Genomic DNA, 57,412 nt, shown 5'->3' with positions numbered 1-57,412 from the left:
ATCTCGGCATCGACCGCGCCAAGATCAATCCCAATGGCGGGGCCATCGCGCTCGGTCATCCGATCGGCGCGACCGGTGCGGTGTTGATCGGCACCGCGCTCGACGAACTGGAGCGCACCGGGGGGCGCTACGCGCTGATCACCATGTGCGCCGCCGGTGGCATGGCTCCGGCCATCATTATCGAACGGCTTTGATTTGCACGACATCCTGACCCAAGGCCAGCTCGTCAAACTCCCCAGCGGCAAGCGCGGCATCTCGCTCAAGCTGACCGTCACCGCACGGCAGATGCACAAGCGCTTCGATCAGAGCGTCGCGGCGATCGGCATAACGCGGTCGCAATGGACGCTGGTCGCGGTGATCGCCCGCCGTCCCGGCGTGACGCAGCGCGAGGTCGCCGAGATCCTCGAGATATCGGAAGCGTCGGTCGGCCGGTCGATCGATCGGTTGTGCAGCGACGGGATGTTGGTGCGCAAACCCAAGGAAGACGACCGTCGCGCCTATTGCATCCATCTGACCGACGCGGCCGATGCTCTGCTGGACCGCATCAGCACGGTTGCCGAAGCGCATGAGGAAGCGTTGTTCGCGGGCTTCGAGCCCGACGATCTCGCACGGCTGGAGGGGTATCTGGACAAGCTCGCGGCGAACGTGGCCGCTGCGAAGTGACGTAAAGCCTGCCGCGCAGCGACCGCGCGATGCCATCCGGCAATATGCAAAAAGGGCGCCGCGATCGATGACCGCGGCGCCCTTTTCGCAAGCCAGATGGCGAGCGATCAGTTGCTCGTCATCAGCACCTTCTTGGTCAGGCTGGTCTCGACGCGGCCATCGACCGCGCTCAGCGTCGACGACGGAACCGTGATCATTCTGCCTTCCAGCAGGATCTGCGGCGCGCCCGATGCATCGAGCTTGTACACCGGCGCGAGCTTCTTGCCGCCCGTGCTGTACAGCATCTTGCCGACGACCGGCGTGGCGACGTTCGCGGTCTCGACGGCCTCCGTGGCGAACGTGGCAGTTGCGGGCGTGAGGGCGACGGCAGCGAGGATCAGCGCAAACTTGTTCATGGCGAAAACTCCGGTTCGACGAGCTTTGAGCAATTCAATAATGCTAAGCTAGGTTATCAATTATCCGGAGTCAAGACATCTGTGCCGCAACGCACCATCGTTTATCGCAACCTCGATTGCGGCCCGCGCAATCACCGCGGCGGTTGTTTCAGCGCGGTGGCATGCGGATGGCGCCGTCGAGCCGGATCGTCTGCGCGTTGAAATAGGTGTTTCGTACCAGCTCCATGACGAGGCTGGCGAACTCCTCCGGCTTGCCCAGCCGCTTGGGGAACGGCACCGACGCGTTCAATCCGTCCCACATCGCAGGGTTCATGTCCTTGAAGCGCAACATCGGTGGCGTCGCAAAGATGCCCGGCATGACGGCGTTTACGCGGATCCCGAGATCCATCAGGTCCCGCGCCATCGGCAGGACAAGGCCGTTGACCCCTGCCTTTCCCGACCCATAGCATACCTGCCCGATCTGACCGTCCTGCGCCGCGGCGCTCGAGGTCAATATGATCGTTCCGCGCTCGCCGTCCTCGAGCGGCTCCAGCGCGGCCATGCCCAGTGCGGCGATCGACGCCATCCGATAGCTCGCCACGAGGATGCCCTGCGCCGACACCGCGAAGTCCTCGGTCGACAGCCGCTTGAACCCGCCGGTCGCCTTGTCCCTGCTGACGGTCTTTCCACCCTTGGCGACCATCGCGCAGTGAACGAGGATCCGCTCCTGCCCGTTCGCCGAGCGCGCGCTCTCGAACCCGGCGAGCGCGCTCTCCTCCGACATGATGTCGACATGGTGGAAATTGGCACCGATGCCGGCCGCGACCGCGTCACCATTCTCGGCGATGTCGAAGATCGCGACCTTCACCCCTGCCGCAGCGAGCGCGGTCGCGGTAGCGAGGCCGAGACCCGATGCACCGCCAGTGACGATGGCGGATAGCGACGTGTCGATCTTCATGCTGTCTCTCCCAAAGCGTTCCCCGGCTATCGAGAGCCACGCAGGCTTCATCAACGTGGGGTCGCAGAATATCGCCGAGGCGTTAGCGCCCCATCGCGCATCGTGGCGGCGATAGCCGATGCCCCTCGCCTTGCCGCCCCATCACCGAAGGCTAGGCTTTTGGTACAGGAATGGGGGCAGCACCAAAGATGACTCACGTGATGAAGGGCGTCCGCGTACTTGAAGTCGCCCAGTTCACCTTCGTGCCCGCCGCCGGCGGCATACTCGCCGATTGGGGCGCGGACGTGATCAAGATCGAGCATCCCGTGCGGGGCGATACCCAGCGCGGCTTCCTCAACATGGGCGGCGTTACGCTCGATCCCCAGCGCCACACCCTGTTCGAACACCCCAACCGCGGCAAGCGCAGCGTCGGCATCGATGTATCCACGCCGGAAGGACAGGCCGTCCTCTACGAGCTGGCCAAGACCTGCGACGTGTTCCTCACCAACTATCTTCCGCAGGTTCGTCAGAAGAACAAGTTCGACGTCGAGCATATCCGGGCGGTGAACCCCGACATCATCTACGCACGCGGGTCGGCGCTCGGCAACAAGGGGCCCGAGCGCGAGGTCGGGGGGTTCGACGGCACCTGTTTCTGGTCGCGGAGCGGCGTCGCCTATTCGATGACGCCGGCCGAGATGGAAGGACCGTTGACGCAAGGCATCGCCGCGTTCGGCGACTCGATCGGCGGCATGTTCATCGCCGGCGGCATCGCCGCCGCGCTCTACAATCGCGAGAAGACCGGCGAAGGCGTAGAACTCGATGTCTCGCTGCTGAGCGCGGCCTGGTGGGCGTCCGGCGCGCTCGTCTCGCAGGTGATGGAGACCGGCATCGTCACGCGCAATCCGATGCCGAGCTCGGGCGGTTCCACGCGCAATCCGTTCATGGGCAACTTCCGCACGTCGGACGGCGGCACGATCAATCTGTGCATGGTCAGTCCGACCGGGCTGATCGCGGATACGTTCGCGCATGTCGGCGTCCCCGAAGCCGCGGCCGACCCGCGTTTCGCCGACGTCAGGCTGCTCATCGAGAACGCCGGCGCGGCCAGCGACATTCTCGTCAAGGCATTCGCCGCGCAGCCCTTTGCCTATTGGCGCCAGCACCTGAAGACGATGAAGGGACAATGGGCGCCGATCCAAAGCTTCGAGGATCTGCTGACCGACGAACAGGCGATCGCCAACGACATGATCGTCGAGGTCGAGGGTGGCGACCGGGGTGCGCCGCTGCGGCTGGTGCGCGGCCCCGTGCAATTCGATGGCAAGCCGCTCGAGACCACGCGCGCGCCGCAGGCGTCGGAACACACCGAACTCGTGCTGATGGAGCTCGGGCTCGACTGGGACCGGATCGAAGCGCTCAAGGCCAAGGGCGCGATCGCGTAACCCTGCCACGATCGACGGGCCCGTCGTTAATCTGGCCCGATTCGGGGCCATGGACGCGCCGCACAACGCGCCGAGCGACGCGCGCGTAGTTTTACATCGCAACACTCGGGCCCAACGAAACTTAAAAATATTTTTCGCAGGCCTCGTCTGGATTGTTGCGGTGCAAAACCGAGATGCTCACGGTTTTCCGGCGTTTTCCCGCCCAAAACGGGCGCATCGGCCCCACCTGCGCAGACTAAAATCCCGTACCGCACAAAAAACGGAGACAGTCTCGGTTTATTGACAATGATCGGCGCTTATCCAACAACGTTGTTCATTAAAAAAACGATAGGAGAGCGAAATGGCTGCAACGACCCAAGGCTCGAACAAGGCGAAGATTGCCAAGCGGGTAATCGAAGTGCTTGAGTTCTTTGACGAATCCCACCCGCAGGCAACGGTGATGGATATCGTCCGTCGCTTCGATCGGCCGCAGTCGAGCACGTCGGAATTGCTCTCCAGCCTCGTGGAGGTCGGCCTGCTCTACAAGGATCCGCAGTCGCGTTCCTATTCGCCGACCCCGCGTGCCGCCATGCTGGGTTGCGCCGCGCAGCCCGACATCGTCCGGGACGGTCGCCTGACCGGGTTGATCGATCGGCTCAGCGCGCAGACCGGTCTCGGCGTCGCGGTGTTCGGCATGGTCGGCCTCAGGGTCCAGGTTTACTCCTGGCGCGAGGGTCAGCGCCCGCTGCGTACCGCCAACCCGTTCGCGATCAGCGGCGGCCAGAAGGACCATCTGACCGAATCCGCGGCTGGCCGCCTCCTCCTCTCGACGATCCCGCAAGGCCGCCGCGACAGCATGCTGCGCCGTATCAACGCCGAGGCGAGCGACGAACGCAAGTTCAGCTTCGCCGACATGGCCGCGCATATGCAGCAATGTCGTGTCGATGGTCAGATTGCCGGCGGAGTCGGGTTCGGAACCCCCGCGCAGGTCGCCTGCGTGTTGTTCCCCATCCAGCCGATGAACCAGCCGCTCGCGATCGGCTTCGTTCACGACGTCAGCGAACAGGTCGATACCGCCAGCCTCCTGCGGACGCTGAACGATGCCGTGACGCGTTGCTGCTGCCCGGAGCCGGACGTACTGGCGGACGTCCAGCCGCTGTTCGAGTCCGGCGCGCGATCGACGCCCGTCCCGTCCCGTATGCCGCTCGCGATGATGGTCCCCCGCCATTCGGCAGCGCCCGAGCGGGTTCACAACTGACGCGGCTGTTTGCTCAATCGGGGGCTGGCATCGTTGCCGGCCCCTGTCGACCGCCGGCACTCGACCCGTCGCGCATCAAGCCTGGGGATCGTGCAACGGCCCGGTCCGATCCGACGAGAAGTCCATGATCCGTCCGATCCGGATCGCATGGTCCTTGCGACCGGGTTGAAACGTGAAACAGTTCGCCGGCATCCGCGTCGCATCGGATTGCCGTTCCAGCGGGATCGCGCGGCCATGGGCGATGATCGCAGCCCATCGCAGCAACCGCGCCGCCTCGCGCATCGGCGTGGGGAGCGACGCGATCCAGTCGCCGAGTTCGAACAGCGTCTTACCCGCCGGTTCCGCCAGCAGGCCATCCTGTTCGACCAGCCGCAGCAGCGGCACGCCGTCGCGCGCGATCGCGGCGACCCGCTCGCCCGCCACCGCGTCGCTGACGGTGATGGAATAGCGCATGGCGTTCGCCTCATGCGCGTGCGCCGCGGCGATGACGGTCATGTCGTGCAGGTGTGTACAGTTCAGCGTCTTCTCGCCCCGCCGCGCCGCCTCCTCGAGTGCGACGCCGGTGAAGGTCTTTGCAAGCTGCACCACCGCGCCGGGGCAAGTCGACCAGGGCGCGCGAACCATCGCCGATTCGACCCGCGAGATGCAGGCGCCGTCATGGTGCAACGTGACGCCCATGTGGTGATAATCGTCCTCCACCCACGCACTGACCGCACCCGGTTCGGGAGAGATGAGTACGTCGCGGTGGAACCCGCGCACCGCGTCAGTCCCTCGCGAGGAGCAACGCCGCCGCCATCGGCCCCCCGCCCGAAGTCGCCACCGCCACGCGCGGATTTCCGCCGATCTGGCGCGCGCCGCCCTCGCCGCGCAGCTGGACCACGGCCTCGTACGCGAAGCCGAAGCCGTGCAGCCGGCCCCAGCCGAGCTGCCCGCCGCCGGTATTCATCGGCAGGTCGCCATCGCGCGCGATACGTTTGCCGCCTTCGAGGAAACGCCCCCCCTCCCCGACCGGGCAGAACCCGAGCCCTTCCAGCCAGGTGATCGGCTGAAAGGAAAAGCCGTCATAGAGTTGCACCGTATCGACGTCGTCGACGCGGTAGTCCGTGTTCTTCCACAGATCGCGGCCGGTCGGGTAGGCGCTGGCCCATTCCGCCTGATCCCAGGAATACCGCTCGACCGACCCTGCCGACGCGGCGATCCGGACCGGAATCGTCCGGACCTCGTCCAGCGCGTCGCCGGCCGACACGATCACGACGGTCGAGCAATCGGTGAAGCGATCGCAATCGTACAGGCAGAACGGCGTCGAGATCATCCGTGCGGACATGTACGTGTCGAGACTGAGCGGCTGCTTGACGATCGCGCGCGGGTTGAGCGCTGCATTGGCGTGATCGTTGATCGCGACCTGCGCGAGTTGCTCGCGCGTCAGACCATATCGCTTCATGTGGCGTGTCGCGAATTGCGCCGTCCAGTTGGCGGCGGAGAATGCCCCGAAGGGGGACACCCATTGCGAATTCCCGGTCACGTCCTTGCGTCGTTCCATCGGCGGGAATTCGTCCGGCCGCGCCATCGCCGCGGCTTCATAGACCGTGCGGAAGCAGATCACGTGCCGGGCGAGGCCCGCCTTCACCGCCGCCGCCGCCTCGGCGATCGCGCCCAGCTGCGCGGTCGTCTCCGCTGCCCCCACATGCCAGCGCGTGGTCAGCCCGAAGGCCTCGATCACGTCGTCCGCTCCGATCGGCGAGAACCCGAGAAACGCCTGCATCTTGCCGGGATAGGTCGCGACGCCGTCGATCTGGTCGAGCGTCAGCCCCGCATCGGCAATCGCTTCGCGCACCGCATCCAGCGTCAGCCCGAGCGGCGACCGCGCCAGCCGCACGCCCACCTCGGACATGCCGATCCCGGTGATGAACGCCTCGGTCACGCGACCTTCTCGAACAGGGGATACCAGATCCCGTCCTGCTCCTCGAACACCACCCGCACGCGATCGTCGATATCGACGTCCTCGACCGGGCACCCGACGATGTTGGTCGTCAGATACACGCCCGGTGCATCGTCGAGCGCGACGCGCGCGATGACGAACGGAACCGGCATGTCCTTCGCCCACGCCTGGTGGTTCACCGTGTAGCTGTCGATCACGCCGGTCCCGGCCACCGCGAACGGCGCGACCTTGTCCGACAGGCAATGCCGGCAGACCTCCCGCGGTGGGTGTATGAACCCGCCGCAATCCCCGCACCGGGCGATGTTCAGCTTGCCGTCGGCGCCTCCCGTCCAGAACGCGCGATTATCGTTGTCGAGGCGGACGCGGGAGCGCTGCCAGACCATTCAGACGTCCCATACCAGATGGACCTGGTTGGGCCCGATGACGTTGCCGCCGTGGAATGTCAGCGGCTTGTCGGGATCAAGCCGGAAGGTCGGCAGGCGAGTCACCATTTCCTCGTACAGGACCTGCAATTCGATCCGCGCGAGATGCGAGCCCAGGCAACGATGCGGGCCGGTGCCGAACGCGATATGCACCTTGTTCTCGCGCGCCAGGTTATAGTCCTCGGGCGATTTGAATTCGCTCGGATCGAGATCGGCGGCGGGCAGGAAGATCATCGCCCGCTCCCCCTTCTTCATCGTCACGCCCTCGAACTCGCTGTCCCGCGCGACGAAGCGTGGCGGCACGGTGAAGGTATAGCGGCGCAGCAGTTCCTCCGCCGCCTCGGGGATCAGCGAGACATCGGCACGCAGCTGTTCCTGCAGTTCGGGATGCATCGCCAGATGCCGCACGCCCAGCCCCATGCCGTTCATCACCGTGTCGAGCCCGGCCAGGAACAGCATCACCGCATAATTCTCGATATCGTGCAGGTTGGCCGGCCGACCGTCGAATTCGGATTGCCACAGCATGGACAGGATATCGTCGCGCGGCTCGGCCTGCCGCTCGAGGATCGTCTCGCGCATGACCTCGGCGACCCGGCGCAGGCGACGCTGGATCTCTTGCGGGTCGTGCGCGAGCGGCGAGTGCATATGCTCCGCGACGAGGTCGCGATAGACGCGCTGCCGCTCGAGCGGGAGACCAAACAGCTGCAGGAACACCGTGACGGGCAGCGGTTCGGCGATCGCGGTCATGAACTCGCATTTGCCATCCGCCTTGACGCCTTCGATCAGCTCGATCGCGAGCGCGCGGATATTGTCCTTCAGCGCGAGCATCGCCTTTGGCCCGAACGGCTTCTGCAACGGGCCACGATAGGTCGCGTGATGCGGCGGGTCGATCGTGATCGGCAGCGGGATCAACGCCTTCTGGTTGTCCGGCTTGCCGGCATTCATGTGCGCGATCATCTCGAACGGGAACGGCCCGTTGCTGAACGTATCGGTGTCGCGCGACGCCTTGTAGGTCGCGTCGTGGCTGCGCATGAACCAGCTGCCGCCCTGTCGCGGCGACCAGAAGATCGGCGGCGCCTCCGCAGCGATCTGCAGGATCCGATCGTGCGCGTTCTCGAGCAGAGCGGGGTCGAAGTAATAGTCGAAGTCGTAGACGAGCGCATCCGGCACGTGATCCGGCTTGGGGACGGCAGGCGACAGCGTTGCTTTGACCATCAAAAGTCTCCGATCCGATCATCGTGCCGCGCAGGTCGTCGGCGCCATGCAGAAGATGCAGAGGGGCGTTTTGCCCGCACCTCGGTCGATGGCAATGCCACGCCCCCGAACGCGCGGGAATACCGCCCGGGCGATTGCCCCGCCGGCCCTACCTATCGCGCCAGCGATGAGGCGTCGGGGCAGTTGATCGCGGCCCCATTCTTCGTTCTAGCAAGAACGATAGAACGGAGGAAAGCGGCGATGAAGATCCGGATCGACAGGTCGGCCTGCGTCGGCAACGCACGATGCGCAGCCGTTTCCGAAGCGATGTTTCCGCTCGACGAGGACGGCTATATCGCGACCGACGGCTTCGAGGTCGCGCCCGGCGCCGAAAAGACCGCCCGCAACGGCGCACGCGCCTGTCCCGAACGCATCATCTACGTCGAGGAAGACGACGGCACCATCTCCTGGCCGCCGCAGAAGCGCGCCTGACATCCATTCCACGGAGCACAGCATGAGCGACATTCTCGGTTACAACGGCAAACGCGTCATCGTCACGGGCTGCTTCTCCGGCATGGGCGCGGCCACGGCGAAATTGCTGCTCGATCTCGGCGCGGAGGTGCACGGCCTCGACTACAAGCCGTCGGACCTGCCGCTTGCCAGCTTCAACCTCGTCGACCTGCGCGACCCTGCATCGATCGAGGCCGGCGTCGCTGCGATCGGCGGTACGGTCGGCGCGCTGTTCAACTGCGCCGGGCTGCCCCAGTCCTTTCCCCCGATGGACGTGATGAAGGTCAACTTCATCGGCCTGCGTCATCTCACCGAACAGGTGCTGCCGCTGATGGCACCGGGTGGCGCGGTCGCGAGCATCGCCTCGACTGGCGGGATGGGCTGGAGCCGGCGCATTCCGCTCAACATAGAGTTCGTCACCACCAAGGGCTTCGATGCTGCGGTTGCCTGGTGCGAAGAGCATCTCGAGGACACGGTCCGCGAGGGGTACAGCTTCTCCAAGGAGAACGTCATCGTCTGGACCCAGTTCATGGGCGCGCAGCTGATCAAGCGCGGCATCCGCATCAACTGCACCCTGCCCAGCCCCACCCAGACGCCGATGATGGCGACGTTCCACGCCGCCTCGGGCAAGGAGGTGGTCGACGCCGCGGCCGAGCCGATGGGACGCTATTCAACGCCGGAGGAACAGGCGGGCGGGCTGGTGCTCCTCAACAGCGACCTCGCCAGCATTGTGAACGGCGTGGTCCTGCCGGTCGATGGCGGGTTCATGGGCGGTGTCGCCACCGGCCAGGTCGATCTCAGCGTGATGATGCGCCGCGCCAAGCCCCAGGAATAGCGACATGAACTTCGACCTGACGGACGACCAGGAGATGATGCGCGAGATGTTCGCGCGGTTCCTCGACGAGAACAGCTCGACCGCGCGGGTACGGGCCGCCGCCCCGTCGGGTTTCGACGCGCTGCTGTGGAAAGGCCTTGCCGAACAGGGGGCCCTGTCGATCCGCGTACCCGAAACCGCGGGCGGGCTCGGGCTCGGCCTGGTCGACGCCACGGTCTTGATGGAGGAAGCGGGGCGTACGCTGGCGTCCGGGCCGCTCGCGGAAGGCCTGGTCGCGGCACGGCTGCTCGCGCAATTCGGCGCCGACCCCGCGCTGCTGGACCGCGTGCTGTCGGGCGACGCGGTCGTCACGCTCGCGTTTCACGACGTGGCCGAACAGCCGCGCCAGTGGATCGCCGGCGGATGCGTCGCCGAGGCCGTGGTCGCGCGCAACGGCGACGACATCGTGCTGGTCGCCGTGCCTGCGAACGCCCGCGTCGCAGAAGACAACCTCGCCGATACGCCGCTCGCGGAGCTCGATCTCGCCGCCTTCCCGCACACCGTCCTCGCGTCGGGCGACGCCGCGCGTGCGACCTTCGCCGCCGGGGTCGAGGAATGGAAACTCCTGATTTCCGCCGCCCTTGCCGGGCTCGGTCGCGAAGCGCTCAAGCTCGCCGCCGCCTATGCCGGGGAGCGCAAGCAGTTCGGTCAGTTCATCGGCCAGTTCCAGGCGATCAGCCACCCGCTCGCCGACCTGATTTGCGAGGTCGACGGCGGCAAGTTCCTCGTCTGGAAAGCGATCCGCGACATTGCCGATGGATCGCCGAACGCGGGTGCCGCGGTCTCGATCGCCGCATGGTGGAACGCGGACGCCGCCGCGCGCGCCGTCGCGCAGGCCCTCCACACCTTCGGCGGCTATGGCCTGACCACCGAATACGACATATTCCTGTTCAATTTGCGCGCGAAGGCGTGGCCGCTGGTCCTGGGCGATCCCCAGCGCCTGCTCGACGAGGCCGGGCGTCGGCTCTACGCCGGCGAGACCGCCGGACTGCCCGATGCCGGCGACGTCCCGATCGACTTCGATCTCGGCGAGGACGCGAAGGCGATCGCGAGCGAAATCCACCAGTTCTTCGCGGACAATGTCACGCCGGCGATGCGCGCGAAATTCCATTACAGCTGGGAAGGCTATGATCCCGAGCTCAACCGCAAGCTCGCGGCCGCCAACCTGCTCTACCTCGGGCTGCCCAAGGACGTCGGCGGCCGCGGTCTATCGCCCTATGCCAAGATCGCGGCGATGGATGCGTTCGAGCTCGAGCGCTACAACAACCCCGCTGCCGGCGTCAGCCAGATGGTCTCGCTGATCATCCAGCGCTTCGGCACCGACGAACTGAAGCAGGACGTGCTGCCGCAGATCATGTCGGGCGAGGTGATCTGCAGCCTCGGCTATTCGGAACCCGGTTCGGGCTCCGACGTCTTCGCGGCGCAGTGCCGCGCGACCCCGGACGGCAATGGGTGGCGGATCGACGGCACCAAGATGTTCACCAGCGGCGCGAACCTCGCCAGCTATGTCCTGATGCTCGCGCGGACCAATACCGAGGTTGCCAAGCACAAGGGGCTGACGATGTTCATCGTACCGCTCAAGGCCGAGGGGGTGACGATCCAGCCGGTCCACACCTTCCAGGACGAGCGGACCAACATCACCTTCTACGACAACGTCCGGATCCCCGACAGCTGGCGACTGGGCGAGGTCGACGGCGGCGTGAAGACGATGAGCGCCAGCCTAGAGCTCGAACATGGCGGCGGCTTCGCCAAATATCAGCGCGCGATGCTCGACGCCGGCGAACGGCTCTGCCGCGAGATCGTCTATCGGGGCAAGCCGCTGATCGAGGACGCCTCGGCGCAGCGCCGCCTCGCGCGTACCAATGCCAATGTCTGGGTGTCCGAGCTGCTCGCGTTCCGCGCGACCTGGGTGCTGGCGGAGAAGAAGACCAACCTCGCTTATGGTCCGATGGCGAAGATGTATTCGTCGGAAGTGTTCCTGCGCGACGCGCGCGACCTGCTCGATCTCACCGCCCCCCTGTCGCTGTCGAAGCGGAAGGGTGCCGCGGAAGAGATCAACATGTTCTATCGGCATGCGCAGGGTTCGACGATCTATGGCGGCACGAGCGAGGTCCACCGTTCGATGATCGCGGAGCGAGGGCTCGGTCTACCGAGGACGCGCGCATGACCGATCCGCATCTTCTGACGCACGACGATGATGGCGTACTGGTCGCCACCCTCAACCGCCCGGACAAGCTGAACGCGTTGTCCGGCGAGACGATGGCGCTGTTCGAGGCCGCCCTGCACCGCTTCCGCGACGCGCCCGAGCTCAAGGTGATGCTGGTTCGCGCGAACGGTCGCTTCTTCAGCGCCGGCGCCGACCTGCGCGGCGGCACCGACCGGCCGCGCCCTACCACCGCCTCCGGGATCCGCGAGAATCACCGCCTCGGCCTTCACGGCATGCACCGCATCTACGACGAGATGGAGCATGTCGAAAAGCCGATCGTCTGCGCGATCCATGCGCCCTGCGTCGGCGGCGGGCTCGAACTCGCCTTGTCGTGCGACTTCCGCCTCGCCGCCCGGTCCGCCTCGTTCGCCTTTCCGGAAGGCCTGTTCGGGGTCCTGCCTGCGTCCAACGGCGTCAGCCGGCTGACCCGCCAATGTGGTGCGCACTGGGCGCGGTGGCTGATCATGGGCAACCAGAAGGTCGATGCCGACCGTGCACTGGTCATGGGGCTGGTCCACGACGTTCTGCCCGACGAGGCGTTCGGCGACGCCGCGATGGACTTCTGCCGTCACCTGACCCGATCGAGCGGGGAACAGATGGCGGCGGCCAAGATCGCGATCGAGATGGCGAGCCAGCTAGGGCCGGAAATGGGCCGCCATGTCGAACGCATGGCCAACAGCGCATTGATGCTGAACCCCGAATATCTCGCCGGGATCGAACGCTATATCGGCAAGCTGGGATCGAAGGGGTAACGCCCGCAGGCCGCACTCGGGGGGTACGACGGGGTCAGCCTCGCGCCTCTTCCCGAAACTCGCGTATCCCCAGTTCGAGCAACCGTGCCTCGGCGCGCAGGAAATTGCGGACATTGGGTGAGAATTCGCCCGGCAGGACGGTCGGCAGGATCCGGTCCGTCGCGACCGTCACGACGCGTTCGATACCCGTGTAGAGCACCGTGGCCATGCCCTGCGCCGGCGTGCCGCGCAGTCCGGGGTCCTGGTCCATCTGCTCGACGAGCATCAGGATGACCGGCTGTGCGGCACGCACGCGCTGTGCCGACATCCGCTTGTCGCGCTGATCCGCCATCGCGTTGCGCAGATGCAGGAGCATCGAATTGCGGTGCCAGAAGCCGTGCAGCGCCGTGACGAACTCGAGGCAATGCGCGTTCAGCGTGTCGTCCGGCCAGCGCTCGCGCAGGTGCTTGAGATAGCTTTCCTCCGCTTCGGCGGTCAGCGGATCGAGGACGGCGAGCAGCAACTCCGTCAGGTCCGTGAAATATTGATACAGCGAGGTCATCCCGAGCCCCGCTTGCCGCGCAACCGCACTCAGCGAGATCGGCGTATCGATCGCGCCGGCGAGCAGTTCGTGCGTCGCCGCCAGGATACGGTCGCGCGTATCGCGCCCCTTTCGCCCGAGTCGCTGACCATTGAGGTTGTAACTCAACACCTTGGGTGTAGCGGTGCGCTTGGGCTTGTCCAACTTGATCGGCTGAGCACCGTCCACGTACATGTCCCGTTTCTGACCTCAGGCAGCACGCCACGCGATCAATTTCGTCTCGAGGAACTCCTCGATTCCCTCGAGTCCCCATTCGCGCCCCATACCAGACGCCTTGTATCCGCCAAACGGAATGTCGCCGGCGATGCTCATGCCGCCGTTGACGCTCATCGTTCCGGTCCGCACGCGCCTGGCGATCTTCATCGCGCGATCGAAGTCCGCCGACACGACGCCGCCGCCCAGGCCGTAGTCGCTCGCATTGGCGATGCGGATCGCGTCCTCGTCGTCCTCGAACGGGATCACGACGAGGACCGGCCCGAAGATCTCCTCCTGCGCGATGCGCATGTCGTTGGTCACGTCCGCGAAACAGGTCGGCTCGATGAAATAGCCGCCGCCCTTGTCCGGTCGCGCCTTGCCGCCGGCGATCAGGGTCGCCCCCTCCCGCTTGCCGAGTTCGATATAGGACATCACGCGGTCCATCTGCCGCTGCGACACCACCGGCCCCATGATGTGGCCGGGCTCGTCGAACACCCCCCAATTCTCGCCGAACGCCCCGTAGGAATGGCTGAGGATCGCCTTGGCTTCCTCATACCGGCTGCGCGGCACGAGCAGCCGCGACTGGACCGCGCAACCCTGTCCGGCGTGGAAGACCAGCATCGACGTTGCGATCTCGCGCGCGAAATCGGGTGCGTCTTCCAGCACGATCTTGGCGGATTTGCCGCCGAGCTCGAGGAACACGCGCTTCAACGTCTCGGCGCCCTGCTGCATGATCCGCTTGCCGACTCCGGTCGAGCCGGTGAAGGAGATCAGGTCGACGCGCGGGTCCTTGACCAGCATCTCGCCGGCCAGCGCCGGATCGCTGCCGAACACCACGTTGAGCACGCCCCTAGGGAAGCCCGCCTCCGCTGCCAGTTCCCCGAAGATCGCGCCCATGCCCGGGGTATCCGGTGCGGGTTTCAGGATGACCGTGCAGCCGGCGAGCAACGCTGCGACCACCTTGCCGACATTGACGTACAGCGGCACGTTCCACGGCGTGATCGCCGCCACCACGCCGATCGGTTCGTAGACCGCCTTGCGCAGCGTCTCGAAACCATAGGCGGTCCGCCCGCCATAGTCGCGCTCCCACGTCACCTTAGGGAACACCGCGAGGTAATCGTCCCACCCCTCCATCGCCATGTCGACATGCGCGCGGCCGACCGCACCCCACGCCGCCCCCGCCTCGTGCCTGGCGAGGTCCGACAGGCGATCCTTGCTGGCCAGGAACAGGTCGCGCAGCCTGGTCACCAGTCGGACGCGCAATTCGGCGTTTTCGGACCAGTCGGTCTCGTCGAACGCCGTGCGGGCCGCGACGATCGCCGCCTCGACATCGGCGGCCGACGCATCTGCCGCCTTGCCGACGGCTTCGCCGGTCCAGGGCGAGATGACGTCGAACGTCCTGCCGCCCTCGGCATCGCGCAGCGCGCCATCGATGAACAGCTTGGCGTCGGGAAGAGTCATGGCAATCGTCTCTCTCATCGAACAGGGATATCAGCGGCGGCTACCGGTCAGCGTCACCAGCCCGACATGCAGGTCGGCGGGCATGTCGAGGACCGCGCGGAACGCATCGGTGACCGAATTGTAATGCGAGATCGGGCGCTCGCGCAGATTGATGCCGACCTTGGCGTTCTCGGTGGCGAACCTGATCGCGACCTCCGGTGCGAAACCGCTGCCGGTCTTGGTCTCGTCCATCATCATGCCCGCGCGCACGACGGTGACGCGGACGCCGTCCGCGGCGAGCTCGCGGCTCCACATGTCGGACACCAGCTCGAGCCCGGCCTTCGCCCCCGCATACATCCAGAGCATCGGCATCTTGATCGCAACCGACTCGCTGGTCACGTTGACGATATGCCCGCCCCCCTTGAGCAGCGGCAGCGCCGACCGGGCGCAGAACACCGGCCCCGCCAGATTGGTGGTCATCTGGTTGACGATCTGGTCGTCGCGCGCATCGGCGAGCGTGAACGGCTCGTACACGCCGGCGTTGTTGATCAGCACGTCGAGCTTCGGGTGCGTCTCGGCGATCGTCGCGAACGCGGCGCGTACGGAGTCCGGATCCGCGACGTTGCACGCGATGGCCTGGCCGCCGACCTCGTCGGCCACCGCCTGCACCTTCGACAGCGTCCGTCCGAGCAGCACCACCGTCTCGCCATCGGCGGCGAAGCGCCGCGCCAGCGCCCGTCCCAGCCCATCGCCCGCGCCGGTGATCACGATCGTCTTGCCCACGCATCCGCTCCCCTGGTTTTAATTGCTAAGTGCCCCGCCCACCGCTCGCGCGACAAGGGGCTGCGCATCGTCGGCGCGATGGATCAGTTGCCGATCTGCGTGGCAGGCCGCGCGAAGTCCGGCGGATAGACCGAGAGGTCACCGTCATACGCCACCCCGCCCGGCCAGAACGCGGTGCCGCTGATCTTGCGGAAGTAATGGACCGTGCGCGCAACCGAGCCCGAGGACGAGCGTGGCTGCATCGCGATGCCGCTCGGCGATCGGCCGCCCGCTCGTGCACTGAAGTCTCTGACGGTGAACAGCAGGTCGTCGGTCTGCATCGCGCAGAATACCAGGTCGCTGCCCGGGCAATAGCGTACGGGCGCCACCTGCACCGGCGACAACCGGCCGCGCTTCATCGCCACCTTGCCCGGCACCCGCGTCACTTCGGGGCCATGCACCTTGTCATACCATTTGTGATACTCCGCCTCGCGCCCGGCGACGAAGTTGGCGAGGATGATGCTGACGTGCGACAGCGGCTGGTCAGGGCGGTGATTGGGGCTCGAGACCCAGTCGGAATACATCGCGTAGCTGTGGATCCGTTCGCTTTCGTCTGCGTCGTCGATCAGCCCCGTCTTACGCGCGTCGGCCAGCAACGGCGACAGCGCAGGCAGCTCGCGCGCCGGATCGGCGTAATCGAATTCGTACACGCTCATGAACCGCCATGGCTGCGGGATGTCGGGCATGATCTGCTGCGGGGTCACCTCGTAGCGATCTGCCGACACGAAGCCGGGCAAGCCCCCGAGCGCAGCGCGATGCTCTCCGTCGAACCACGATGCATAGTCCGCCTCGCGCCCCGCGGTCACGTTGTGCAAATGGATCGTGGTGTACAGGCTCATCGGTTCCCTCCGCTCCCGGTGGCTTAGGGCCTGGCTGTGAAAAGCCATATCGCCAGCGCGATTTGACCGTGCCCCGACGCTGCCGCATCCTCGTCGCATGGCCACCACCGCCCCCCGCTTCGCCCTGTTCCGCGCGTCCGAAGCGTGTGATTTCGAGGAGAGCGGGGTCATGTCGCAGGCGATGCCGACCGAGACCGAGATGACCGGCGCAGTTGCCGCGGTCGCGGCCGGCATGCTCGAGGGCACGACGGTGAAGCTGCTGTTCGCGCTTCCCGGGATCAGCCTCACGCACGCCTGGTTCAAGAGCGGTTTCCCGCTGCCCCGGCATACGCATGACGTCGACTGTCTCTACTACATCGTCGCGGGCAGCCTGCGGATCGGGGTCGAGACGCTCGCGAAGGGCGACGGGTTCTTCGTCGGCGCGGGCGTGCCGTACAGTTACGTCCCCGGCGCAGACGGGGTCGAGGTCCTCGAATTTCGCGGGTCGAACAGCTTCGACATCAAACTGCTCGCGGACAATCCGACGTTCTGGACAAAGGCGGTCGATATGGTCGCCGGCAAACGGGAGGCCTGGGCGCGCGAGGTCACCCCGTCGGCCCTCTGATCGACGTCCTCGCGCTCAGCCCTGCATGTCGACGAACAGCCGCGTCAACCGCGTCTCGGCGATCAGCCACGATCCACCGCGTCGTACGTACCGCTCGTGATAATGCCCCGCGCCGTCCAGCCGGCGCCCATTCGTCCAGCGCAGCCGGTCCGACATCGCCCAGACCGCGGTCGCCACATCGCCATCGACCATGATCTCGGGCGAATGGACCTGATGCACCGTCACCGCATCGTCGAGCGAGGCGCGGACCATCGCGACCGCCGCCTCGCGCCCCTCGATCCGCGGTCCGCCCGAGCCGGTCGTATCGAGCACCGCGTCCGCCGAGAACAACGCGGCGTACCCCGTCCAGTCTCTGGTATCGAGCAACCGGCAGTAACGCGCCTTGAGTTCGGCTATCGCCTGCCAGTCCACGAAGCAGGGGGTCAAAATCGGAAGCCGCGCATCTGGTTGTTGCCGTCGCACAAAATCGTCTGGTTGTTGACGAAGCTCCCTTCGTCGGACGCCAGGAACACGCCCAGATTGGCGATATCCTCGGCCGTGCCCTGACGCTGGACCGACTGCAGGCCCTTCAGCCGCTCCCACGTCTCGTCGGCCACGCCCGCTCGAGCCGCCTCGGTCTGCATCAAGCCCGGCGCGATCCCGACACAGCGGATCTGGTCTGCGCCGAACTGCGTCGCCATCGCATGCGTGAAGACGTTCAGCGACGCCTTGGTGATGCCGTAGGCGGTCGCGGGGGTGTAGCTCGCCATCGACGACTTGTTGATGATCAGCCCCCTCGCCGCCTTCAGCGCCGGACGCACCGCCTCGGCCAGCAGCATCGGGCCGATCGTGTTGACCGCGAAGAAATGCTGCCACTTCGCCATGCCCAGACCGAAGAACCCGCGCGCGATCTCTCCCGCGTGCAACCCGGCATTGTTGATCAGCACATCGAGCCGGTCGTGCAGTCCCAGCACCGCCGTCGCGAAGGCGTGGATCTCCGCCTCGACGCCCAGATCGACCTGGTGGATCGATGCGGTGCCCCCCGCCAGCTCGACGAGCGCCTTGGTCTCGTCCAGCCCGTCGAGCTTGAGATCGGCCAGCACCAGATGCGCACCCTCGCGCGCGAACGCCAATGCATAGGCACGGCCAAGGCCACCTGCCGACCCCGTGATCAGCACGGTCTTTCCGGAGAACCGTCCCATCAGGACGGCCGCTTGGCCAGTTCGACCTCGGCCTTGGCCGTCGCCAGCACCGCGCCCTTCTGGTTCACCATCCTCGTCTCGATCGCGACCATATGACGCCCTTCGTCATCGACGAACGTGTCGGTGACGGTCCCGGTCTGGATCGTGATGTCGCCGGTGAGCGCCGGGCTACGATAGCTGCAGTTCGAATGGCGGACCATGCCCCATTCGCCTGCCCAGCCCGCGAGATAATCGGTGATCCACGCCCCCATCGACGCGCCATAGCCATAGCCGCGCGGCATGCCGATGAACCGCGCCCAGCGCGGGAAGAGATGCCCGCGCGACGGGCCGATATAGGCGCCGTCGGTGTTTTCCGGATTGATCGCTTCCTCGGTCGGATCCTGCTCCGGCCCGGCCATGGGGCCGGTAAAGCCGAGTTCCGCCATGTTGAGGTCGGTGCGCCGGTGCATCGAGCCCCATTGCGTGAAGGTGTAGCTCCGCCACTCGGTCGTGAAGCTGACGATCGAATGCGGACCGAACACGCGCTCGGGCAGCGCGTCGCCGACCTTCACCGTATCCCAGTAGCGCGCCGAATGCCCCAGATCGTGCAGCATCCGGATCCATTCGAACTTGCGCGCCTCCAGCGCCTCGAGCTCGTCGTCGCCCCACACCGGATCGTCCTGATTGTCGGTCGGCGTATTCGCCTGCCCCGCTGCCTGGCTGTAGCGGATCGAAGTCGAACGCTGTTTCGCAACCAGATCGCCGTGCTGGTTATAGTAGAAATTGTCGCCGCGCTGGAAGCAGGTCGGCCCGCCGAACTTGGTTTCCTTGACCGTGTAGTCGAACGGGATCCGCTCGTTCCAGACACGGTCGCCGGCGACGATGCGGGGGCCGTAGAACCACCATTCGTCGCCCCCGAACAGCATGTGCGAATTGGGGATCAGCCCGATGCATGACGGCGCCGATCCATGGCCGTCGTCCATCGTCACCGGGAACGACTGCGGCGCGATCAGCTGCCCGAAGCGGCTCTGCATCCCGTACATCGCATCATAGTGCAGCCGGTTGGGGTAGTGCATCGCCTGCACCCACCGACGGATGTCATTGTTGGCGAACGGATCGATCATCCGCGCCGGCTGCATCGGCTTGCCGATATAGCGGTCGAGATCGGACGTATCGAGAATGTCGCTCAAGGGCCTGCTCCTGGGTCGGCTTTTTGCAGTGCTGTCCGGGGCAGCAGGGTAAAACGCAAGGCGACGGCGGCACTCATCGCCCGAGCGTTAGGGCATGCAACCCGTCGAGTTCGCTCGTGCGATCTTTGCGCCCGCGCTTTGCAACCGCGCGAACTGCGCCGCTATGGTCGCGTCACGATCGATGCTTTCAGCCGGTGCACAGCTTTCATACCGCCCTTTGAACAGGAAACGACATGAACGACGAAACCCATGCGTTCGAAGCGCACGACTTCTTCCGCAGCGACCGGTTCGTCGCCGATCCCTACCCGTATTTCGACCATCTGAGAGACGTCTGCCCGGTGACGCGCGAGCCGCATCAGGGCATCGTGATGGTCACCGGCTATGCCGAGGCGCTGGCGATCTACAACGATCCCGCCGGCTTCTCGTCCTGCATGTCGACCACTGGGCCGTTCGCCGGCTGCCCGATCCCGCTGGAGGGGCGCGGAAACGACGACATTTCGGCACTGATCGAGGAGTATCGCGACCAGACGCCGTTCCACGACCAGCTCCCGACGATGGACCCCCCGGTCCACACCGCGCACCGCTCGCTGCTGATGTCGCTGATCACGCCACGCCGCCTCAAGGAGAATGAGGAGTTCATGTGGCGGCTGGCCGACCAGCAGATCGACACCTTCATCGCGAACGGTGCATGCGAATGGATGGATGCGTTCGCGCAGCCCTTTGCCGTCCTGGTCGTCGCGGACTTGCTGGGCGTGCCGGCCGCCGACCGGATCGAGTTCCGCAAGCACCTGATCAGGGTCGAGCAGGAAAGCGGCGGTGCCGTTGTCGGGGGCACCGATGGCGAAGTGACGCACGGGCCGCTCGAATGGCTCTACGGCAAGTTCTCGACCTATATCGAGGAGCGCAGGCTTAACCCCAAGGACGACGTGCTCACGGGATTGGCGCAGGCGACCTTCCCCGACGGGTCGGTGCCCGAACCGATCGAGGTTGCCCGGATCGCCGCCAACGTGTTCGCGGCAGGACAGGAAACCACGGTCCGCCTGCTCAGCTACGCGATGCAGGTCCTCGGCGACCGGCCCGATATCCAGCGCCGCCTGCGCGACGACCGCAGCCTGATCCCCAATTTCGTCGAGGAATGTCTGCGCATGGAGGGACCGGTCAAGGGCGACTTCCGGCTCGCGAAGAAGCCGACGACGGTCGGCGGAGTCGACATTCCGGCGGGCTCGTTCCTGTATATCGCCAACAGCGCCGCCAACCGCGATTCGCGCAAGTTCGACGATCCCGGCGAGTTCCAGCTGGACCGGAAGAACGCGCGTCTCCACCTGGCGTTCGGTGCCGGTCGCCACGCCTGCCCCGGCGCGCCCCTCGCGCGGGCGGAAACGGTGGTGAGCCTCAATCGCATGTTCGACCGAACCTCGGACATTCGTATCTCGGAAGCGGTCCACGGGCCGGCCGGGCAGCGCCGCTACAGCTATCTTCCGACCTTCATCCTGCGTGGGCTCACGCACATAAACCTCGAGTTCGATCCGGTGGAGGCCGGCTGAGCATGAAGGTCTGCGTCAATGCCGACATCTGCGCCGGCTTCGGCCTCTGCATCGGGATCGCCCCGGAGGTCTTCGAACTCCATGACGACGGCTATGCCGTCGTCATGGTGAGCGAGGTCCAGCCCGAGGACGAGGACATGATCCGCAGCGCCGCGCGCCAATGCCCGGCCCAGGCGATCACCCTGGGCGACGATCCGACCGTTTCCTAACGGCCAATATGGCAGGATACCGGCCGGGGCGCCGCACAGCTGCCTGCGGACGCTCCCACGATCCCGGTCGGTCGCTTACGCCAATCGCTTGACCACCAGCGCCTTCAGGTCCGCCGTCTTGACCTTCGCGCTGCCCGTCAGCTCGAGCTCGTCGGCAGCGAAGAACAACACCCGCCGCGGGACCTTGTAGCTGGCGAGCGCTTGCTTCGCATATGCACGCACGGCGTCCTCGTCGAGCACCGCTCCGTCATGCGGCACAATGCACGATACGACCAGTTCTCCCAGCGTGTCGTGCGGCACGCCGACCGTCTGCGTCACCTTCACGCCGTCCATGCCCTTCAGCACGGCGTCGATCTCGATCGGCGAGACGTTCGCGCCGCCGGTCTTGATGATGTCGTTCAGACGCCCTTCCCAGTGGAGCCGCCCCGCCGTGTCGAAGAACCCGCCGTCGCCGGTATGGAAGAACCCCTCCGCATCGAGCGTCTCGTCAAGCGGCACGCCGACATAGCCGAGCATCATTGTCGCGCCCTTCACGGCCAGTTCGCCGCGCTCGCCGAGCGGCACGACCGCGCCGGTCAGCGGGTCGACCACCTTGAAGATATTGCCGGGCAGCGGATAGCCATGGCCGACGCCCTCGCGCGCTTCCGGCGTGCCGGAATCATAGATCGAACTGATCGTGAACGTCTCGGTGTTGCCATAGGCCGACCACGGCTCCTGCCAGTCCGTGTGCACGGTGGGGTGCTTCGCCAGCGCGACATTGACGTAATACAGGCTCGACAGATCGACGCTGGTCCAGTTCGCCGCGCCCTCCAGCTGCGCATATTGGTGCGGCCAGGCAAACGCCATGGTCGCGCGTTCGCGCTCCATCAGGCTCAGCGCCTCGACCGGATCGAACGTCTTCTGCAGGATCAGGCTGCCCCCGCTCGACAGGGTGCCCCCCATCATCGCGAAATTGCCCGACCAGAAGAACCCGTTGGCGGACCAGGCCCGCGCATCGGGCTTTGCCGCGAGGAACCGTTTCCAGCGCCACAACTGCAGACTCGGGCCGCGATGCGCGCTGAGGATACCCTTGGGCTTCGAGGTCGATCCCGACGAGAAGAACAATACGCCCGGATCGGCGGGCGTGACGGTAGCGGCGGTGGCATCGACGCGTTCCGGCGCGACGCTCTCCCCCCGCGCGAGGAATGCCGCCCAGTCCTCGATCGCGCCGGCACCACCGCCGATCGCGGCGACATGGCGCAGGAAGGGGAAGCGCAGCGACGCCACCGCCCCCGGCGCCGTCGTCGCCAGGGCCGGTTCCAGGGCAACGACGACCTCGGTGAAATCCTTCTTCAGCACGCTGCGTTCGAGCAGCAGGACCGAGCAGGCCGAGCTCTGCAGGAGATGATCGAGCTCCGCCTGCGTCGAGAAGGTCGACAGCGTCGCCGCCACCCCCCCGGCCAGCGCGGTGCCGAACACGGCGGACAGGAATTCCGGCCGGTTGGTCATCAGCACACCGACGCGCGTACCCTTGCCGACCGCGCACGCGATCAGCGCGCGTGCGACCGCATGGGCGTGCGCCCACAGGTCGTCATAGGTCCAGCGGATCTCCGCCCCATGCTCGTGAAGGACCAGCGCCTCGCTCGGCCCGTACAGCCCGACCACCTCGCGGAGCCAGCCGGACAGCGTCAGAGCGCCGATGCCGGGTTCGTCCGCCAGCGGTGGCCCGGCCACGATCGAGAGGGGCTGAGTCACGGCGTCAGCGGTTGACGTCGACCAGGACGCGGCCGCGTACCTTGCCGTCGATCAGCGCGCCCGCGGCCTCGATCGCGTCGCCCAGCCCGACCTCGGTCGCGATGGTCTCAAGCAGCGCGGGATCGAGATCGCGCGCCAGGCGCTCCCACGCACGCAGCCGCTTCGCCTTCGGCGCCATCACGCTGTCGATCCCGAGCAGGCTGACGCCGCGCAGGATGAACGGCATTACAGAGGAGGGAAAGTCCGCCCCCTGTGCGAGACCGCACGCCGCGACGACGCCGCCATATTTGGTCGCCGCGACCGCATTGGCGAGCGTGTGGCTACCGACCGAGTCGATCACCGCGGCCCAGCGCTCCTTCTGGAAGGGCTTGCCGGGCGCGCTCAAGTCCGCGCGGTCGATCACCGCCGACGCGCCCAATTGCTTCAGGTACTCGCCTTCGCTCGCCTTGCCGGTCGCCGCGACGACGGTGAAACCGAGCTTCGCCAACAACGCGACGGCGACGCTGCCGACACCCCCCGTCGCGCCGGTGACCAGCACGTCGCCCTTGTCCGGCGTGACGCCCGCGGCGACGATCGCCTCGACGCAGAGTGCCGCGGTATAGCCCGCCGTCCCGATCGCCATCGCCTGCTTCGGCGTGAAGGCCGCCGGCAACGGCACCAGCCACTCGCCCTTCAGCCGCGCGACCTGTCCCAGCCCGCCCCAGTGCGTCTCGCCAACGCCCCACCCGTTGAGCACGACGGTATCGCCGGCCTTCCAGTCGGCGTTCGAGGATTCGCGCACCGTGCCGACCAGGTCGATGCCGGGCACCATCGGGAACTTGCGCACCACCGGCCCCTTGCCGGTGATCGCCAGGCCGTCCTTGTAGTTGAGAGTCGAATAGGCGACGTCGATCGTCACATCCCCTTCGGGCAGGCTGGCTTCATCGATCTGCGTGACCGACACCGTCTGGCCGGCATCGGTCTTGTCGATCTGGATGGCTGCAAACATTCTGGGGCTCCCGGGGCGTCGAATACAGGGCCACCTTGTCCGAGCCGCGCTACCCTGCGCCACCGAAATGATGGCAGCCCCGCGATTCATCGCCCACCCGTTATACCGCCCGCAGCCCCGCCTTTGGGGGGCGGCGGTCGGCGATCAGCGCCTCGATCTCGGGAAAGCGCTCGGCGCGCATCGTGCCGTGCATCGACAGTCGCAGGCTCTCGATGGCGAACCGTCGGCTGAGTTCGCGCCGTTGCGCCGGGGTCTTCTCGTGGGCCTTGGTCCAGACCGGCCACAGGAAATTCCCCGCCAGCATCAGCATCGAGAACACGTCGGAATCGATTCCCCGCTCGGCCAGATCGGTTTCCGTGAAGCGCCGCAGCGATCCGGCATATTCCCGCCAGAACGGGTCCTGCGCGGGTTCGTCCGACGCGAGCAACTGGAGAAACCAGATCCGGCACAAGGCGGGATTGTCGACCGCGAAGTCGGCGAGCGTCGTCGTCAGCAGCGTGATGTCGACATCCTCGACCCGGCGATCGCCGACGGTCGCCGGATCGCCGAACGCGGCGTGGAACAGTTGATCGGACACCGACTGCATCGTCGCCGCGACCAGATCCTCGCGCGTCGCGAAATGCTGATAGGCGGTACCGCGATTGACCCCCGCCAGCGCGGCAACCGCCGACACGCTCATGCCGTCGGGCCCGTCGCGCGCGATCAGCGCCCGTGCGGCCTCCAGGATCGCGGCACGCGTCGCCACCGGGTCGCGGGCTCGCCGGGTGCGGGGTTCGGTCATACGGTATTCCTTGTCGCGTAAGTCCTTGCGATAGCGCCTTGCGTGCAGGACTCCACCGGAAAACGAGGGGACGAGATCGCGTCGCTGCAGTCGCCGCAGCGATCAGAACTTCGCGGCAAGCGTGACACCACATGTCCGCGGCGCGTTCCACACCGCACCGATCCCCAGCGTGTTGAACAGCACCTGGTTGCGATAGCGTTTGCCCGTCAGATTGTCCCCGAACACCGCCAGCGTGAAGCGGTCCGACGGGTCGGTCCATTGCGCGCGCATCGCGAGCACCGCGTAGCCCGTCTGCTCGAACTGCTTGGACGCATCGAAATAGAATTTCGACGTGTAATAGAGGTTCCCCGACAGGCTGAACGTCCCGTCGGCCAGCGCGGTATGATAGTTCGCGCCGGCGTTCGCGGTGAAGTCGGGAGCGCGCTGCATTTGATAGCCGCTCGAATCATTGGTGGTCTGCGTGATCGATCCCGGCCCAATCGCGCCGCATACCAGTCCCGCGACGGTTCCGGTCGGATCGCAATAGGAATAGAACGGCGCCTGGCTGAAATCCTTGTAGCGCGCATGGGTATAGGCGGCGCCGGCCGTCAGGTCGAACGTGCTCGTCAGCTTGTAGCGCGCCGATGCCTCGGCCCCGGAAATATGCGAGCTCGCGGCGTTGGTGATCAGCGCCAGCCCGCTCTGGAAACTCGACACCTGCAGGTTCTTGTACCGATAGTAATAGGCCGCGAGATCGAACGACAATCGCCGGTCGTCGAATTTGTAGCCGATCTCGAACGCGTCGATATCCTCGGGTCGGATCGGCACTGCGCTCGCGCCGCCGACGTTGAGGATACCCGCCTTGTAGCCCCGGCTGTACGACGCATAGACGCTGGAGACGTCGGAGGGCTTGTAGCGCAGGACGGCGCGCGGCGTGACACGGCTGGTCTTGTACTCGGGTACGTCGAAGCGCGCCTGCGTCACGGGGATCAGGAAATAGGCATCGCCCACGACGTCGTGCCCGTACCGCAGCCCTGCGGTGAAGAACAGGCTGGGCGACAGCTGGTACGTACCGTCTGCGAACGCGGCATAGGAGCGCGTCGTCGTGCTCGATCCCCCGAACGGCATATAGGGTGGCGGCCCGAACGCGGCGTTGACGAAATACGTGTCGCGGTTGCGGAAATAGTACAGGCCCGCCGTCCATTGCAGAGCGCTGCCCGGCTTTGAGGTGAACAGGAATTCCTGCGTCGTGGTGCGGTTGCCGATCCCCAGGTTGATGTTGAAGAGGGCAAGCGCGGTGGCGTCGAGGTCCTGCAGGTTGACCGCATCGTCCTTGCGGACCTGTGTGTACGACGTCAGGTCGGCAAAACCGAGATCCGCCCTGATCGTCGCCTGGAACGCGTCCGTCTGGTTCGTGAAGCGGGTCGGCGTGCCCGGCACGTTGACCACCTCGCCCGGCCGCGTGGCGTAGGTTGCCGGCGGTGCGAAGGCATAGACCAGCGGCTTTCCCGCGCTGCTGTTCGTCCCGTACGCCGCCAGCGGTACGCGGCTGTAGAAGCCCGAACCGCCGTTCCTGTCGACATAGGCGTTGGTCAGCAGCAGCGTCGGGTCGTCGGTCTCCGAATGCGTGTACCGCAGCAGCACCGAAAGGTCGTCGGTGACGCGCACCTTGACGCCGCCGCGCACCGACCAGTTCTGGTAGGCACCGACATCGCGGTCGTCGTTCGCGAGGTTGCGGAAATAGCCGTCGCCCTTGCGCAACTGCCCCTCGAGATCGACGGCGACGCGCGTCCCCAGCCCGGTGGTGACATACCCCTGATAGGTCTGCGCATCGAAGCGTCCATAGGTCGCCTTGAACTCGGCGGCGGTCACCATGCTCGGCTCGGCGGTGGTGACCAGGATCGCGCCGCCCGTCGTGTTGCGCCCGAACAGCGTACCCTGGGGCCCTTTCAGGACCTGGATGCTCTGCGTCTTGGTCAGGTCGAACGCGGTCGCTTCGGGATTGGCGACGTAGAAGCCGTCGACATAGATGCCGACATTCGGGCCGCCGCCCGACGTCGTCACGGCGGTGCCCACGCCGCGGATGGTCGGCTGCGAAAAGCTGCCCGAACTGTCGAAGCGCAGCGCGGGCGTGACGCGCGCGACGTCGGACAGTTGCTGGATGTTGGCGGTCTCCAACTGGGCCGCGGTCACGTTGGTGATCGAGATCGGCACGTCGCGGGCGCGCTCGTCGCGACGCTGTGCGGTCACGATGATGTCGCCCTGCTCCACGAGGTCGTCGGTCGGAGCGGTGGCGGCCGGCGCAGACGGGTTTGCGACCGTCTGCGCCGCCCCCGGCTGGGCGGCCGCGATGACGCCCAGTGCCAGAAGCGACGTCATCGTCCGAAAGGTCATGACCTTCACGTGCATTCTCCCCCGGTGCGCGTCTCGTCTTCGAAATCGCCAGGAGGATTGCATACGCCGCGAAATCGGCGCGGCAATGCGAGCCCCGCCCATATCGCCGCCACGATCGCGCTACGGCGGACCGAAGCGGAACACCGTCAGCTTGTTACCGTCGAGATCGCGGAAATAGGCGCCGTAGAACCCGTCTGGATCATCGCCGCGAATGCCCGGCGCGCCCTCGTCCGTGCCGCCCAGTTCGAGCGCCTTGGCATGGATCGCATCGACATCGCCGCGGGTCGCCACGTGGAACCCGGCCTGCGCCGTTGCCCACGGTCGCCTCGCCCGCCAAGGGCAGCCCGATCAGCAGGGTCGCGCCGTCTTGCCCCTTATAGGCTACCAGGTCGGGCCGCTCGAACGCCAGGCTCGCGCCGAGCATGCTCGCGATCGGATCGTAGAAGCGCTGCGCACGCGCGAGGTCCCGCGTGCCGAAACGTGCTACCGTCAGCACCCATCGTCTCCCTCACCGGCGCCGGGAATGATCACCGCCCGCCCATTCCCGCCCAGCGTTGCGGCACCATCCAGCAATATTCGGTATAGTGGCCGAGCCAGTCGCGCGTATCGAGATAGCAGAATTCCAGCATCCCCGGCGTGCCGCCACGCAGCACGACCGGGAACTTCTCCTGGTCCACCTTGGCCATGAACGCCTCCCAGTCGTCGACCAGCTGGCAGATGTGGTGGAACTTCACCTCGTCGCCTTCGGGCAGCGCATCGCGGTACAGCGCCAGCACATCGCCCGCACCCGGCTGGATCAACTCGACCTGCAGATCCCCGATCCACACGAAGGCGAGCTTCTGGACCCCCTGCCCCTCGCCCTCGGGCGTCCAGAGCTGGACCGGCACCTCGACCTCGATCAGCTTGCGGATCTCCGCATTCTCGCGAAACGCCGCCACCGCCTTGTCCACGTCGCGCGTGACATAGGCGTTCTGATAATGCCGGCCGGTCAGCATCAGCCTTCCCGCGCAACGTCGTAGGCAGACAGGTAGCGCTCGAACTGCGGCGTCAGCGCCTCCACCGACAGGCCATATTGCGCGAGCGCATATTCGTGCTTGCCGAACTTGCCCTGCGGGTTCTCGTCGAGCCATGCCTGCATCGCGGCCTCCGCCTGCGGGGTCAGCGTGTCGCCGAGATCGGCATAGAGCCGCCGTACCGCGCGCATCGGATCCGCCATGATATCGGCATAATGGACATCGACGATGCGATCGTGGCCGAGCGCCTCGCGGCTGTCCATGATCCGGTCGAGATGCAGCCTGGCCTGATAGGAACAGTCTTCGCCTAGCCATTCATGGTCGATCGTCCCGGTATAGCCCATGTGCGCCATCGAGAGGATCGAACAGAACGAACTCGTCGCGGTGAACGGGTCGCGGTGCGCCCAGACCAGGCGCGCATCGGGATAGGTCGCGAGCAACGTTTCCAGCCACAATCCGTGACTGGGCATCTTGAGGTTCCAGGTGCCCGGCGCGTCGGCCTGCAGCAACTGCAGGAAGCGTTTGTGATAGGTGTAGGCGGACGTCATGTCGGTCGCGAACAGCCAGTCGCGATAGTTCTTCAGCTTGCCACGCGACTCCAGCGCCAGCCCCTTGAAGTCGTGGATCATGAAAAACATGCACTCGTTCGGATAGATCGCCGAGTTCCGGTAGTATTTCCCCATTTCCGGCCGTGCCGCGAGCATCGCCTTTTCCTGCGCGAGCTTGGCGATCGCGCGCGGATCGGTCTTCAGCGTCGCGGTGGTCGGTGGCGGCACGGGCCGTTCGATCTCCCAGGTCAGCGCCGAACGCCGCGCCGGATCGCAGGCGAGCAGATTGCTCAGCAACGTGGTGCCGGTCCGCGGCATGCCGAACACGAACAGCGGACGCTCCACCGGGCGATCGAGCAGGTCGGGGCGACCGGCCAGATAGTCGGTCGTCTTCAGCCGATCGACCAAAGACTGCACCAGCCCCCCCCGCATCCGCTCGAGCAGAGGCGCGGGATGATCGTACTGGTTGTAGTCGGCCAGCAGGACGTCGAGCCCCTCGCGGTAGGAGTCGGAGTCGAACCGCTCCAGTCCGGTGGTCGTCATCGCCTGTTCGATCAGCGCGTCGGCGTGCAGCGGCGTCACGGCATTCTCCCCTATGTCTTTTGCCGACATCATGAGCAGCACCGGCGCCCTCGCCAATCCGGTTCGCTGTCGCCAACTGGCCGATCTGTCGCAACCAAGCCACCAAGCCCGACCGCCATGCTGCGCAGCATCGCACCCGCGATCCCCGCAGCATGGGCGTTGTCGGCGCGTCCATTCCGGCCAAGGATGCGCGTTTGAGAGGGGCGGAGAGATGGCAACCCAGCACGTCGCGGTGATCACGGGCGCAAGCTCCGGCATCGGCAAGGAAACCGCCAAGGCGCTGGTCGCGCGAGGCTGGCACGTCATCGCGCTCGGCCGCGACCCCGGCCGGACCGCCTCCGCCGAGACCGAGATCCGTGCCGTCGCGGAGAGCGGCGGGAGGCTCGACATGCTGCGCGCCGATCTCGCCTTGATCGCCAATGCCGAGCAGGCTGCCGACGCGATCACCACGCTAACCTCGCGCGTTGACGTCCTGATCAACAACGCCGGGGGTATGGCAGCCGGCAAGGTCATCACGAGCGAAGGTCTCGAAGCGAACTTCGCCGGAAACCATCTCGGCCCGTTCGTCCTCACGAACCGGCTGTTGCCGTTGCTTCGCACCGCCGCGCGTGATGCTGCCCCCGGCAGCGTCCGCATCGTCAACACGGCGTCCGACGGCAGCGAGATGATTCCCGGCCTGCACTGGGACGATCTGCAACTGCTCGACGCCTTCGTCCCGGGCCGTGCCTATTGCCAGGGCAAGCTTGCCAACGTGATGCATGCACGCGCCCTCGCCGCCCGTCTCGCCCACGACGGGATCGTCGTCCACGCACTCCACCCCGGCACGGTCGCCTCGAATTTCATCAACCATGCCGACGCCACCACCCAGGCGCACATCCGCACGCGCGAGCACATGTCCGCGAAAGACGGTGCCGACGCGCTGATCTGGCTCGCCACGGCCGACGAATCCGGCCGGACGACGGGCGACTATTATCATCAGCGCAAGGTCATGCCGCCGAACCCGGTTGCGCTCGACGACACTCAGGTCGAACGCCTGTGGCAGGAAAGCGAGCGGCTCGTCGCGACGGCGCGCGCATGACGGACGAACGTCTGGGGCACGAGCCTCGCATCGCACCGCTCGATCCTTCCGAGATCGACCCTGGTCTTGCAGCGATGCTCGACAGCATGATCGCGATCAACGCCGCGGTCGATTCGCGGGAAGCCGACACACTGACCGATCTGGCCGACCCCGCCGCGGACCGTGATGTGCGCGCGATGCTGGATCGCCTGCCAGAGATCATGCGGACGATGCTGCGCCATCCGGCGCTGTTCACCTGTCTTGCCAACACCGGGCCGCAATTGCTCGGTTATGGCGCACTCCCGCCGCGCGACCGCGAACTCGCCATCCTGCGCGTCGGCTGGCTGTGCCGCGCACCCTATGAATGGGGCGAGCATGTCATCATCGCCAAGAAGTGCGGCGTGACGACCACCGAGGTCGAGGCCGTCACGATCGGATCAACCGCGTCCGACTGGCGCGATCACGACCGCGCGATCCTGCGCGCGGTCGAGGAACTGCATGCCGACGCGACGATCAGCGACGCGACCTGGGCCACGCTTGCTGCGCGCTATGACGACCGCCAGCTGATCGAACTGCCTGTCGTGATCGGGCAATATCAGGCGGTCGCTTACTACCAGAACGCGCTGCGACTGCGCCTCCACCACGACAACCCGGGGCTCGCAGCCCGCTAGTCGCGCGCGCGCAGATGCCGCTGGCGGAATTGCAGCGGCGTGATGCCGGTCGCGCGCCCGAAGGCATGCGAGAAGCTCGACGGCGAGGCGAAGCCCAACGCGAAGGCGATGGACTTGATGCTGCCGGCTTCGCCCAGCGCACGCTTGGCCATCTCGATGCGCGTCTGGGCGATGTGATCGCCGATCGTGCACCCCCGGCTCGAACGGAAGCCACGCGTCAGCTGCCGGACGGATACGTTGCAGATCTCCGCCAGCTCGCCGAGTGATGGCGGCGGCCCGGTCCTGTGGAGCCGTTCGTCGATCAACCGCAGCCGCCACGACGCCAGCCCGCCGGTAATCGGGCCTTCGGCGATCGCCTCCAGATACCGCGCGAGTTCGATCGCCAATTGCCCCGCGATCAGCGCGGCCAGCCGCTTGCGCCCCGTGCCCCCGTGCCGCGTCTCCTCCGCCAGTCGCGAGAGGCACGCGCGGATATAGGGTTGTACGATGTCGAGCCCGCCCTCCAGCCGCCGGTCCGTCCATTCCAGCGGATGATCGAGCCAGCGATCCACCGCATCGGCATGGATCTCGCAGGCGATCGAGGCCTGGTCGTGCCCCGCTTCGGTCCGCACGTGCAGCGCCTCGCCAGGCGGCACCAGGAAGATTTCGCCCAGCCGCTCGAAGCGATGCGGCCCCCAGCGCTCGGTATAGCAACCTCGCGCCTGCTCGGGACGCGGCGTCAGGCACAGGTCGAGCCAGTAATGCGTGTCGCGGCGGAAGACGTGGTTGGTCGGACGGTCGTTCGCAAAGCGCATGATCCGCGCGACCCCGTGCGGGATCTGCAGCTCGGCCTCGAAGGCGCTTCGCGTGTAGGTGTCTTCCACCACTGGCCGGATAGCGGCAGAATGGCCGGGTGTCGATATCCAGTACGATTGCCGGAGCCGTCCCGGTGGGCGCACATCATACGCATCGACCGACCCGGGACAGGGCGGCAGGAGGATGACGATGGCGAACGCACTCTTCGACTGCACCGGCAAGGTGACGCTGGTCACCGGCGGCAATGGCGGTATCGGCCTCGGCTTCGCGCTAGGGGTCGCCAGGATGGGGGGCGACATCGCGATCTGGGCGCGCAACGCCGACAAGAATGCCGCGGCCAAGGCGCAGTTGCTCGCGGCCGGCGCCGGTCGCGTCGAGGCCTATCGCGTCGACGTCGCTTCGGAAGACGAGATCATCGCCGGCTATGCGAGGCTGCTGGACGATTTCGGGCGCGTCGATTGCGTGTTCGCCAATTCCGGTCGCGCGTCGAAATCGCGCTCGGTGCTGACGCTGGATTCGACCGAATGGCACGACCTCATGGCGGTCAACCTGCACGGCGCGTTCTTCACGCTGCGCGAGGGAGCGAAGGCGATGGTCGCGCGCGCCGAGGATGGCGAACCCGGTGGCAGCCTGGTCTATTGCGGAAGCCTGTCGATGTTCCACGGCATGCCCGGCATCAACAACTACGCCGCGTCCAAGGGCGGCATGGGCGCGGCGGTCCGCGGGATGGCGGCGGAACTCGGCAAATACGAGATCCGCTGCAACACGATCGCGCCGGGCTATGTGAAGACGGGGATCGGCGGTGGCGCGGACATGACCCCGGAAATGCAGGCGCGGCTCGCGCAGGTCGATGCGCATTTCTCCGCCAAGACGCCGATCCACCGGCCCGGCACGATCGAGGATTTCGAGGGCATTGGCGCGTATCTGGCCAGCGATGCCTCGCGATTCCACACCGGCGATACGATCGTGATCGATGGCGGCAGCGCGATCTATCCGCCCTACGCCTTCTGACTGGGGGAAGCACGACGATGCGCCGCCTGACCATCCACGACGTCGACGACGTTCGGCTCGATCCCTATCAGCGCCCGGCCACCGGTCCGAATGACGTCGTCGTCCGGATGAAGGCGTGCGGCATTTGCGGCAGCGACCTGTCGTACATCAAGCATGGCGGCATCCCGACGCCCGGCACGCGCACCGCGCTCGGCCACGAGGGTGCCGGGGAGATCCTGGAAGTCGGCGATGAGGTCGACGGGATCAGCGTCGGGCAGGCAGTGATCGTCAACCCGATGAACACGCCGAGCTTCATCGGCTCGGGCGGTCCCGAAGGTGCCTTCACCGAGGAATTGCTGGTTCGCGACGGCCGGCTGAACGATAATCTACTGCTGATCCCGGACGGCATTCCCTATGATGTCGCGGCGATGTGCGAGCCGCTTGCCGTTGCCTTGCACGGCGTCAACCGCGCCGAGGCGAAGGCCGGCGACAAGCTCGTCATCTTCGGCTGCGGACCGATCGGCCTCGGCATGGTGCTGTGGGCGGTCGATCGCGGGTGCGAGGTCGTAGCGGTGGACCTCGCCGACGAGCGGCTGGCCCGCGCGCAGGCACTTGGCGCGCGCACGATCAATCCATCGCGCGAAGACCTGACCACCCGGGTCAAGGCATTGCACGGCGCGGAGAATTATTTCGGCCGGGAGCGTGCTTTGACCGACGCCTATATCGATGCGGCCGGTGCGCCCGCGATCCTGGGCGACGTCGTGCGCATGGCGAAGCGCCACGCGCGGCACGTCATCACCGCCGCGTACATGACGCCGATAGAGCTTCCCGCGGGGGCCATGCTGACCAGCGAGATGACGATCACCACCGCGGTCGGTTACCCCACCGAATTCCCCGATGTCATCGCCGCGATGCCGCGGCTCCACGCTCGGATCGCCGCGCTGATCAGCCACAGCCTGCCGTTCGCCGAGGTGCTCGATGGCCTCAGGATCGCCGCCACGCCGGCCTCGGCGAAGGTGATGATCCGCTTCGACGGAGACGCGTGATGAGCGAGAAACAGACCCCGCTCGGCGCGTTGGTAACCGCGGGCGCCATGCAAAACGCGGCGGAGGCGATCACCGACACCATCTTCATGGTGAAGGATATCTCCAACGCGTATCTCGTCACCACGGCCGACGGTGACGTGATGATCAACACCGGCTTCATCGGCAACGGCCCGCGGACGAAGGATCTCTTCGCTCCGCATCGCACCGGGCCGCTTCGACGCATCATCCTGACGCAAAGCCATGCCGATCATTACGGCGCGCTGCCCGAACAGCTTGAGACGGACACGCATATCATCGCCGGGGCGGGGTTCACCGAGACCGCCGAGTATTTCGATCGCCTGGCCCCGTTCCTGGCGCGCCGCTCGGGCAAGCTATGGGCGTCGCTGACCCGCCGCAACGGGCCGCCGCCGGTCCCGCCAAAGGTCGTGCCGGACGTCGAGGTGAGCGATGTCCTTGCGTTCGAACACGGTGGCCGTTCGTTCGAGGTCCACAAGACTTCCGGTGGCGAGACGCTGTGCGCAGTGTTCGTGTGGCTCCCTGCGGAACGGACGATCTTCACCGGCAACCTGTTCGGACCGGTGTGGCGCGCGATGCCCAACCTCGTCACGATCCGCGGCGACCGTCCCCGACTGGTCCGCGCCTATCTCCGGTCGCTCGATACGGTGCGCGCGCTCGAACCCGACCTCGTCATCACCGGTCACGGCGAACCGATCCGCGGCGCCCACAGTATCCGCGCCGATCTGGACGCGATGCGCGCCGCCGTCGTCCATATCGAGCGCGAGACGATCGCCGGCATGAACGCCGGGAAATCGGTCCATGCGCTGATGCGCGACATCACGCTGCCCGAAGACGGCCGGATCGGCGAATTTCACGGCAAGACCAGCTGGGTCGTTCGCGCGATCTGGGAGGAGAATGCCGGCTGGTTCCACTATGCCGACGGCACCACCGGGCTGTATCACGTACCCCGGAGCGCCGTCGACGCGGACCTGGCCGCGCTCGCCGGCACCGCGCCGCTGGTCGCCCGCGCGCTGGCTCATCTCGACGCCGGCCGACCGCTCGAAGCGCTGCATCTCGTCGAGATCGCGTTGACCGCGGAACCTGCCGATCCGCAAGCGCTGGCCGTACGCAAGTCCGCGCTGGAACGGCTCGCTACCGACGCCGCCGGTCGCAACCTCAGCGAGACGATGTGGCTGAAGGCCGAGATCGCGGATGTCGATGCCATACTGGCAGCAGGCGACCGGACCGCCCCCCGTCCCGATACTGGATCGCCTGCCGCCACCGCCGGCAACGCCGCCCTTGGAGATTGATCGCGTGACGCACGTCCTGACTCACCTCGAACGCCTCGAAGCAGAGGCGATCCACATCATGCGCGAAGTCTTCGCCGAAGCCGAAAAGCCGGTGATGCTCTATTCGGTCGGCAAGGATTCGGCCGTGATGCTGCATCTGGCGCGGAAGGCCTTCTATCCCTCTCCCCCGCCCTTCCCGCTGCTGCACGTCGATACGACGTGGAAATTCCAGGAAATGTACAAGCTGCGCGACCGGATGGCCGCCGAAAGCGGCATGGAGCTGCTGGTCTACAAGAACCCCGAGGCGATCGCGCGCGGGATCAACCCGTTCGATCACGGCGCGCTCCACACCGACATGTGGAAGACCGAAGGACTGAAACAGGCGCTCGACATGTTCGGATTCGACGCCGCATTCGGAGGCGCCCGCCGCGACGAAGAGAAGAGCCGCGCCAAGGAACGCATCTTCTCGTTCCGCACCGCACGCCACGGCTGGGATCCCAAGAAGCAGCGCCCCGAACTCTGGGACCTCTACAACGCGCGCAAGTCCAAGGGCGAGAGCATCCGCGTCTTCCCGATCAGCAACTGGACCGAGCTCGACGTCTGGCAGTACATCCAGCTCAACGACGTGCCGATCGTGCCGCTGTATTTCGCCGGCAAGCGCCCGACGGTCGAGCGCGACGGCATGCTGCTGATGGTCGACGACGACCGCTTCCCGCTGGAACCCGGCGAAGTCCCGGTGGAGCGCTCGATCCGCTTCCGAACGCTCGGCTGCTATCCGCTGACCGGCGCGGTCGAGAGCACGGCATCGACGTTGCCGGAGATCATCCAGGAAACGCTCCTCACCACCACCAGCGAGCGGCAAGGCCGCGCGATCGACAAGGACGCCGGCGGCGCGGGCATGGAAAAGAAGAAGCAGGAAGGGTATTTCTGATGACCGGACTCGTCCAGGACTCCGTCTATCAGACCGAAGCGCTGATCGCCGAAGACATCGATGCCTATCTCGACCAGCATCAGCACAAGACGATGCTGCGCTTCATTACCTGCGGATCGGTCGACGATGGCAAGTCGACGCTGATCGGTCGTCTTCTGTACGATTCTAAGATGATCTTCGAGGACCAGCTCGAGGCGCTCACCGCCGACAGCAAGCGCGTCGGCACGCAAAATGGCGAGATCGACTTCGCCCTGCTCGTCGACGGTCTCGCGGCCGAGCGCGAGCAAGGCATCACGATCGACGTCGCCTATCGCTTCTTCTCGACCGAGAAGCGCAAGTTCATCGTCGCCGACACGCCGGGACACGAACAATATACCCGCAACATGGTCACCGGCGCGTCGACCGCAGACCTTGCGGTCATCCTGATCGACGCCCGCAAGGGCGTGTTGACGCAGACGCGGCGGCATAGCTACCTGGCCCATCTGATCGGCATCAAGAACCTGGTGCTGGCGATCAACAAGATGGACCTGATCGGCTACGACCAGACGCGCTACGATGCGATCCTCGCCGATTACACGACGTTCGCGAACAGCATCGGCATCACTGCGTTCACGGCGATGCCGATCTCGGGCTTCAAGGGCGACAATATCTCGCTCCGGTCGGACGCCATGCCGTGGTATGACGGCCCGACCCTGATGGAGCATCTCGAAACCGTCGAGGTTTCCGTCGACGATGACCGGGCTAAGCCGTTCCGGATGCCGGTGCAGTGGGTCAATCGCCCCAATCTCGATTTCCGCGGCTTCTCCGGCCAGGTGGCGACCGGCAGCGTCGGGCCCGGCGACAGGGTCCGGGTCCTTCCCGGCGGGAAGACGAGCACGATCAGTCGCGTCGTCACGCTGGACGGTGATCTGGACCAGGCCGTGGCCGGCCAATCGGTGACGCTGTGCCTGGCCGACGAGATCGATTGCTCGCGGGGGAACGTCATCGTCCTTGCCGATGCCCCCCCCGAGACCGCCGACCAGTTCGAGACAACGCTCGTATGGATGGACGACGAACCGCTCGTCGTCGGTCGCGCCTATTGGCTGAAGCTCGGGACGCAGACCGTCTCGGCGACCGTGCGCGAGCCGAAATACCAGCTGAACATCAACACGATGGACCATCTCGCGGCAAAGACGCTGGACCTCAACGCCATCGGGGTCGCCGAGATCATCACCGATCGCCCGCTCGTGTTCGAACCCTATGCGCAGAACCGGACGCTGGGCGGCTTCATCCTGATCGACAGGATCTCCAACGCGACCGTGGCGGCGGGGATGCTGCACTTCAGCTTGCGTCGCGCGCAGAACGTCCACTGGCAGGCGACCGATATCCGACGCGAGGAGCATGCCGCGCTCAAGAACCAGCAGCCGCGGGTCCTGTGGTTCACCGGCCTGTCCGGCTCGGGCAAGTCGACGATCGCCAACGAGGTCGAGAAGGCGCTCGCGCTGATGAACCGGCACACGTTCCTGCTGGACGGCGACAATGTCCGACACGGGCTCAACAAGGATCTGGGCTTTACCGAAGCCGATCGCATCGAGAACATCCGGCGCGTCGGCGAAGTCGCGAAACTGATGGCCGATGCCGGGCTGATCGTGCTGACGGCGTTCATTTCGCCGTTCCGCGCCGAGCGCGACATGATCCGCGCCATGCTCCCGCCGGGCGAATTCATCGAGATTTTCGTCGAGACACCGCTAGAGGTGGCGGAACAGCGCGATGTGAAGGGCCTCTACAAGAAGGCGCGCGACGGTCAGCTTAAGAACTTCACCGGTATCGATAGTCCCTACGAGGCGCCGACCAATGCCGAGATTCGCGTGAATACCGTCGAGATGACGCCTGCCGAAGCGGCGGAGTTCATCGTCCGCCAGATCATGCCGCTCAAATGACGGTGCCAGAGAGCGACGAGCGGCTGGCCGAACGGCTCGCGACGGAGGCGGGTGCAATCCTTCTTCGGCTGCAGGCGGACAGCGGCCTTGACGGCAAGGCGCTGGGCAAGGCCGGCGACGAACAGGCCAACGCGTTCCTCATGCAGTCGCTCCGCGCCGCGCGGCCCGACGACGCGATCCTGTCGGAAGAGGAACAGAATGATACGCGGCGCTGCGCGGTCAGCCGCGCGTGGATCGTCGATCCGCTCGACGGCACGCGCGAATATGGCGAGGGTCGGACCGATTGGGCGGTGCACGTCGCGCTGGCGATCGATGGCGTCGCGGTGGTCGGCGCGGTCGCGCTGCCCGGACTCGGACTGACTTTGAGCTCGGGCGCGCCGGTGAAGCTCCAGCCCGCCGGCTCGCCATTGCGCATGCTCGTCAGCCGCACCCGCCCCGCGAGCGAAGCGGTTGCGGTCGCGAGAGAGGTCGGCGCCGAGCTCGTGCCGATGGGCTCGGCAGGGGCCAAGGCCATGGCGGTCGTACGCGGCGAGGCCGACATCTACCTCCACACCGGCGGACAATATGAATGGGACAACTGCGCGCCGATCGCGGTGGCGCAGGCAGCCGGGCTACACGTGAGCCGCGCGGACGGATCGCCGCTGGCCTACAATTGCGCCGACCCGTATCTGCCCGACCTGTTGATCTGCCGCGCCGAATTGGCCGATCGCGTGCTGGCGTTGGTGCGGGCACTGCCGGCCGCCTGACGCCCTTGTCACAGGACTGTCCGGGGTCAGACGGCCCGCAAGGCGATCACGCTGCCCTCGGCATCGCCCGATACGTAGAGCGTCCCGTCCGGTGCCACGGCGATGTCGGCGAACGGGATCATCGGACCGGCCATGTCGCCGATCGCGCCCAGGAACCTGGGCGTCACCCCGGCGGGCGCTCCGACCGGGAGGTTGGTGGCGATGACACGCGTCGTCCGCGCGACGGGATCGATCTCGCTCACCGTCTTGGCCACGCTGTCGACGACGAACAGCCTGTCCCCGGAGGCCGCCAGCCCCTGCGGCCGCGCCAGATTGTCTACGACGGTCTGCGCCTTGCCCCCCTCGATCTTCACGACGCGCCCGGCTTCCGCGACATACACGGTGCCGTCGGCGCCGATCGCGACGCCCATCGGCTTGTCGAGTCCGCTCGCCAGCACCGTGACGTCGCCATCCTTCGCCGACAGCACTCGTCCGGTGGCATATTCCACGAACACCACGGCGCCGTCGCGCGCCAGGTCTACGCCCATCAGTTGGTCGTATCCCGTCGCCAGGACTTCGCTTTCCCCCGCTCCCGGCCTGTAGCGCGCGACGGCGCCCAAGCCGGTCGTGACGATCCATTCGCCGGCCGCGGCCGCGACCACGCCGCGCAGATAGCCCGGCGACCCGGGATAGAAGATCATGCCCGCGAGCGTCAGGGCGCAGTCACTCAGTGTGTAGCCGAATGCCCCGTCTGCGACGAATATCGTCCCGTCCGCCCCGCATGCCAGCCCCAGCGGCCATTGCAGCCCGCGCGGGATGACCGGACGGACCTGCCCCCCGCCGAGGATCTCGGTAATCTCGCCGGGGATGCTCGACACGAAGATACGGTCGCCGACGAAGCTGACGTTATCCAGCCCTGGCCCGAGCTGCGCCAGAACCTCGCGGCTGCCGCTCACCGGATCGATCCGCAGCACCTCCCCACTCGCCACTTGAGTCGTCACGATCCAGCCCCGGCTGTCGAACTTGACCGAATCGGGCACGCCCAGATTGCCCGCCACGACCTCCGGCGCGCCGCCGTCGAGGCTGACGCGCCAGATCTCGTTAGTGCCCATCACCGGGAAATACAGCTTGCCGTCGGGCCCGACCTCGAACGCGTTGGCCATCGGCACATTGTCGAGGATCACGCGCGGCGCGCTGCCGTCGAGGCTCAACTCCATGATCCGCGCGCCGATCCGGCATTCGCCCGCGATCAGGCGGCCCTGGTACATAGTAATCGGGTTCGCGACCGGCATGTCGCCCTGGATGATCCGCACCGTGCCGTCGGGCGCCAGCATGCTGACCTGTCCCAAGGTGATTTCGGTCGCGAAGATGTTGCCGGCATCGTCGAACACGATGTCGTCGGGCGCGACGATCCCGCCGCCCATCGGGCTAATCGCCTCGACCGCCCCGCTCTCGATATCCACCGCGCTGATCTGGCTCGCCGTGACCTGCGCGACGTAGAGCCGGCCATTGCGCCCGGTGCGCAGGCCGTTCGCGCCGTACAGGCGGCTCGGCGGCGTCGCGCGCGACAGCGTCCATCCCTCGGCGGCGGTCGCGGCGGCAGGCGCGGTGTAGCGGCTCGGCCCGTCGGTCACGCCGGGGCGTATCCGAGCAGCGACTTGATCTCGAGATATTCGTGAAACCCGAAATCGCCCCATTCGCGACCATTGCCGCTGTGTTTGTACCCGCCGAACGGCGCATGAAAATCGAACCCGCCGTTGATGCTGATCCATCCGGTCCGCAGCCGGCGCGCGACCGCGCGGCATTGCTCGAGGTCGGTGCCGTTGACGTAACCGGCGAGACCGAAGGTCGTATCGTTGGCGATCCCGACCGCGTGATCGACATCGTCATAGCCGATGATCACCAGCACCGGCCCGAAGATCTCCTCGCGCGCGATGCTCATCGCGTTGGTGCCGACGAAGACCGTCGGCCTGACGAACCAGCCCTGGTCGATCCCGTCGGGCCGGCCGAGCCCGCCCGCGACCAGCGTCGCGCCTTCGTCCAGTCCCTGCTGGATATAGCCCTGGATACTGTCGAATTGCGCGCGAGACACGACGGGGCCCATCGCGACATTGCCCTTGGGGTCGCCGACCGTGACACCGTCCGCCGCGTCGCGCGCAGCGGCGATCGCCTCGTCGAGGCGGGACGCTGGAACCAGCAACCGCGACCCCGCGCTGCAGGTCTGCCCCGAATTGCCCATCATCCCCGCCGTCGCCGCACCAACATTGGCGGCGAGCGCGTCGTCGTCGAGCACGATGAAGGGGCTCTTGCCACCGAGTTCGAGCGCGACGCGCTTGACCGTCGGCGCGGCATCCTGCTGGATCTGCACGCCGACCGGCTCCGAACCGGTGAACGAGACCATGTCGATATCGTCATGCTTCGACAGCGCGGTGCCGATCACGCTGCCGCTGCCCTGGATCATGTTGAACACGCCGGCCGGGACGCCTGCGGTGTGCAGGATCTCGGTCAGGATCTGTGCCGAGAACGGCGCGAGCTGCGGCGGCTTCAGGATCATCGTGCAGCCCGTGGCCAGCGCCGGGAATATCTTCACGCAGGTCTGGTTCATCGGCCAGTTCCACGGCGTGATCAGCGCGCACACGCCGATCGGTTCGCGCGCGATCATCGTGGCACCGCGTTGCTCGTCGAACCGGAAGTCGCGCAACACCTCGATCGCGGTCTGGAGATGCCCCGCCCCCAACCCGACATGGAAGCCGTGCGCGAGCGATGCGGGTGCGCCCATCTCCTCGATGATCGCGTCGCCGAGCTCGGTCTGGCGCCTGGCATATTCGGCCTGGATCGCGCCGAGCAGGTCGAGCCGCTCCTCCCGCGTGCTCTGCGACCAGCTGCCGAACGCCTTGCGCGCCGCGGCGACCGCGGTGTCGACATCGGCCACCGAACCCAGCGAAATCCGTCCTGCGACGGCCTCGGTCGCGGGGTTGATGACGTCGGCGGTCTTCGCCGCCACAGGATCGACCCATGCGCCATCGATGTAGAATTGCAGGTACTCGCGCATGACACTCTCCTGGGGATCGTCGGGCTTGGCGCCTCTATGGGGTCGGTACCCGGTCGTCCGGGCGCCGCCTGTCGTGACTTACTGCGTCCCTTCGGCGTACCACGTCCGGAACTTGTCGTATTTCGGCATCTCTTCCGAATTGGCCTTGGGGTCGATCGGGACGTGGATCACTGCCGGGCCGCCATGCGCATAGGCGCGTTCGATCGCCGGGCCGATCTCGTCCGCCGTCTGGACGAACTGCCCGTACGCGCCCAACCCTTCCGCGATCTTGTCGAAGCGCACCTTGTTGCTCCAGTGCGTTCCGGTCTCGGCAGTGCCCTGCCCGAAGGTCCGCTTGTAGACGCCGACCTCGAGCCCCCACTGGAAATCGACCGCGACCACGCAGACCAGCGGCAGGTTGCGACGCACCGCCACTTCCAGCTCGCCGATATGGAACAGGAACGACGAGTCCGATGTCACCAGCATTCCCGGCCGCGTCTCGCCGGTCTCGGCAATGTCGGCGAGCATCGCGCCGGTCGCATACGGCAGGCCGGTGCCGATATGCCCATAATTCTGGTTCCAGATCACGTCGTTCGGCTTGCACTGGTTATAGGTCCAGCCGAAGATCACAGAGGCCCCGCCGTCGCGGATCATGATCCCGCCCTTCGGAAACGCCCTGGTCGTCTCGACGATGAAGCGCGAGGTGTGGACGCCGACATTGCCCGACCCGTCGCTCTTGCTCAGCGTTTCCTCGGCCAGCTGGTCGAGTTCGGCCTGGCCGTCGCGCATGAACTTGGCGAGATCGTCGTCGGCCGGCCGGCCCTTGCCCAGCGCCCGGCTGAGCTGAGGGATTACGGCGCGCAGGTCGCCGACCAGGGGCACGTCGACCGGGCGGTTGACGCCGATCGCGGTCGGGTCCTGCTGGACGTAGATCCACTTGCGGGTGGCCTCGCCCGCATGCCAGTGCCGCCAGCGCCCGAAATGCACCGGCTCGCCGAGCTCGGTGCCGAGCGCCACGACGCAATCCGATTCCTCGACCGCGACGATCGACGCATCGGAGAAGACGTACTGGAACGTGCGGTCCTCCAGCCCCTCGATATAGCTCGTCCCGCCCGAGGTCTGGATCACCGGGCAGTTCATCAGCTCGGCGAGTTCCCTGACCTTCGCGCCCGACTGCGACGTGTAGACGGCATGCCCGACCAGCAGGATCGGATGCTTCGCCGCCAGGATCAGTTCGGCCGCCTCCCTGATCCGGTCGCCGTCCGCGCCCTGGTTCGTCAGGCGATAACGGTGCGGCGGCAGGACGTCCGGCACGTCGAGTTCTTCGAGGATGATGTGGCTGGGATATTCGACATAGGTCGGCCCCGGCGTGCCCGACATCGCGACGCGGATCGCCTCGCGGATCACTTCGTCGGTCTGGTCGGCATATTCGATCGCGCCCGAATATTTGACCGAATCCTCGATCATCGGCTCCTGCCGCACGAACTGGATACGGCCGCGGCGCACGCGCCGCTCCGTGACGCGTGCGCGCTGACCGCCCAGGAAGATCACCGGCGAGTTCTCGACCTTGCAGCACTGGATCGCGGGCATCATGTTCGCGAGACCGGGCCCGAGCGTGCCGAAGCACAAGGCCGGCTTGCCGGTGATGCGCGACGCCGCCTCGGCCATGAAGCCGGCCGCCGCCTCGTGATGCGGTGACACGACGGTCCAGCCGCGCGCCTCCGCCTCCAGGCAGAGATGGACGAAGTTCGGATCGGGAATGCCGAACAGCGTCCTGATCCCCTCCGCCTCGAACAGATCGAGGATCCGCTTGTAGACCGGCGTGCCGCCCGCCTTCAGCGAGATCTCGGACGTCGCCGTATTGGTCGGCGCGGCCTGACCCGGCAGCAGCGAAATCGGCTGTGCGCTGGGCTTGGGCTTCGGGTCGTCGTAGCTCATTTCAATAACCTCGGTTCGCCCGTTCCCATGAACTTGGCCAGATTGCGGTGGAAATTGGTGATCTTGCGCTCCTGGTGCGGGTTGGGCAGCGTGCCGCGGAAGCCGCGCGACTTCATGCCCTTCTGCACCCACTCCATGTTGGCGAAGTCCTGTGCCAGCACGGCGCCCCATTGCTCGGCGGTCGGGTCGCATTCGCGCCATTCGGTCGCCGGCGCCGCGCCGTCGGGAAAGCGTTCGAGCGCGTAGGCTTCGAAGATGCACTTGTCGGGATCGTCGCCGTACGGCCGCGTGCGATAGCATAGCGCGAAGGTCACGCCCTGCAGGATGGTGATGTTGGGGAACAGGCTCCAGGCCAGCCCCGCCTCGGCCATGATGTCGGCGGGGATTTCGGGCCAGACGACGCCGCGGGCGGCATCGTCGGCCTTGGCCGATTTCATCCAGTGCGCGATCACCTCGCCCGCGGGCGTTCCCTCGGGCAGTTCCTCGACCAGCCGCTTGGCCGCCGCGACCAGCGTGTCGCTCGACCCGGTATAGTTGAGCGTCTCGTAGTTCTCGCGCGCCAGCGCATAGGTCGAGACGCGCGGATCATTGCCCTTGCCCGCGCGGGACACCGAGCCGCCCTGGCTCATCTTGGCAGCGAGACCCTTCTGGTCGAACCCGCTGACGCTGTGCTTGTCGTAGGCGACGCTGTAGGCATAGTAATCGCCGTAATCGAGCAGCTGCGTATGCGTGCCGGCGACATGGTACGGCTCCATGAACGCCTCGATCGCGGTCTTCCAGTTGCACGGATAGACCGCCCATTGGCGCCATTTGTAGCGCATCTTGTCGAGCTCGAAATGCGTCAGCACCTCGCCTGCGCGCTCGAGGAACGCGGTCAGCGTCTCGCCCTCGGGCTCCATGTTGATCCATACCCAGCCACCCCAGCTGTCGACCCGCACGCGGCTCAGGCACGTCCGGTCCGGCGTCAGCGCGCCCTTCCAGTCGTCCTGGTCGAGGATGTAGACGTTGTTGCCCTCGGTATCGAAGGTCCAGCCGTGGAAGCCGCAGACGAAGTTGCGTCGATTGCCGCGCACGCTGTGGACGCCGTCGGGCGTGTCGACCAGCTGCCGACCGCGATGCGGACAGACGTTATGGAACGCGTTGTAGCTGTCCTCGCCCGTCTTGATGATGATGATCGACTCGTCGGCGACGTTGTAGGTGACAAAATCGCCCACGTCCCTGAAGTCCTCGACCCGCTCGGCGAGTTGCCATACCCGCGGCCAGAGCCTGTCCTTTTCCGCGCGCGCATAGTCCGGGGAGAGGAACGGTGCGACGCCGTAGGTCAACGGCTGGGCAAGGTCCTCGACGGCGATACTGACCGGCTTGTTCACGGTTGCTGTCCTTCTGTCGCGTCCCCGGTTGTTCGAAAATCACCCCTCGAAGTCCACCCCGAGGAGGCAATCACCGCCCGTGCGATCCAGCGACGGGCGCGCGCAACGAAAGCCCCTCCATATCGCCCTGGTCGCGCCAGACCGTCAGCAGCGTCTGGAACGCATCCCAGCCGGGCGCATAGGCGCGGAACAATCGCCATTTGGCTTTCCCGTCACCCTCGCCCTCGTTGTTGAAATAGCTCGGCGTGCACTCGCGGGAGAAGGCCGACGTGTCGATCTCGTTCCCCTCGAAATGCGCGACATAGGCGTCCATCGCGGTCTGGGTCGGCTCGACGACCGGCGTGCCGCGTTTCAGGGCTTCGGCAATGATGTGCGCGATGTGATAGCCCTGCCGCCCGTTCTGCTCGGTGACCGAGGCGTTCAGCCCGCCCTGGATGTAGCCCATGTAGAACTGGTTGGGGAAACCCGCGGTCATGACGCCGTGGAACGTCCGCGGCCCGTCGCGCCAATGGTCGTAGATCGACGCGCCGTCGCGGCCCTGGATCACATCGATCCCCCAGCGCCGCTCGAGATCGCTCGTCACCTCGAACCCGCTGGCGAAGATGATGCAGTCGACCTCATAGTCCTTGCCGTTGGCGACGAAGCCCTTCTCGGTCATCGCCTCCAGACCCTTGGTCAGCGAGACATCGACCAGCTCGACATTGGGCCTGTTGAACGCCGGGTAATATTCGTCGCTCGACAGCGGGCGTTTGCACAGGAAGCGGTAATAGGGCTTGAGCGCCTCCGCCGTTGCCGGATCCTCGACGAGATCGTCGACCCGCCTCCGCAGCCGCTCCATCACGCGGAACTCGACCACGTCGCGCTTCGCCATGAACTGTTCCGGCGTCAGCGCGGGCCAGCCCTCCGCTGCCATTTCCGCGGCGAGATTGCGGCTGATCTCGGTCCAGATGTCGCAGATCAGGTCCTCGTCGCCCGGATGGAACGCTTCCATCGCGGCGCGGTGGAAATTGGCCTGGCGCGCTCGCTGCCACCCTGCCGGCAGCCCGGCGGCCCAGTCGGGATCGGTCGGCGGGTTGGGCCGCTCGTCGACGCTGGAGGGGGTTCGCTGCACGACGTAGAGCTTCTTGGCGTAGCGCGCGAGGTACGGGACGATCTGGATCGCGGTGGCGCCCGTTCCGACGATGGCGACGCGCTTGTCGGCGAGCCGGTCGAGCACCGGGTTCTCGTACGACCCGCCGGTATAGCCATAGTCCCAGCGTGCGCTGTGGAACATCCTGCCGTTGAACCGGTCCATCCCCGACACGGCGGGTAGCTTGGGCATGTTGAGTACGCCGCTCGCCACGATCACGAAGCGCGCGCGAAGGTCGTCGCCGCGATTGGTCGTCACCCGCCAGCGGTCGATCTCCGCGTCCCAGCGCAATCCCCTGGTCTGGGTATGGAAGAGGGCCTTGTCCGCGAAGCCGAACGTCTCGGCGATACTGCGCGCATAGCGCTGGATCTCCCGGCCGTCGGCGAACTTGCGCGACGGCATGAAGCCGGTCTCTTCGAGCAGCGGCAGATAGATGTAGGATTCGTTGTCGCATTGGATGCCCGGATAGCGGTTCCAGTACCACACCCCGCCAAAGTCGCCGGCGGTGTCGACGATGCGGAAATCGGTCATCCCCTGCTTGACCAGATTGTACGCGGCCATGATCCCCGACCAGCCCGCGCCGAGCACGACGACGTCGATCTCCTCGCTGATGGCGTCGCGCGGGGTGACGGGCATGTGCGGATCGGTGACGTAATCCTCGATCACGTCGCCGGTCGGGCGGGCATATTGCTCCTGCCCCTCGGTCCGGATGCGCTTGTCGCGCTCGTGCGCATATTTCGCCTTGAGCGCAGCGATGTCGATCTCGTCGGCCGATGGCGTCTGCGTTGGCAGGCAGGTCATATCCGCTCCTCGGTATGGCCCGCCGTTCTAGTCAACAGGCCTGTCTATTACACACCGGGATGCGCGCCGTCGGGCAGACCTGTCCAGCACCATGCGCGCCCGGCATGCCGAATCCGCCAGAGCGATGGATTGGCGGCGCGGACGACCTATGCCGGACGCACGTAGGTTGGCTCGTCCGCCTCGGGCATCCCGGGAAACGCACCGTAGTCCGGCGGCGTGACATAGGGGCCGCTCATGTCGACCGGGCCGTGATAGGCCATCGTCCAGTGCCGCCACGCGAAGCACCACGCCCCGTCATGCTCGACATAGCGGTCATGATAGGTCCCGAACGTCAGGGCCGTGGTGCCGTCGCGCTTCTTGGCGAACTCGGTCATCTGCAACCGTCCGATCGCCGACCCGTCGCCGACCTCGAGGATCGGCTGTCCGGTGACCAGCTGGATCCGCTCGCACCGCCCCAGCAGCGGTCCGCACGCCCTGCCGATCTCGTCGCGGCCGATGAGCACCATGCCGGCGATCTTCCAGACGCCGTCGGGCGCGAAACAGTCGGCGAAGCTCGTGGCATCCTGCCGCCATACCGCGTCGGCGAAGCGCGCGTGCAGCTGCCGGATGCCGCAATCGGCCGTCACGAAATCGGTCATCGTCCTACTCCCAACAGGTCAGCGGGGCGCCATGCGGATCGCGCCGTCGAGCCGGATCACTTCGCCGTTGAGCATCGGGTTGGCGACGATCGCGGCGACCATCTGCGCATATTCCTCGGGCTTCCCCAGCCGGCTCGGGTGCGGCACCTGCGTGCCGAGCGAGTCCTGTGCCGCCTGCGGCAGGCCCATCAGCATGGGGGTGAGGAAGATGCCCGGCGCGATCGTCACCACGCGGATGCGGTGCTGTGCGAGATCGCGCGCGGCGGGCAGCGTAAGCCCGACCACCCCGCCCTTCGACGACGCATAGGCAGCCTGCCCGATCTGTCCGTCATACGCAGCGACCGAGGCGGTGTTGACGACGACCCCCGCTTCCTCGCCCTCGATCCCCGCAGCGATCAGCGCCGCGGCGAATTTCGAGATCATGTTGAAGGTGCCGATCAGGTTGACCTCGACCGTCTTGCGGAACGCGTCGAGCGGGTGCGGCTGCCCCTCCTTGTTGACGATGCGGATCGCCGGCGCGACCCCGGCGCAATTGACCAGCACGCGCGCCGGCCCGTGCACCGCCTGCGCCGCCGCGATCGCATCGCTGACGCTGGCATCGTCCGCGACATTGACCTTGAAGAACGCACCGCCGATCGTCTGCGCCGCGCGTGCGCCGACGTCTTCGTTGAGATCGAAGATCGCGACCTTCGCGCCCGCCGCCGCCAACATGGTCGCGGTGGCATTGCCGAGGCCCGATGCCCCGCCGGTGACGATCGCCGCTACGCCGTTCAAGTCCATGGTCGATTCCTGTCCGAAGGACGGGTCACATCCCCGCCATGCAAAGATATTTTAGCTCGAGATAATCCTCGATCCCGTGCCGCGACCCTTCGCGCCCCATGCCCGATTGCTTGATCCCGCCGAACGGCGCGACCTCGGTCGAGATGATCCCGGTATTGATCCCGACGATGCCGACCTCCAGCGCCTCGCCGACGCGCCACGTCCGCGCCAGGTCGCGCGTGTAGAAATAGGCGGCCAGCCCGACCTCGCTGTCGTTGGCCAGCGCGATCGCCTCGTCCTCGGTGTCGAAGAGGAAGATCGAGGCCAGCGGCCCGAACGTCTCCTCGTGCGCCAACGCCATGTCCGGGGTACAGCCGCTCACGATCGTCGGATCGAAGAAACTATGGCCGAGCCCCGAGCGCTTGCCGCCCGTGACCAGCCGTCCGCCCTTGGCCAGCGCGTCGGCGATATGCTCCTCGACCTTCGCCACCGCGTTGGCGTCGATCAACGGGCCCTGCATCACGCCCGCCTGCGTGCCCGGCCCGACCTTCAGCCTGTCGACGGCGGCCTTGAGCTTCGCCTCGAACGCATCGGCCACGTTGCGCTGGACGAGGATACGATTGACGCAGACGCAGGTCTGGCCGGAATTTCGGTATTTCGATGCCATCGCGCCCTCGACCGCGGCATCGAGATCGGCATCGGCGAAGACGATGAACGGCGCGTTCCCGCCCAGTTCCATCGACAGCTTCTTCATGGTCGGCGCGCACTGTGCCATCAACGTCCGGCCGACCTCGGTCGAGCCGGTGAAGCTCAGCTTGCGCACGACGGCACTGCCCGTCAGCGCCGCGCCGATCACGCGCGAGGACCCGGTCACGACGTTGAAGACGCCCTTCGGCACCCCTGCCCGCTCCGCGAGCACGGCGAGCGCCAGTGCCGATAGCGGGGTCTGCGTCGCGGGCTTCAACACCATCGTGCAGCCTGCCGCGAGCGCCGGCGCAACCTTTCGCGTGATCATCGCCGCGGGGAAGTTCCACGGCGTGATCGCCGCGACCACGCCGACGGGTTGTTTGAGGACGATGATGCGACTGTCGGTGCGGTGGCTCGGGATCACCTCGCCATAGACACGCTTCGCCTCCTCGCCGAACCATTCGAGGAAGGCCGCGGCATAGGCGATCTCGCCCTTTGCCTCGGCCAGCGGCTTGCCCTGTTCGCGTGTCAGGATCATCGCGAGATCGTCCTGTGCCGCCATCATCAGGTCGAACCATCGCCTGAGGATCCGCGCGCGGTCGCCGGCAGTCCTCGCGCGCCACGCTGGCAGCGCCGCTTCGGCGGCCGCGATCGCCGCATCGGTCTCGGCCTCGCCGAGCGACGGCACCAGGCCGAGCGTCTCGCCGCTCGCAGGATCGTCGACCGCGATCGCGCCCTCTCCGACCCAACTGCCATCGACATAGCATTGCCCGCGCAACAGCGCCGGATCGGACAGGATGAGAGACATGCGGAAATAACTTTCGTCGGATCGATCGTCGGGGTTTTGCGGGGTGCGATTTGCCAGGTCAATCGACCTTACGAGGTATCGCCGGCGCGGTTAGGCGGCGGGTGGCTCGCTCCGCTCTATCCTGGCCAGCCTCGTCCCCTCGGCGACCTGCCCGCCAACCGCTGCGGCAAGGTCGGCGACGACGCCGTCGAACGGCGCAGTCAGCGAATGCTCCATCTTCATCGCCTCCAGCGTCACGATCTTCTGGCCCTTCGTCACAATCGCGCCCGCGACCACGTCGACCGCGATGATCCGGCCCGGCATCGGCGCAAGGATCACGCCGTCGGTGGCGGGGCCGGACGCCGCGCCCTCGACGCGTGGCACCCGGATCGAAAAGCTCTGCCCGAGTTCGAACGCGGTGACGTGGCCGTCCTCGTCGATCGACACGCCCGGCCGGTCCCGGCTCGCATAAAGGCCTGCACCCGGCTGGCTCAGCGCGACGGTGTAGGGTTTGCCGTCCGCCACCAGTTCGATCCGGTTCACGCGATCCGCATTCAGCCGAAACCCGCGAAGCCCGGCAGGCATTCGCGACGCGCCGCCGCCGGAAGAATGGCGTGCGACGAGCGCGTCGCCGGCAGCCTGCAACAGCGCCGGGCTCGGCTCGGGGTCGTCCGCGAGCGTGTCGAGATGATCGGCGATGAACGCGGTCGTCGCGGTGCCGGCCGCATAGCCCGGGGCAGCCAGCAATCGCGCCAGAAACCAGGCGTTCGTGTGGACGGGCGCACATTCGACGCGCTCACACGCCTGCTTCAATCGATCGATCGCGTCGGCCCGATCGGCGCGGTGAACGATCAGCTTGGCGATCATCGGATCGTAGAACGCGCTGACCTCGCCGCCCGCGGCGACGCCGGTCTCGATGCGAAGTTCGGTCGGCAAGGCGAAGTGATCGAGGCGCCCGATCGACGGGAGGAACCCCGTGGCGGGGTTCTCCGCATAGAGCCGCGCCTCGATCGCCCAACCGGTGATGCGCAACTCGTCCTGCCGCATGGGCAACGGTTCGCCACTGGCGACGCGGAGCTGCCACTCCACCAGATCGATGCCGGTGATCGCCTCGGTCACGGGATGCTCGACCTGCAACCGCGTGTTCATCTCCATGAACCAGATCCGGTCGGCGCGCAGGCCATCGCTGGCATCGGCGATGAATTCGATCGTGCCGGCGCCCACATAATCGACCGCCTTCGCTGCCTTCACCGCGGCAGCGCAGATCGCGGCGCGGCTCGCATCGTCCATGCCGGGCGCAGGCGCCTCCTCGATCACTTTCTGGTGACGGCGCTGCAGCGAGCAATCGCGTTCGAAGAGGTGGACGATGGTGCCCTGGGTGTCGCCGAAGACCTGCACCTCGATATGGCGGGGCGAGAGGATATATTTCTCGAGCAGCACCGCGGTGTTGCCGAACGACGACGCCGCCTCGCGCTGGCAGGACGCGAGCGCGTCGGCGAATTCGGCGGGCGTATCGACGCGCCGCATGCCCTTCCCGCCCCCGCCCGCGACCGCCTTGATGAGGACGGGATAGCCGATGTCCGCCGCCGCCGAGGCGAGGCGTTCGGGTGACTGATCCGCACCGAGATAGCCGGGCGTGACGGGAACGCCCGCGGCGATCATGCGCGCCTTCGCCGCGTCCTTCAAACCCATGGCGCGGATACTGTCGGGGCGCGGACCGACCCAGACCAGCCCTGCGTCGAGCACCGATTGCGCGAAGTCGGCGTTCTCGCTGAGGAAGCCGTAGCCTGGGTGGATGGCCTGGGCTCCGGTGTCGCGCGCCGCGGCGATGATGGCCTCGCCGACCAGATAGCTTTGGCGCGCCGGGCCCGGGCCGATATGCACGGCCTGGTCGGCATCGCGTACGTGGAGCGCGGTCGCGTCGGCGTCCGAATAGACCGCGATCGTGCGGATCCCCATCGCGCGGGCGGTGCGGATGATCCGGCAGGCGATCTCGCCGCGGTTTACGATCAGGAGCGATTCGATCATCGGGATGTGCCCTGTGATGAGGGACGACCGCCGTGACCGCCGTGACCGTCGGGGCGGTGTCGGGTCGGCGCAGGGCCCCGCTCTTCGGTGGAAGGCAGCATCGTCACATCCGGAAGACGCCGAACGCGGGGCGTTCGGGGATCGGCGCGTTGAGCGTGGCGGCCAGCGCGAGGCCGAGCACGTCGCGGGTCTGCGCGGGGTCGATGATGCCGTCGTCCCACAGCCGCGCGGTGGCGTACCAGGGGTTGCCCTCGTCCTCGTATTTCCGGCGAACCGGTGCCTTGAAGGCTTCGGACTGGTCGGGCGTCCAGCTGTCGGCATCGCGGTGGACCGTGGCGAGCACGGACGCAGCCTGCTCGCCGCCCATCACGCTGATCCGGCTGTTCGGCCATGCGAACAGGAAGCGGGGCGAATAGGCGCGGCCGCACATGCCGTAGTTTCCGGCGCCAAAGCTGCCGCCGATCAGCACGGTGATCTTCGGCACGGTCGCGGTGGCGACCGCCGTGACGAGCTTCGCGCCGTGCTTGGCGATCCCTTCGGCCTCGTATCTCCCGCCCACCATGAAGCCCGAAATGTTCTGCAGGAACAGCAAGGGGACTCGCCGCTGGCATGCGAGCTCGATGAAATGCGCGCCCTTTTGCGCGCTTTCGCTGAACAGCACCCCGTTATTGGCGAGGATCGCGACGGGCTGACCCCAGATATGGGCAAAGCCGCAGACCAGCGTCGTGCCGTACAACGCCTTGAATTCGTGGAATTCGGAGGCATCGACGATTCGAGCGATCACTTCGTGCACGTCGTACGGCGCGCGCACGTCGGCCGGGACGATGCCGTACAGGTCGTCGGCGTCGAATTTCGGCGCGCGCGGTGCCCGCAGGTTGACGGGAGCGGAGACCTGCTGCGGCAGGGTCGACACGATGTCGCGGACGATGGTCAGCGCATGGTCGTCATTCTCGGCGACATGATCGACCACGCCGGACTTGCGACCGTGCGTGTCCGCGCCGCCGAGTTCCTCCGCGGAGATAACCTCGCCGGTCGCCGCCTTGACCAGCGGCGGCCCGGCGAGGAAGATCGTTCCCTGCCCGCGCACGATGATCGTCTCGTCGGACATCGCGGGCACATAGGCCCCGCCGGCGGTGCAGCTGCCCATCACGCAGGCGATCTGGGGGATGCCCCTGGCCGACATCTGCGCCTGGTTGAAGAAGATCCGCCCGAAATGATCGCGGTCCGGGAAGACGTCTGCCTGGTGCGGCAGGTTCGCGCCGCCGCTGTCGACCAGGTAGATGCAGGGCAGATGGTTTTGCTCGGCGATCTCCTGCGCGCGCAGATGCTTCTTCACCGTGAGCGGGTAATAGGTCCCGCCCTTCACCGTCGCGTCGTTGCACAGGATCATGCACTGGCGCCCCGAGACGCGGCCGATCCCGGCGATCACGCCGGCGCCGGGGACTTCGTCGTCGTACAGGCCATTGGCGGCGAGCTGCCCGATCTCGAGGAACGCCGAGCCGGGGTCGAGCAGGCGCGCGACCCGGTCGCGCGGCAGCAGCTTGCCACGGCCGGTGTGACGCGCGCGCGCTTGCGCGTTGCCGCCGAGCGCCGTGCGGGCGACGTCGGCGCGCAGCGTCGCGGCTAGGCTGCAATTGTATGCGGCGTTGGCGCGGAACGTCTCGCTGTCGGCAGACAATCGGGTATCGAGCACGGGAGCGCTCATGCGGAGTCCTTATCCTGGTTCTGCGCGGCGTGGCGCTGCGTCGTGCGACGCGCAGGGGACGCCGCCGTTCGACCGGTCCGGTACATCAGGCGACGATCTTGTCCCTGCGCAGCGCGTCGATGGCGAGTGCGGACAGGCCGAGAACATCGGCGAGCACGTCGTCGGTATGTTCGCCCAGCACGGGCGGCGCGGTCGGCAGCGGTTGTTCCGCGTCGACGTAGCGGATCGGGCGATTGACGATCGGGATCGTCCCGAGCGTCTTGTGCTCGACCTCGACGACCATTTCGCGCGCCACGGTCTGGGGCTGCGCGAGCGCTTCGGTCACGCCCAGGATCGGGGCATGGGGTACCTGGTGCGCCGTGAAGATCGCGACCAGTTCGGCGACCGTATGCGCCGAGGTGAAGGTCGAGAGCACGGCGTTGACCTCGGCCCGGTGGTCGCGGCGCTGCTCGATCGTCGCGAAGCGCGCGTCGGTGACCAGCTCGAGCATCCCGAGCGCCGCGCAGATCCGCGTCCAGAACGCGTTGGTCAGGCAGGCGACCACGATCCCCCCGTCGCGTGCCGGAAATATGCCGTAGGGGACGAGGTTGGGGTGCTGCGAGCCTTGCGGGGTCGGATCCTCGCCGGTGAAGAAGGCGAGCTGCGCGACATAGCCGAGCAGGTTGGTGAGCCCGTCCATCAGGCTGATGTCGATCAGCCGCCCCTTCCCCGTCCGGCTGCGCTCATACAGGGCGGCAAGGATCCCGATCGGCCCGTTGATCCCGCCAACCAGGTCGCCCAGCGGAATGCCCATCTTGGTCGGCAGCCCGCCGGGTTCGCCGTTGACGCTGAGCGCGCCCGACATCGCCTGCAACACGATGTCGAACGATGGTCGATCGCGCAGCGGACCGGTCATCCCGTACCCCGAGATCGCGCAATAGATGAGGCCCGGGTTCAGCGCCGACAGCGTGGCATAGCCAAGCCCCAGCCGGTCCATCACGCCGGGGCGGTAATTCTCGACCAGGATGTCGCATTTAGCCGCGAGATCACGGGCGAGCGCGACGCCGGCCGGCGTCTTGAGATCGATGACGATGCTCTTCTTGCCGCGATTGACGCTGAGGAAATAGTGGCTCGTCCCGTCGCGGTGCGGCGGGAAGCCGCGGGTCTCGTCGCCGATGCCCGGCGGTTCGACCTTGATCACCTCGGCCCCGAGATCGGCCAGCGCGAGCGCCGCCGACGGCCCGGCCAGGACGCGCGTGAAATCGAGGACGCGCACGCCGGCCAGCGGGCCGGGCCAGGGGGCGGGATCGGGATCGGTCATTATCGCAAGATACCGTTCGGACTGAGCTTATCGAAGCACGCCCCCCCTTCCGCACGGTCCGCTCCTGCCCCTGTCGGGGGAGGCGGAGACGCGAGGGAGGGGGGCGGATGCCTTATGCTGCGATCACGCCCTGCTCGGCAGTTCCGCGATCGCGCTGCCGAACGCCGAGACCTCGCCGCGATGGGTCGTCGCCTGCTGCTGGATCTCGATGAACTTCCTGCCGCCCTCCTCGAACTTGCGGATCACCGAGCCGTCGATGTACATCGCGTCGCCATCGGGATTGTGGCGGCGGATCTGGCATTTCGACTTGGTCAGGAAGCCGTCGTCGCCGATCCAGTTGGTGACGTGGTGCGTCAGCCAGGAACACCGCTCCGGACCATAGTCATACGCGCCCGGCGCGCCGACCTCGAGCGCGAACGCCTCGTCCCAGTGCACCCGCTCGGGGCAGTCCGGCACGTTGAAGCGGTTGCGGATGCCGAGCCCCGGATGCGCCTGCTGCATCTGGTTGGCGAGCTTGTTGGCGCGGATATAGAGCCCGCCCCAGCCTTGCGCGTAGCAGATGAAGCCGGTGACGGTCATCGGGCCCTTCATCATGCGCGGCAGCGCGTCGCCGACGCTGACGTCCTCCCAGTAGCGGGGAGTCGCGCCGCGGATTTCCTCGGCCTGGTACAACCGCGTGAACTCGGCCAGTTCCTCCTCGGTATACTGCTCGACGCGGCCGCGCGCCTCGGTGTATTTGGTGCCGCGCTCGCGCGCCTCGTCGCGATCGGTGCGGAACACCCAGCTATCGCCCTCGGCAACCTTGTCGCCCGACTGGTTGAAGAAATCGACGTGATAGATCTGCTGGAAGCTGCGCCCGGCGAACCTGGTCTGATGCTCGACCAGGTCCTTCAGATACGCCTCGGTGCGGATCGTGTCGTTGCGCAGGACCGGCTTGTGCCAGGTCCAGTCGGCGCCCGCCCACATCGCGTGGACGCCCGACAAGCCGCCGCAATAGCCCGAGATGATCCGGCTGGTCGTGAACAGGAAGCTCGGTAGCGCGACGACGTCGCCATAGCGCGTCGTCTTCGCATAGGCGGGATCGCACCAGAGCGGATTGTCGTCGCCGATGCCGTGCGCGTAATGGCGGATCGCGTCGCGCGATGCCTCGTAGTTCCATGGCTCCACCGTGTTCTCGATCTTGACGCCGATGCGCTTGCGCAGGTCGTCCAGACCCTCCTCGGTGATCTTCGGGAAACGGTTCTCGGTCTTTTCCATTACGGTCGCCATTCGATCTTCTCCTGTATCAATGCGTGCTGGCCAGCGCGGCAGCCGCCTCGCGGTCGCGCAGGACCTTGCGATGCACCTTGCCGGCGGGAGTCTTGGGCAGTTCGTCGGTGAATTCGACGATCCGGGGAAATTCGTGCGCGGCGAGCCGCTGCTTGGTGAAGTCCTGCAACTCGCGGACGAATTCGGGGCTCGGCAGCCGGTCGGAGACGACGAACGCCTTCACCACCAGCCCGCGCGTCGCATCGGGTGCGCCGATCACCGCGCATTCCCGGACGTCGCGATGCTTGAGCATCGTGTTCTCGATCTCGACCGCACTCATCGTCCAGCCGGCGGAGATGATCACGTCGTCGGCGCGACCGCAGTGGTAGAAATAACCGTCGGCATCGATCTTCGCGAGGTCCTTGGTCGTCTCCCAGCAATCGCGGCGCCACAGCATCAGCTCGCCGATTTCGCCGACCGGCGAGGGCGACCCGTCCGGCGCCTGGACCCGCAGGCGCTGCCCCGGCACCGCCTTGCCAAGCGATCCCGGCTTGACCGCGAAATCGTCCGCGCCGGGGAAGTTGACCAGCACCACACCGATCTCGGTCGTGCCGTACATGCTGCAGGCCGGGACGTGGAAGGTGCGCTCGATGAACTCCAGCGTCGCCGGGTCGATCGGCTCGCCGGTATAGGACAGCTTCTCGATCGCGAACGCGAAGTCGCTCGCGGTGCCGGCGTTGCGCATCATCCGGTAATGCGTCGCCGCGGCGGACATGTTGGTGATCCGGTGGTCCTGCAGCGCCTTCATCAGGCGCGTCGCGTCGAACCGCCCGGCGAACGTACCGGTCGAAACGCCCAGCCCCAGCGGCGCGAGCGTGCCATGCCACAGCCCGTGCCCCCAGGCCGGGGAAGATGGGCAGAAGAACTGGTCGCCCGGACGGATGCCAGTGCCGTAGAGCGCGGCGAACATGAGCGTCACCAGCGCGCGGTGCGTGTGCTTCACCGCCTCGGGCAATTCGCGCGTCGTGCCCGACGTGTACTGGAACACCGCGAGATCGTTCGCCTTCGTCTTCGACGCATAGGTCGCAGGGTATCGCGCGATCTCGTCGAGCAGGCCGTCATCGGCGACGATCACCCGCAGGCCGTCGATCTCGCGTGCCATCGGTGCCTTCTCGCGATTGGTGATGAGCAAAGCCGGCTTGCAGTCGTCGACGCGCAGGCGCAGCGCATCGGGCCCGAACAGCGTGAACAGCGGGACGCTGATGGCGCCGGTCTGCATCGCGCCGAACAGGCAGACATAGAATGGCAGGGACGGTTCGAGCATGAAGGCGATGCGGTCGCCTGGATGCACGTCGTTGGCGTCGAGCCAGTGCGCGAACTGCGCTGCGCCGGCCGCGATCGCATCGAACGTCAGTACCTCGTCGC

At 66.6% G+C, this 57,412-nt stretch carries 53 protein-coding genes (2 of these 53 cut by a window edge); 19 read left to right on the top strand and 34 right to left on the bottom strand.

Annotation, left to right across the window (positions count from 1 at the left end; genetic code table 11):
• A protein-coding gene (locus tag FSB78_RS04380; RefSeq protein WP_147080288.1) for an acetyl-CoA C-acetyltransferase crosses the window boundary here: on the top strand, nt 1–194 show its 3' end. The gene continues 1,063 nt to the left of window position 1, outside the view; only the last 194 of its 1,257 coding nucleotides appear in the window; its start codon lies beyond the left edge, outside the window; the stop codon is at nt 192–194.
• A 1-nt stretch (nt 195) separates the two neighbouring features.
• Nucleotides 196–663 (top strand): MarR family winged helix-turn-helix transcriptional regulator, encoded by a 468-nt coding sequence (locus FSB78_RS04375; RefSeq protein WP_242008003.1) that lies wholly within the window; start codon nt 196–198, stop codon nt 661–663.
• A 107-nt stretch (nt 664–770) separates the two neighbouring features.
• Here the strand turns inward: FSB78_RS04375 and FSB78_RS04370 are convergent, their stop codons facing one another.
• The gene (locus FSB78_RS04370; protein WP_147080287.1) at nt 771–1,058 is read right to left on the bottom strand and encodes a hypothetical protein; all 288 of its coding nucleotides are present in this window, start codon (nt 1,056–1,058) and stop codon (nt 771–773) included.
• 148 nt (nt 1,059–1,206) lie between these two features.
• Nucleotides 1,207–1,995 carry an SDR family oxidoreductase gene (locus tag FSB78_RS04365; RefSeq protein ID WP_147080286.1) on the bottom strand — a complete coding sequence of 263 codons (789 nt, stop codon included), beginning with the start codon at nt 1,993–1,995 and terminating at the stop codon, nt 1,207–1,209.
• A gap of 188 nt (nt 1,996–2,183) precedes the next feature.
• Here FSB78_RS04365 and FSB78_RS04360 point away from each other — a divergent pair, with 188 nt between their 5' ends.
• A complete protein-coding gene (locus tag FSB78_RS04360) occupies nt 2,184–3,410 on the top strand; it encodes a CaiB/BaiF CoA transferase family protein (RefSeq protein WP_147080285.1) in 1,227 nt (408 codons plus the stop codon).
• A 340-nt stretch (nt 3,411–3,750) separates the two neighbouring features.
• The gene (locus FSB78_RS04355) at nt 3,751–4,647 is read left to right on the top strand and encodes a helix-turn-helix domain-containing protein (RefSeq protein ID WP_147080284.1); all 897 of its coding nucleotides are present in this window, start codon (nt 3,751–3,753) and stop codon (nt 4,645–4,647) included.
• Nucleotides 4,648–4,722: 75 nt separating this feature from the next.
• On the opposite strand, the gene FSB78_RS04350 is transcribed toward FSB78_RS04355, so the two are convergent.
• Genes FSB78_RS04350 through FSB78_RS04335 form a run of 4 tightly spaced genes read right to left on the bottom strand, consistent with a single transcriptional unit; the run spans nt 4,723 to nt 8,223 of the window.
• On the bottom strand, nt 4,723–5,406 hold the full coding sequence (locus tag FSB78_RS04350; RefSeq protein ID WP_242008001.1) for a DUF2889 domain-containing protein: 684 nt from the start codon (nt 5,404–5,406) through the stop codon (nt 4,723–4,725).
• Between the two features lie 4 nt (nt 5,407–5,410).
• On the bottom strand, nt 5,411–6,538 hold the full coding sequence (locus FSB78_RS04345) for a thiolase family protein (protein WP_147084003.1): 1,128 nt from the start codon (nt 6,536–6,538) through the stop codon (nt 5,411–5,413).
• A 26-nt stretch (nt 6,539–6,564) separates the two neighbouring features.
• Nucleotides 6,565–6,969 (bottom strand): Zn-ribbon domain-containing OB-fold protein, encoded by a 405-nt coding sequence (locus tag FSB78_RS04340; RefSeq protein WP_147080283.1) that lies wholly within the window; start codon nt 6,967–6,969, stop codon nt 6,565–6,567.
• Entirely contained in the window at nt 6,970–8,223 is a 1,254-nt protein-coding gene (locus FSB78_RS04335) for a cytochrome P450 (protein ID WP_147080282.1), read from the bottom strand.
• Nucleotides 8,224–8,463: 240 nt separating this feature from the next.
• Between FSB78_RS04335 and FSB78_RS04330 the strand changes: the two genes are divergently transcribed.
• The 4 genes from FSB78_RS04330 to FSB78_RS04315 are packed head-to-tail and all read left to right on the top strand — an operon-like array spanning nt 8,464 to nt 12,544.
• Nucleotides 8,464–8,694: a ferredoxin gene (locus FSB78_RS04330; protein ID WP_147080281.1), complete on the top strand. Its 231-nt coding sequence runs from the start codon at nt 8,464–8,466 to the stop codon at nt 8,692–8,694.
• A gap of 22 nt (nt 8,695–8,716) precedes the next feature.
• The gene (locus FSB78_RS04325) at nt 8,717–9,547 is read left to right on the top strand and encodes a coniferyl-alcohol dehydrogenase (protein ID WP_147080279.1); all 831 of its coding nucleotides are present in this window, start codon (nt 8,717–8,719) and stop codon (nt 9,545–9,547) included.
• 4 nt (nt 9,548–9,551) lie between these two features.
• Nucleotides 9,552–11,753 (top strand): acyl-CoA dehydrogenase family protein, encoded by a 2,202-nt coding sequence (locus FSB78_RS04320; RefSeq protein WP_147080278.1) that lies wholly within the window; start codon nt 9,552–9,554, stop codon nt 11,751–11,753.
• Complete coding sequence (locus tag FSB78_RS04315) at nt 11,750–12,544, top strand: enoyl-CoA hydratase/isomerase family protein (protein ID WP_147080275.1); 795 nt, start codon at nt 11,750–11,752, stop codon at nt 12,542–12,544. The genes FSB78_RS04320 and FSB78_RS04315 overlap by 4 nt, the downstream gene beginning before the upstream one ends.
• Nucleotides 12,545–12,578: 34 nt before the next feature.
• Here FSB78_RS04315 and FSB78_RS04310 read toward each other — a convergent pair whose 3' ends face one another.
• The 4 genes from FSB78_RS04310 to FSB78_RS04295 all read right to left on the bottom strand — a co-directional run bounded on the left by FSB78_RS04310 (nt 12,579) and on the right by FSB78_RS04295 (nt 16,420).
• Nucleotides 12,579–13,292, bottom strand: a complete 714-nt coding sequence (locus FSB78_RS04310; RefSeq protein WP_242007997.1) for a TetR/AcrR family transcriptional regulator — start codon at nt 13,290–13,292, stop codon at nt 12,579–12,581.
• Nucleotides 13,293–13,313: 21 nt separating this feature from the next.
• Nucleotides 13,314–14,798 (bottom strand): aldehyde dehydrogenase family protein, encoded by a 1,485-nt coding sequence (locus FSB78_RS04305; protein WP_242007996.1) that lies wholly within the window; start codon nt 14,796–14,798, stop codon nt 13,314–13,316.
• 12 nt (nt 14,799–14,810) lie between these two features.
• The gene (locus FSB78_RS04300; RefSeq protein WP_147080272.1) at nt 14,811–15,542 is read right to left on the bottom strand and encodes an SDR family oxidoreductase; all 732 of its coding nucleotides are present in this window, start codon (nt 15,540–15,542) and stop codon (nt 14,811–14,813) included.
• An 83-nt stretch (nt 15,543–15,625) separates the two neighbouring features.
• Nucleotides 15,626–16,420 (bottom strand): hypothetical protein, encoded by a 795-nt coding sequence (locus tag FSB78_RS04295; RefSeq protein ID WP_147080270.1) that lies wholly within the window; start codon nt 16,418–16,420, stop codon nt 15,626–15,628.
• A gap of 97 nt (nt 16,421–16,517) precedes the next feature.
• Here FSB78_RS04295 and FSB78_RS04290 point away from each other — a divergent pair, with 97 nt between their 5' ends.
• Entirely contained in the window at nt 16,518–17,024 is a 507-nt protein-coding gene (locus FSB78_RS04290; RefSeq protein WP_147080268.1) for a cupin domain-containing protein, read from the top strand.
• 15 nt (nt 17,025–17,039) lie between these two features.
• Here the strand turns inward: FSB78_RS04290 and FSB78_RS04285 are convergent, their stop codons facing one another.
• From FSB78_RS04285 to FSB78_RS04275, 3 genes are read right to left on the bottom strand one after another with little or no spacing between them, the layout of a single operon-like run.
• Nucleotides 17,040–17,435 (bottom strand): nuclear transport factor 2 family protein, encoded by a 396-nt coding sequence (locus FSB78_RS04285; RefSeq protein ID WP_242007994.1) that lies wholly within the window; start codon nt 17,433–17,435, stop codon nt 17,040–17,042.
• An 11-nt stretch (nt 17,436–17,446) separates the two neighbouring features.
• Entirely contained in the window at nt 17,447–18,205 is a 759-nt protein-coding gene (locus FSB78_RS04280) for an SDR family NAD(P)-dependent oxidoreductase (protein ID WP_242007993.1), read from the bottom strand.
• Complete coding sequence (locus tag FSB78_RS04275) at nt 18,205–19,323, bottom strand: FAS1-like dehydratase domain-containing protein (RefSeq protein WP_147084000.1); 1,119 nt, start codon at nt 19,321–19,323, stop codon at nt 18,205–18,207. The genes FSB78_RS04280 and FSB78_RS04275 overlap by 1 nt, the downstream gene beginning before the upstream one ends.
• A 284-nt stretch (nt 19,324–19,607) precedes the next feature.
• Between FSB78_RS04275 and FSB78_RS04270 the strand changes: the two genes are divergently transcribed.
• Nucleotides 19,608–20,918, top strand: coding sequence for a cytochrome P450 (locus FSB78_RS04270; protein WP_147080264.1), 1,311 nt, complete (start codon nt 19,608–19,610; stop codon nt 20,916–20,918).
• Between the two features lie 2 nt (nt 20,919–20,920).
• Nucleotides 20,921–21,127: a ferredoxin gene (locus FSB78_RS04265; RefSeq protein WP_147080262.1), complete on the top strand. Its 207-nt coding sequence runs from the start codon at nt 20,921–20,923 to the stop codon at nt 21,125–21,127.
• A gap of 75 nt (nt 21,128–21,202) precedes the next feature.
• Here FSB78_RS04265 and FSB78_RS04260 read toward each other — a convergent pair whose 3' ends face one another.
• From FSB78_RS04260 to FSB78_RS04230, 7 genes are all read right to left on the bottom strand, one after another.
• Complete coding sequence (locus FSB78_RS04260; protein ID WP_199743113.1) at nt 21,203–22,861, bottom strand: class I adenylate-forming enzyme family protein; 1,659 nt, start codon at nt 22,859–22,861, stop codon at nt 21,203–21,205.
• Between the two features lie 4 nt (nt 22,862–22,865).
• On the bottom strand, nt 22,866–23,849 hold the full coding sequence (gene acuI / locus FSB78_RS04255) for an acrylyl-CoA reductase (NADPH) (protein WP_147080260.1): 984 nt from the start codon (nt 23,847–23,849) through the stop codon (nt 22,866–22,868).
• Between the two features lie 100 nt (nt 23,850–23,949).
• Nucleotides 23,950–24,630: a TetR/AcrR family transcriptional regulator gene (locus FSB78_RS04250; RefSeq protein ID WP_147080258.1), complete on the bottom strand. Its 681-nt coding sequence runs from the start codon at nt 24,628–24,630 to the stop codon at nt 23,950–23,952.
• 102 nt (nt 24,631–24,732) lie between these two features.
• On the bottom strand, nt 24,733–26,988 hold the full coding sequence (locus tag FSB78_RS04245; RefSeq protein ID WP_147080256.1) for a TonB-dependent receptor: 2,256 nt from the start codon (nt 26,986–26,988) through the stop codon (nt 24,733–24,735).
• 135 nt (nt 26,989–27,123) lie between these two features.
• A complete protein-coding gene (locus FSB78_RS19755; protein ID WP_422396671.1) occupies nt 27,124–27,294 on the bottom strand; it encodes a VOC family protein in 171 nt (56 codons plus the stop codon).
• A gap of 236 nt (nt 27,295–27,530) precedes the next feature.
• Nucleotides 27,531–27,998 (bottom strand): VOC family protein, encoded by a 468-nt coding sequence (locus FSB78_RS04235; protein ID WP_147080254.1) that lies wholly within the window; start codon nt 27,996–27,998, stop codon nt 27,531–27,533.
• Nucleotides 27,998–29,146, bottom strand: coding sequence for a sulfotransferase family protein (locus FSB78_RS04230; protein ID WP_242007991.1), 1,149 nt, complete (start codon nt 29,144–29,146; stop codon nt 27,998–28,000). Before FSB78_RS04230 ends, FSB78_RS04235 begins: the two co-directional genes overlap by 1 nt.
• A gap of 211 nt (nt 29,147–29,357) precedes the next feature.
• On the opposite strand from FSB78_RS04230, the gene FSB78_RS04225 reads away from it, so the two are divergent.
• Entirely contained in the window at nt 29,358–30,224 is an 867-nt protein-coding gene (locus FSB78_RS04225; RefSeq protein ID WP_147080252.1) for an SDR family NAD(P)-dependent oxidoreductase, read from the top strand.
• Nucleotides 30,221–30,874, top strand: a complete 654-nt coding sequence (locus FSB78_RS04220; protein WP_147080250.1) for a carboxymuconolactone decarboxylase family protein — start codon at nt 30,221–30,223, stop codon at nt 30,872–30,874. The genes FSB78_RS04225 and FSB78_RS04220 overlap by 4 nt, the downstream gene beginning before the upstream one ends.
• Here FSB78_RS04220 and FSB78_RS04215 read toward each other — a convergent pair.
• Nucleotides 30,871–31,737 (bottom strand): helix-turn-helix transcriptional regulator, encoded by an 867-nt coding sequence (locus tag FSB78_RS04215; protein ID WP_147080248.1) that lies wholly within the window; start codon nt 31,735–31,737, stop codon nt 30,871–30,873. The genes FSB78_RS04220 and FSB78_RS04215 overlap by 4 nt on opposite strands.
• Before the next feature lie 121 nt (nt 31,738–31,858).
• On the opposite strand from FSB78_RS04215, the gene FSB78_RS04210 reads away from it, so the two are divergent.
• Genes FSB78_RS04210 through FSB78_RS04185 form a run of 6 tightly spaced genes read left to right on the top strand, consistent with a single transcriptional unit; the run spans nt 31,859 to nt 38,587 of the window.
• Entirely contained in the window at nt 31,859–32,680 is an 822-nt protein-coding gene (locus tag FSB78_RS04210; RefSeq protein WP_147080246.1) for an SDR family NAD(P)-dependent oxidoreductase, read from the top strand.
• Nucleotides 32,681–32,697: 17 nt separating this feature from the next.
• Complete coding sequence (locus FSB78_RS04205) at nt 32,698–33,705, top strand: zinc-dependent alcohol dehydrogenase (RefSeq protein ID WP_147080244.1); 1,008 nt, start codon at nt 32,698–32,700, stop codon at nt 33,703–33,705.
• On the top strand, nt 33,705–35,012 hold the full coding sequence (locus FSB78_RS04200) for an MBL fold metallo-hydrolase (RefSeq protein ID WP_147080242.1): 1,308 nt from the start codon (nt 33,705–33,707) through the stop codon (nt 35,010–35,012). Before FSB78_RS04205 ends, FSB78_RS04200 begins: the two co-directional genes overlap by 1 nt.
• Nucleotides 35,013–35,016: 4 nt before the next feature.
• A complete protein-coding gene (gene cysD / locus FSB78_RS04195) occupies nt 35,017–35,922 on the top strand; it encodes a sulfate adenylyltransferase subunit CysD (RefSeq protein ID WP_147080240.1) in 906 nt (301 codons plus the stop codon).
• Nucleotides 35,922–37,841 (top strand): sulfate adenylyltransferase subunit CysN, encoded by a 1,920-nt coding sequence (gene cysN, locus FSB78_RS04190; protein ID WP_147080238.1) that lies wholly within the window; start codon nt 35,922–35,924, stop codon nt 37,839–37,841. Before cysD ends, cysN begins: the two co-directional genes overlap by 1 nt.
• Nucleotides 37,838–38,587: a 3'(2'),5'-bisphosphate nucleotidase CysQ gene (locus tag FSB78_RS04185; RefSeq protein ID WP_147080236.1), complete on the top strand. Its 750-nt coding sequence runs from the start codon at nt 37,838–37,840 to the stop codon at nt 38,585–38,587. The genes cysN and FSB78_RS04185 overlap by 4 nt, the downstream gene beginning before the upstream one ends.
• A gap of 26 nt (nt 38,588–38,613) precedes the next feature.
• On the opposite strand, the gene FSB78_RS04180 is transcribed toward FSB78_RS04185, so the two are convergent.
• From FSB78_RS04180 to FSB78_RS04120, 13 genes are all read right to left on the bottom strand, one after another.
• Nucleotides 38,614–40,200, bottom strand: a complete 1,587-nt coding sequence (locus FSB78_RS04180; protein WP_242007989.1) for an NHL repeat-containing protein — start codon at nt 40,198–40,200, stop codon at nt 38,614–38,616.
• Nucleotides 40,197–41,618 carry an aldehyde dehydrogenase family protein gene (locus tag FSB78_RS04175; protein ID WP_147080232.1) on the bottom strand — a complete coding sequence of 474 codons (1,422 nt, stop codon included), beginning with the start codon at nt 41,616–41,618 and terminating at the stop codon, nt 40,197–40,199. Before FSB78_RS04175 ends, FSB78_RS04180 begins: the two co-directional genes overlap by 4 nt.
• A 78-nt stretch (nt 41,619–41,696) precedes the next feature.
• Nucleotides 41,697–43,535 carry a thiamine pyrophosphate-binding protein gene (locus FSB78_RS04170; RefSeq protein WP_147080230.1) on the bottom strand — a complete coding sequence of 613 codons (1,839 nt, stop codon included), beginning with the start codon at nt 43,533–43,535 and terminating at the stop codon, nt 41,697–41,699.
• Entirely contained in the window at nt 43,532–44,905 is a 1,374-nt protein-coding gene (locus FSB78_RS04165; RefSeq protein ID WP_147080228.1) for an aromatic ring-hydroxylating oxygenase subunit alpha, read from the bottom strand. Before FSB78_RS04165 ends, FSB78_RS04170 begins: the two co-directional genes overlap by 4 nt.
• 70 nt (nt 44,906–44,975) lie before the next feature.
• Complete coding sequence (locus tag FSB78_RS04160; protein ID WP_147080226.1) at nt 44,976–46,835, bottom strand: flavin-containing monooxygenase; 1,860 nt, start codon at nt 46,833–46,835, stop codon at nt 44,976–44,978.
• A 146-nt stretch (nt 46,836–46,981) separates the two neighbouring features.
• Nucleotides 46,982–47,473 carry a YybH family protein gene (locus FSB78_RS04155; RefSeq protein WP_147080224.1) on the bottom strand — a complete coding sequence of 164 codons (492 nt, stop codon included), beginning with the start codon at nt 47,471–47,473 and terminating at the stop codon, nt 46,982–46,984.
• 18 nt (nt 47,474–47,491) lie between these two features.
• Nucleotides 47,492–48,253, bottom strand: a complete 762-nt coding sequence (locus FSB78_RS04150) for an SDR family NAD(P)-dependent oxidoreductase (RefSeq protein WP_147080222.1) — start codon at nt 48,251–48,253, stop codon at nt 47,492–47,494.
• Nucleotides 48,254–48,278: 25 nt separating this feature from the next.
• Complete coding sequence (locus FSB78_RS04145) at nt 48,279–49,727, bottom strand: NAD-dependent succinate-semialdehyde dehydrogenase (protein WP_147080220.1); 1,449 nt, start codon at nt 49,725–49,727, stop codon at nt 48,279–48,281.
• 90 nt (nt 49,728–49,817) lie between these two features.
• Entirely contained in the window at nt 49,818–51,734 is a 1,917-nt protein-coding gene (locus FSB78_RS04140) for an ATP-binding protein (RefSeq protein ID WP_147080218.1), read from the bottom strand.
• Between the two features lie 103 nt (nt 51,735–51,837).
• Complete coding sequence (locus FSB78_RS04135) at nt 51,838–53,439, bottom strand: carboxyl transferase domain-containing protein (RefSeq protein WP_147080216.1); 1,602 nt, start codon at nt 53,437–53,439, stop codon at nt 51,838–51,840.
• Nucleotides 53,440–53,524: 85 nt separating this feature from the next.
• On the bottom strand, nt 53,525–54,739 hold the full coding sequence (locus FSB78_RS04130) for a CaiB/BaiF CoA transferase family protein (protein WP_147080214.1): 1,215 nt from the start codon (nt 54,737–54,739) through the stop codon (nt 53,525–53,527).
• Nucleotides 54,740–54,862: 123 nt separating this feature from the next.
• The gene (locus FSB78_RS04125) at nt 54,863–56,008 is read right to left on the bottom strand and encodes an FAS1-like dehydratase domain-containing protein (protein WP_147080212.1); all 1,146 of its coding nucleotides are present in this window, start codon (nt 56,006–56,008) and stop codon (nt 54,863–54,865) included.
• 16 nt (nt 56,009–56,024) lie between these two features.
• A protein-coding gene (locus FSB78_RS04120; protein WP_147080210.1) for an acetate--CoA ligase crosses the window boundary here: on the bottom strand, nt 56,025–57,412 show its 3' portion. The gene runs 175 nt beyond the window's last position; 1,388 of the gene's 1,563 nt are visible here — the last part of the coding sequence; the start codon falls outside the window, past its right edge; the stop codon is at nt 56,025–56,027.

Origin of the sequence: Sphingomonas ginsenosidivorax (assembly GCF_007995065.1) — a bacterium.
Lineage (GTDB): Bacteria > Pseudomonadota > Alphaproteobacteria > Sphingomonadales > Sphingomonadaceae > Sphingomonas > Sphingomonas ginsenosidivorax.
This window is presented reverse-complemented; position numbering and strand designations above follow the sequence as displayed.

Excerpts from the sequence above, each read along its gene's own strand:
- FSB78_RS04370 (WP_147080287.1), bottom strand. The coding sequence starts at position 1,058 with ATGAACAAGTTTGCGCTGATCCTCGCTGCCGTCGCCCTCACGCCCGCA.
- FSB78_RS04365 (WP_147080286.1), bottom strand. The coding sequence starts at position 1,995 with ATGAAGATCGACACGTCGCTATCCGCCATCGTCACTGGCGGTGCATCG.
- FSB78_RS04360 (WP_147080285.1), top strand. The coding sequence starts at position 2,184 with ATGACTCACGTGATGAAGGGCGTCCGCGTACTTGAAGTCGCCCAGTTC.
- FSB78_RS04355 (WP_147080284.1), top strand. The coding sequence starts at position 3,751 with ATGGCTGCAACGACCCAAGGCTCGAACAAGGCGAAGATTGCCAAGCGG.
- FSB78_RS04345 (WP_147084003.1), bottom strand. The coding sequence starts at position 6,538 with ATGTCCGAGGTGGGCGTGCGGCTGGCGCGGTCGCCGCTCGGGCTGACG.
- FSB78_RS04340 (WP_147080283.1), bottom strand. The coding sequence starts at position 6,969 with ATGGTCTGGCAGCGCTCCCGCGTCCGCCTCGACAACGATAATCGCGCG.
- FSB78_RS04335 (WP_147080282.1), bottom strand. The coding sequence starts at position 8,223 with ATGGTCAAAGCAACGCTGTCGCCTGCCGTCCCCAAGCCGGATCACGTG.
- FSB78_RS04330 (WP_147080281.1), top strand. The coding sequence starts at position 8,464 with ATGAAGATCCGGATCGACAGGTCGGCCTGCGTCGGCAACGCACGATGC.
- FSB78_RS04325 (WP_147080279.1), top strand. The coding sequence starts at position 8,717 with ATGAGCGACATTCTCGGTTACAACGGCAAACGCGTCATCGTCACGGGC.
- FSB78_RS04320 (WP_147080278.1), top strand. The coding sequence starts at position 9,552 with ATGAACTTCGACCTGACGGACGACCAGGAGATGATGCGCGAGATGTTC.
- FSB78_RS04315 (WP_147080275.1), top strand. The coding sequence starts at position 11,750 with ATGACCGATCCGCATCTTCTGACGCACGACGATGATGGCGTACTGGTC.
- FSB78_RS04305 (WP_242007996.1), bottom strand. The coding sequence starts at position 14,798 with ATGAGAGAGACGATTGCCATGACTCTTCCCGACGCCAAGCTGTTCATC.
- FSB78_RS04295 (WP_147080270.1), bottom strand. The coding sequence starts at position 16,420 with ATGAGCCTGTACACCACGATCCATTTGCACAACGTGACCGCGGGGCGC.
- FSB78_RS04290 (WP_147080268.1), top strand. The coding sequence starts at position 16,518 with ATGGCCACCACCGCCCCCCGCTTCGCCCTGTTCCGCGCGTCCGAAGCG.
- FSB78_RS04280 (WP_242007993.1), bottom strand. The coding sequence starts at position 18,205 with ATGGGACGGTTCTCCGGAAAGACCGTGCTGATCACGGGGTCGGCAGGT.
- FSB78_RS04275 (WP_147084000.1), bottom strand. The coding sequence starts at position 19,323 with ATGCAGCCGGCGCGGATGATCGATCCGTTCGCCAACAATGACATCCGT.
- FSB78_RS04270 (WP_147080264.1), top strand. The coding sequence starts at position 19,608 with ATGAACGACGAAACCCATGCGTTCGAAGCGCACGACTTCTTCCGCAGC.
- FSB78_RS04265 (WP_147080262.1), top strand. The coding sequence starts at position 20,921 with ATGAAGGTCTGCGTCAATGCCGACATCTGCGCCGGCTTCGGCCTCTGC.
- acuI (WP_147080260.1), bottom strand. The coding sequence starts at position 23,849 with ATGTTTGCAGCCATCCAGATCGACAAGACCGATGCCGGCCAGACGGTG.
- FSB78_RS04250 (WP_147080258.1), bottom strand. The coding sequence starts at position 24,630 with ATGACCGAACCCCGCACCCGGCGAGCCCGCGACCCGGTGGCGACGCGT.
- FSB78_RS04245 (WP_147080256.1), bottom strand. The coding sequence starts at position 26,988 with ATGACGTCGCTTCTGGCACTGGGCGTCATCGCGGCCGCCCAGCCGGGG.
- FSB78_RS04235 (WP_147080254.1), bottom strand. The coding sequence starts at position 27,998 with ATGCTGACCGGCCGGCATTATCAGAACGCCTATGTCACGCGCGACGTG.
- FSB78_RS04225 (WP_147080252.1), top strand. The coding sequence starts at position 29,358 with ATGGCAACCCAGCACGTCGCGGTGATCACGGGCGCAAGCTCCGGCATC.
- FSB78_RS04220 (WP_147080250.1), top strand. The coding sequence starts at position 30,221 with ATGACGGACGAACGTCTGGGGCACGAGCCTCGCATCGCACCGCTCGAT.
- FSB78_RS04210 (WP_147080246.1), top strand. The coding sequence starts at position 31,859 with ATGGCGAACGCACTCTTCGACTGCACCGGCAAGGTGACGCTGGTCACC.
- FSB78_RS04205 (WP_147080244.1), top strand. The coding sequence starts at position 32,698 with ATGCGCCGCCTGACCATCCACGACGTCGACGACGTTCGGCTCGATCCC.
- FSB78_RS04200 (WP_147080242.1), top strand. The coding sequence starts at position 33,705 with ATGAGCGAGAAACAGACCCCGCTCGGCGCGTTGGTAACCGCGGGCGCC.
- cysN (WP_147080238.1), top strand. The coding sequence starts at position 35,922 with ATGACCGGACTCGTCCAGGACTCCGTCTATCAGACCGAAGCGCTGATC.
- FSB78_RS04185 (WP_147080236.1), top strand. The coding sequence starts at position 37,838 with ATGACGGTGCCAGAGAGCGACGAGCGGCTGGCCGAACGGCTCGCGACG.
- FSB78_RS04175 (WP_147080232.1), bottom strand. The coding sequence starts at position 41,618 with ATGCGCGAGTACCTGCAATTCTACATCGATGGCGCATGGGTCGATCCT.
- FSB78_RS04170 (WP_147080230.1), bottom strand. The coding sequence starts at position 43,535 with ATGAGCTACGACGACCCGAAGCCCAAGCCCAGCGCACAGCCGATTTCG.
- FSB78_RS04160 (WP_147080226.1), bottom strand. The coding sequence starts at position 46,835 with ATGACCTGCCTGCCAACGCAGACGCCATCGGCCGACGAGATCGACATC.
- FSB78_RS04155 (WP_147080224.1), bottom strand. The coding sequence starts at position 47,473 with ATGACCGATTTCGTGACGGCCGATTGCGGCATCCGGCAGCTGCACGCG.
- FSB78_RS04150 (WP_147080222.1), bottom strand. The coding sequence starts at position 48,253 with ATGGACTTGAACGGCGTAGCGGCGATCGTCACCGGCGGGGCATCGGGC.
- FSB78_RS04145 (WP_147080220.1), bottom strand. The coding sequence starts at position 49,727 with ATGTCTCTCATCCTGTCCGATCCGGCGCTGTTGCGCGGGCAATGCTAT.
- FSB78_RS04140 (WP_147080218.1), bottom strand. The coding sequence starts at position 51,734 with ATGATCGAATCGCTCCTGATCGTAAACCGCGGCGAGATCGCCTGCCGG.
- FSB78_RS04135 (WP_147080216.1), bottom strand. The coding sequence starts at position 53,439 with ATGAGCGCTCCCGTGCTCGATACCCGATTGTCTGCCGACAGCGAGACG.
- FSB78_RS04130 (WP_147080214.1), bottom strand. The coding sequence starts at position 54,739 with ATGACCGATCCCGATCCCGCCCCCTGGCCCGGCCCGCTGGCCGGCGTG.
- FSB78_RS04125 (WP_147080212.1), bottom strand. The coding sequence starts at position 56,008 with ATGGCGACCGTAATGGAAAAGACCGAGAACCGTTTCCCGAAGATCACC.